Origin of the sequence: Roseivirga sp. BDSF3-8, from assembly GCF_041449215.1 — a bacterium.
Lineage (GTDB): Bacteria > Bacteroidota > Bacteroidia > Cytophagales > Cyclobacteriaceae > JBGNFV01.
The window spans coordinates 1-55,142 of sequence record NZ_JBGNFV010000003.1 but is presented as its reverse complement, the minus strand read 5'-3'; the positions used below and the strand labels follow the sequence as shown (position 1 = coordinate 55,142).

Sequence of the window (55,142 nt, the reverse complement as noted above, 5' to 3'; positions counted from 1 at the left end):
CTGGATGCCTGCACTGTTACCGGCTCCAGGCACTCTTCCTGCTGGGGTAAATGTGCTTCCGTCGCGGGACTTTTGTATTTCAAAAAATGCATTATCTGTTTCACTGGCTGTGGCCCAGCTGATCTCTATTGTCCTATCTTTAGTCACTACTGAAACGTACATGAATTGAACAGGCAGGGCTTTTCCACCTGTGACAAAATCATATAAGGCAGGATTACCAGCTGCCAGGTCTGACTCGTCCTCAAGGCCATTAGACCCATTAATATTCCCGCTGATGGAGGGGGTAGTGTCGAATACATACAAATGTCCATTCCCGTTGGTGGTAACACCATTGATGGCTGTATTGTCTCCTGCCAGTACTACGTCTCCCCCATTGAGACTAATATTGAAATTGCCTGTACCGGTGGCATTACCGAAGAGTAACAATACCCCCCCTGAATTTACAGTGAGGTTGCCATTTTGGATAGAGAGGTCACCTGAAATGACAAGGGTATCTCCTGAGTTGACGGTGAGACCGAAGTTACTGGTGCTGCTGATGGAGCCCTCACGTATGATATACCCATCAATCGAAATATTTTGCAGGTTTACTGCACTTGAGGGGGGCGCGACACCACCATTCCAGCTCGACCCGTCTGCCCAATACCCTCTGGTTTCAGCTAGGGAAGTCTGAGCAAAGGAGGCTATGCTTGTTGAAAGCATTATTAAAAACAGCAAAAAAGATCTCATGAATCTCTTGGCAATAAGTGTATAACTTACAGTTAAATGGCGTATTCTGACCAAGCAGCTTCCCTGTCTCCGGTATTTATTTACCCTCCATCGATTGCCCCGCTCTATATCAGCACACGAATTCAATCTATTTAGGATTTTACACTTTTACTTACCTAAATGCCCTGAGACCCTTTGCATGTAAGAGTATAGCTGTTAATAAATGATAAGTCAGATTGCTGTTTATTCTATGCCTCGTATATATTAAAACCATTTTTTAAAAGATATGCCCCGGCCAAAGTGTATGTAGGCTGCAAGACTCTGATATGGCTAGTGCCTATGAGGGCAGAAAGACGATGTTCCGAAAGGACTGTGATTAGCATCGTGGGTGCAACCTATGTCACTCCCTGAAAGCCGGGCCTGTTCCGGACTTAGAGGTATAGCCGGCATGATGAGGGTAGGAAGCCCTTTCCGGCGGCGGGATGGCTCTTGAGGTAGGGTAACTTGATCTCTTCAAATAGGGCTTTCGTTGGTTACGTGTGCGTACCATCGCGGCCACCTTTCCCTACAAAGCAGGATGCTTTGTTTGACTTCAGTGGGGGAAAGGAATTTTGAGGGCTGGGGTGCAAATAGCTACTCTATCGGTCTATTAAGGTTAACGGTGCGCGGGATATAGCCAAGCGGAGAGTAGGAAGCCCTTTCCGGCCGCGGGATGGCTCTTGAGGTAGGGTAACTTGATCTCTTCAAATGGGCTTTCTTTGGTTACGTATGCGCACCATCGCGGCCACCTTTCCCTACAAAGCAGGATGCTTCGTTTAACTTCAGTGGGGGAAAGGAATTTTGAGGGCTGGGGTGCAAATAGCTACTCTATCGGTCTATTGAGATTAACGGTGCGCGAAATATAGCCAAGCGGAGAGTAGGAGGCCCTTTCCGGCCGCGGGATGGCTCTTGAGGTAGGGTAACTTGATCTCTTCAAATAGGGCTTTCTTTGGTTACGTATGCGCACCATCGCGGCCACCTTTCCCTACGTTGCAGGGTGCTTCGTTTAACTTTAGCGGGGGAAAGGAATTTTGAGGGCTGGGAAGCAAATAGCTACTCTATCGGTCTATTGAGATTAACGGTGCGCGAAGTACAGCCAAGCGGAGAGTAGGAGGCCCTTTCCGGCCGCGGGATGGCTCTTGAGGTAGGGTAGCTTGATCTCTTCAAATGGGCTTTCGTTGGTTACGTGTGCGCACCATCGCGGCCACCTTTCCCTACGTTGCAGGGTGCTTCGTTTAACTTTAGCGGGGGAAAGGAATTTTTACGGGGGGCGGCATGGGTATTTTCTCTTTTAACACGGAAAGTACATTAGGTGATCATATAGGATGGTTTGAATGGAATGTGAGGTAGCCTGTTTCCTGTTTCCAGGAATAGTTATACATACGCCTGTCTGTAGGTTAGGCGTATGTGCCTATAGGATACCCACGGGATACCCACAGGATGGGCACAGGGTAAGCAAGGTGGTGATATAAATTATATTATACTTTGAGGTAGATAAGGCTTTCTTGTGTACTCATAATTTATAGTGATAACCTTACCTGAAATGAGGGGGTATCTTACTGCGGGTTACTTTTGACAGACATATAGAGGGAATTTAACGCTTCAACATAATGGCTGTCATAGAGAATAATCCATGGATAGAGGGTGCGCGAGGCATGGTGCGGGGTGCGATTGTGTACCGGCAGCGGGCGGGCCGGACGATTGTGTCTGCCCGGCCGGCCACATCATCGAGGCCTCTGAGTGAGAAGCAAAAGGCGCATCACAGGCGGTTCAGGGAGGCAACGGCGTATAGCAAGGGGGTGAAGGAGGATGCTGCTCTTTTTGCGAAATATGAGGCGGCAGCGGAGGGCTTTATTTCGTGGCAGAACCTGGCGGTGAGGGACTATATGCATGCGCCGGTGGTGGAAAAGGTGGTGGCAGGGGCGTTTACAGGCAAAGCGGGTGAAGCGCTGGAGGTGTATGCGTCTGATGACTTTGGTATTTGCTCTTTGCGGGTGACGGTGATGGATGGCAGGGGTGCTGTATTGGAAAGTGGTGAGTGCAACGAGTTGATAGCGAATGGGGTGTATGCTTATAACCTGAAAAGCGATATGGACATGGCGAATGGGGTATCGGTGCGGGTGGAAGCGGCAGATGCAGCAGGAAATGTGACGGTATATGAGGAGGAACTAGTGGCTGGGGGTGATGAAGGTAGAGCGAACTCACCATCTTCGGCTGGAGCCTCGGTACATAAAGGCAGCGGGAAGCAGGGGCTGGGTGGCTACGGGCTACAAGGGGGACGTCCCGATGGGGCTACAAAGACTACCTCACGAAGGCCCTGGAATTGTATTCGTATGAAGAATCCGGGAGAAACTGTATTTTTAAGGATGAAAGGGGCGGGGGATAATTTGATACTTACAAACAGATATGAGTGGGATGGGCAGGAGCATGCGGCTATCATCGTCACGGATCTGATAAGGGACAGCAACACACGCGTAGCGTCTATCCCTGAGGCACTAAGAGCTTGTAACGGAATTGACTGGTTTATCACAAAGCCATAGATAAAAAACCTACAATATATAACTTGGTTTTCAACTCCTCATATTACATTAAACATGAGGTATATCTTTATCATTATTGGTGTGATTATCCTCTTGTTGCCGGGAGGTTATTTATATATGGACTATAGGTTCATAGCTGAGCAGGAACGCTACTATAAAGCCATGGGAACGGCGGATTTTGAGGAGTCGGCCAGTCTCATAAGGTGGATTATGACTTCGGCACCTATAGAATGAGAGGGACTTACATAAGCCCTGATGACTTTAATGAGCGATTCCCTAAGCTTATGGAGAAATTTTGATGCCATTTGCTTAATTTAGGTTGAAAAATTTAGCAAATATTGTTGATTACCTAATTTTTTTAGTAAAATTGTGTGAAATAAGGGGTGCGCCATTGCATAATATCAGGTATGTCAGAAGATAAAAACGATAAGAAAAAAAAGCTCACACTCTACTTCGATAATGAAGAAGATATGGAAGAGGTACGCCATGTTGCCGAAAGCATGGGGGCTTATGTATCCACCAGTGATGCATCCTCTAAAGAATCTGTCTTTGATATACTTGATGAATGGCATAGCAAGGGTGGTCTTACCACCAACATCAAAGATCCTGTAGCCTGGCAGCGTGAGCAGCGTAAAGACCGCAAACTACCTTACCGGGATTAATGGTCTGGGATAGTAATATCATTATATACTCATCGAAAAGTGAGTATCCCTTTATTAAGAACCGGGCTAAAAATACTCCGGTGATAGTCTCTGCTATCAGCTACCTGGAGGTATTAGGCTATCATAGGCTGGATGTAAGTGACGAAGCATACTTCGAGCGTTTCTTCCGGGCTGTTACGATTATCGATATAAATACCCATATCCTATCTGTTGCCACCAAGCTCCGGCAAAAGAGGAAAATGTCTGCAGGCGATGCAATCATTGCTGCTACGGCCATTGGCATGAATATGCCGCTACTGACGAGAAATGCAAAGGATTTTAGCCTTATTCCAGATTTGGATGTGGTGAACCCCTTTGAAAAACTAAGGACTTAATATAAAGCTTGTTGTCAATAATGTGAGATTTTCTTTTACATTATCAGCCAGCCGGATGCATACTTAAATACCAGAATTTAGCGAACGAAGCAGGCCGGACTGCTGATGTAGTGAAATGTTGCACATCATATTTATCTGACTGGCAACCTTCATTCCGGTTAAGAGAGTGATAGCTTGATATATAATAAAGGGGAAGTACCTCAATTCAGGCACCCTCCCCTTTTTTACATTTATGTTATATGATAGCTTATTTTTTTATAAGCTTTTTCGAGAAGACTTTATCATCTGATTGTATCATTATTATATACTGCCCTGAAGTCATGGTAGAGAGATCAATCCTGCCTCCTTCTGTATAGTAGCCGGCGCTGACCCTTTTGCCTTGGGTATTGATTATTTCATATGCTATCCGCTTCCCTTTATTTATATTTGCGTTAATCTCTATGTATTCCTCCGCAGGATTGGGATACACCATTACCTCATTGCTTTCATCAGGCTGATTCTCTGCAAGGCGGTATCCGGCAGGTACCACTATGTAGGGGTTTGTGCTGTAACTTGTACGATCCAGATTAGCCAGTGCCTGGTATAGCAATACAACGGCCATAGCGCGGGTGCCATTGGTATTAGGGGTAAAATAGGAAGTATTGGGATAGTTGGCGATTAGTCTGTTTACATAGGCATTGGAAACAGACTGACGGGCCCATGTGGGTATAGATGTTTCGTCATAAAAATCACTGAGCAGATAGGTACCGCCACCGCTCACGGGCAGGCCATTGGCTATGGCTATAGTGATCTGCAGTTTTGTAATCTTATCATTAGGCCTGAAGGTACCGTCGCCATACCCGGCCAGATAGCCCGATCTGGCTGCCTGCAGGATATTTTGCTCAGCCCAGTGGCCTGTGATGTCGGTAAACGTGCGTCCGGCTATGACCGGGTCGCTGCTGATATCCGGATTAATGATGTTGGCGATCATAGTGGCAAATTCGGCCCGGGTAAGCTCATTATCTGGCCGGAAGGTACCGTCACTATAGCCTGCCAGGAAGTTATGCCTTAGCATGTAGTTGATCTCATTTTCCGCCCAGTGCCCGGCAATATCGGTTACATTCTGGAAGGACCAGACGTTAGAGGTAAACACACCTCTGCCGTAGGTGGCCACGGCTACGTAGCCGTCGGACTCACGGTACTGTAGCATATTACAGCGCACATTCGCGAGGTTGGCATTAGTTACTCCCCAGTCGGGGCTGCTGGTATTGATATTATCGGTAGACCATACGCCTACCTGGGTGGCAAGCATGACCTGGTTGTAGTTATTAGGGTTGTACATGCCCCAGCGTATGGGCATATCGGGCAGGTTACCTTCGCGGTTGATCCATGTGGCACCGCCATCGCGCGATTCGTATACGGAAACAATGCCGTAGTTAGACAGGGTAAGCAGTAATTGGTTATCGCTGGCCCCTACGGAAAGGCTGCTGGCATAGGTCATTGAGGCAAAGGGTGCATTGCCGCTGATATCGGTAACCGTAGGGGTGCTGGTATTGGCATTATCTATACGGTATACCACGGGCTTATCCGAATTATGCCGTGATGTGACGGCAAATATACGGTTTGGGGTATGAGGGGACACTTCTATGGCTGATATCATACCTTCCATAGATGTGCTTACCACATTCAGTCCCTGGTAGAGTGGCTGATCCAAGGGGTCTGAATACTGATATTCGCCAGAGAAGCCACCGGCATACAGTATATTGGTTTCATCATCATAGTCGGTGGGATTAATAAACCGGCCCCGGTTATCGTCATCGCTTATTTGCAGAAAATTCTTGCCTCCATCCTGAGAGGCAAAAAAGTCACTGAATACATAGGATAGTACCTGGATATTACTATTGTCCTGGTCGATATGGGTAAAGCCGCCATCGCCTCCTAAAGCTTCAGTAGTGGATGAAATGCCGGGTTTATTAAACTGTTGGGTGCCATTATCCTGAGCACCGGCGAGCATGTAGTTGGATCCGGCACTGTTTTGCTGATCCACAGCATAGAATTCGGTTACGTTCAGGTCTTTGTTGCGCATCTGTATATTGAGAGCGCCTGAGGCTTCATTGGAATCACCTACACGATCTGAGTAGTACATTCCTCCGTCATTACCAAATACAGCGTGGTTAGGGTATCCTGGCCTGAAGGCCATGCTTAGCTGGTCTGCATGTACAAAAGGCACGCAGGTGGCATTGCTTTCTGACCATTCAGATATTTTTTGGAAGGTTTGGCCTCCGTCCGTAGAGCGCTGCAGGTTTATTCCTCCTATAACGACGATATCCTGATCTGTGGGATGCACTTCGATCACCAGGTTGTGAGTGGCCTGGTTTCTCGTAAAATCTGTACCGAGGTCATTAATACTACACGCCCTTAGTGGTGGTATGCTTAGGTTAGTCCAGGTGGATCCGCCATTTACAGACTTCATGAGCCACATAACCTGGCCTCCGAAAAGGAAGGTAGACCCGAGGGCATACAGAGTGGTATTGTCACTGGCGAGGGCCAGCTCAATGCGGTAGGCTTTACTGTTACCGGCAGGCAGGGTGAGCATGCTCCAGGTCTGTCCGTCATCGGTGGATTTATAGATCTCTGTTTCGGTAATATGATTGGTGGTGGGACTCAGGGCGGCATAGATGGTTCCGTCACTTCCTATTTCCATGTCTGCGGAGTACTGTCCGGCTATTTCTTTTACCCAGCTTATTCCTTTGTCGGTAGATCGCATGATGCCGGATGAGGTATTGGCTATAAGGGTTCCCTGCCCGGTTACAATAAGGTCTGAGACAAAATGAAAATCAGGATTATTAGCCGTAGCGCTTCGCTGCCACCAGCTAAGCCCGCCATCTACTGTGATCCAGATACCTCCTCCACGAGGGTTAGCTGTGCTGTATTGTACGCCTGTGCCGGCATACATGACCTGGGTGTCAGTAGGGTCATAGGCAAGGCTGCTTATGCTGAGGTTACCAAGGAAATCGCCAATAGTGTACCATGAGGAGGTGGGGTCGGTAATGTCATTGTTATACCATAAACCGCCGTGTTCGGCACCGGCATACACCTTTTTAGAAAAGGGGTCGTTGGGGTCGAACATGATGGCGCGTATACGGCCACCTACATTATTCGGTCCGCGCTCAAACCACTCCACACCGGGTATGGCTTTAAGATTTTTTGCCTGCTTGCGGGCCATTCTGAATGCCTCGATACTCCGCTCGGTAGGGATTTCCCCCGTGGCAGGATCAAAGGTCATAAGGTATTCGAGGTATGCCGCCTCGCTGGCACCGGTGGCCTTGAGGGCATCGTTCTGTTGTTCGGTCGGAAGCTGCCGTATACGATTAAAGGCGCTTATTTTATTTTCCGAACCCGCAGGTTGCCACAGGTAGGCAAAGAATGCACCCGCTGCCACCAATACCAGCAGGCCGGTGAAAAGGGTAAATAGTTTTTTCATTATAGTAATGCTGTAGTTTAAAACATGAACAGCCACTCCGTATCAGGGAGTGGCTGTGAGAATATATAATTAAGTCAAAAGGTTACTCTTTAATGAACTTTTTGGTAAAGGTATTATCAGGCGTACTGATATGGATAAGGTATTGACCCTGCGCAAGGGATGATATATCCAGCCTTTTACCTTCGCTCCAGGTTCCCTCCTTGATGCGCTGTCCACGCAGGTCATATACCTGGTAGGTGGCACTCTCTGTAAGCCGGGAAGCCAATTCTATCTGCACATAATCGCTGGCAGGGTTAGGATAAAGGGCTATCTCGCTTTCGCTGGCGGCTTCGTCTTTGGCCAGGCGATACCCTGCAGGGACAACGATATAGAAATTGTTATCAAAACTAATCCGCCCGAGATTGGCCAGCGCCTGGTACAGCGTAACCACAGCCATTGCCCTGGTGGCATTTACGTTTGGCGTAAAATATGACCTATTGGGATAATTGGCTATGAGCTTATTCACATAGGCATTAGATACCGACTGCGCCGCCCAACTGGGGATGGAAGTCTGGTCAAGAAAATCACTGAGCAGATAGGTGCTGCCGCCGCTTACGGGCAGGCCATTGGCTATGGAAATCGTAATCTGCAGCTTTGTGATCTTATCATTAGGTCTGAAGGTACCGTCGCCGTACCCGGCCAGATAGCCCGACCTGGCTGCCTGGAGGATATTCTGCTCGGCCCAGTGGCCTGTGATGTCGGTAAACGTGCGTCCGGCTATGGCAGGATCGCTGCTGATATCCGGATTAATGATATTGGCGATCATGGTGGCAAACTCAGCCCGTGTAAGCTCATTATCAGGGCGGAAAGTACCATCGCTATATCCTGCCAGGAAGTTGTGCTTAAGCATATAGGTGATCTCGTTCTCAGCCCAGTGGCCGGCAATATCGGATACACTTGTGGTGGACCAGACATTGGTGGTATATACGCCACGTCCATAGGTAGCGATAGCTACATACCCATCAGACTGGCGGTACTGGAGCATATCGCAACGCACATTAGCAAGATTGGCATTGGTTACTCCCCAGTCAGGGCTGCTGGTATTGATATTATCAGTAGACCATACGCCTACCTGGGTAGCCAGCATAACCTCGTTATAATTATTGGGGTTATAAAGCCCCCAGCGAATGGGCATATCAGGCAGATTACCTTCACGGTTTACCCATGTGGCGCCGCCGTCGCGTGATTCGTATACGGAAACAATGCCGTAGTTAGAGAAAGTAGCGAGAAGCTGGTTATCACTGGCGCCTACCTGTATGCAGGTACCGTAAGCATTATTAGCAAAAGGCTGGCTGCCGCTAATATCCGTAACAGTAGGTGTACTTGAGTTGGCATTATCTATACGGTATATATGGGGTTGGCCGCCGTACTCATTAGAAGTAATGACGAAGATGCGGTTAGCCGTATAGGGAGAAACTTTTACGGCAGATATCTGGTGTGTAAGACCTGCATTAACCGTATACATCGTCTTGGTGGAGGAATTTTCCAGGTCAGTGGAGTAAAGGTAATCACCTGTATTACCAGCCGCATAAAAGATATTGGTATTATCATCATAATCGGTCGGGTTAATAAACCGGCCCACCTTGTTATCATTATAAAATATACTGAACCATTTGCCTCCGTTTGTAGAAAGAGAATAGCTACTTCTTATATATGAAAGAAGCTGGACGTCGCTATTATTCTGATCAATATGGGTAAAGCCACCGTCGCCTCCCCTGGCCTCGCTGGTAGATGATATGCCAGGCTTTTTGAATTGCTGGGTGCCATTATCCTGGCTGCCTGCCAGCATATAATTGGAGCTACTGCTATTTAGCTGGTCTACTGCGTAGAACTCTGTGATATTAAGGTTCTTATTACGAGACTGGATATTAAGGCTTCCCCTCGCAACGCTGGCATTACCGACGTGGGGAGAGTAGTATACCCCTCCGTCGTTACCGAATACGACTTCGTTAGGATAACCGGGGCGGAAGACCAGGCTAAGCTGATCGGCGTGTACATTGCTGGCACAGCTAGCAAGGCCTGTCCAGTAAGATATCTGCTCAAACGTGGCCCCTCCATCAGTAGAACGGTGATTATCTATACCGCCTAATATTACCAGATTAGCATTAGTAGGATGTACCTCTATGGTAAGGTCATGATTAGCCTGCTCTCCCCTGGTAAAATCAGCATCTGCAGGGAAGCCACAGGCTTGTTCATACTTTGGTATGGCAAGTTCCGTCCAGCTATTACCTCCATCGGTAGATTTTATAAGCCACTGAACTGAATTAAACAGGTAGTCAGAACTTACGGCGTATACGGTACCTGACCCGCCGGTGGCAATTTCGATCCGGTGGCCATGCAGTAAACCGGTCGGCATGGTCAGTTCTGTCCAGCTCTGTCCGTCGTTTGTAGAACGAAATATTTCAGAATAGCCATAGGAGTTATAGTCAGGCCCTACTCCTGAATAGATGGTGCCATTGGCGGCAATTTCCATATCAGAAGCATATTTGCCCGCCAATACATTATTCCAGCTATTACCAGCATCGGTGGAGCGGAATATACCGGCATTGGTGTTGGCTAATACGGTACCGCTACTGGTGACGACTATTTTAGAGACATGGTAAAAGTTAGCATTGTTAGCAGTAGACGAAAGCTGGGTCCATGAGCCTCCGCCGTTAGTGGTCTTCCATATACCGGCACCACGGGGCTGTTTTCCTCCGTAAGGCACGCCCGTACCCACATAAAAGACTTGTGTATTCGTAGGATCGTAAGCAATGGAACCTATGCTGAGGTTAGCCCAGAAGTCGTTTACATTGTACCATGAACTGGCAGGGTCTGTCACGTCATTGTTATACCAGAGTCCTCCATGCTCAGCACCACCCCAAACTTTTTTCTTAGAAAGGTCATTAGGGTCAAACATAATGGCTCGTATCCTTCCGGCTACATTATTAGGGCCTCTTTCGAACCATTCGACGCCGGGTATGGCGCGCAGGTTTCGGGCCTGCTTGCGGGCGGCCTTAAAGGCCTCGAGGCCTTTGGCAGTGGGCACTTCGCCGGTAGCAGGGTCGAATGTTTTGATGTATTCGAGATAAGCGGCTTCAGTGGCACCGGTGGCCTCTATTGCTTTACTCCGCTCTTCGGGGGTCATGCCCCGCATGTCGTTAAAGGTAAGGGTGTTTTCCTGCCCTGCGGAGCTATCCGGATACAGGTAGTAGCCTCCTGCTGCAAGCAGCAAAAGGGCAAGGGCTGTAAATAAATAGGTATACTTTTTCATCATAAAACTGGTTAATAGGATTAAAATAAAAGAGCACACCGCTCATTATAGCGGCGTGCTCTTATGGTTATTTCTTTACAAATTTTTTAGAGAAAAGTCTATCTCCTACTGATACCCTGACTATGTACTGACCGGGCGATAGATAGGACACGTCGAGTGTGGCGCCTTTTGTATACTCTCCATTGGCTATCAGGCCCCCCTGCAGGTTATAGAGAGCGTATGGCACAGGGCTGTTGCCTGCATCGGGTATATCCAGCCTAAGGAAGTTATCAGCCGGATTAGGATAGAGTGCAAGGTCTTCCGCATCACCGGTGATATTTTTAGCAAGCCGGCTGCCTGAGGGGCTCACCACATAGAAGTTGGTACTAAAGGGGGCTCTGCCGAGGTTTGCAAGGGCCTGGTAGAGGGTCACTACAGCCAAGCCACGGGTAGCATTCGTATTAGGCGTGAAGTAGTTCTTGTTAGGATAATTGGCAATGAGCCTGTTCTGCAGGGCATTGGCGATAGGCTGCTCGGCCCAGGTGGGTATGCTGGTGCGGTCGAAGAACATGTCTAGCTGTGAAATAGTCCCTCCGCTCACGGGCAGGCCATTGGCAATACTAACGGTGATCTGTAGTTTGGTGATCTTCTCATTGGGTCTGAATGTCCCGTCACCATACCCGGCAAGATAGCCTGCGCGGGCAGCCTGCAGTATATTAGCCTCGGCCCAATGACCGGATATGTCGGTAAATGAACGACTGGCGACTGCAGGATCACTGCTGAGGGGAGGATCGATGATATTGGCGATCATGGTGGCAAACTCAGCCCTGGTAAGTTCATTATCGGGCCTGAAGGTTCCGTCACTATACCCGGCCAGCAGATCGTTTTCCAGCATGTAGCGGATTTCGGTTTCTGCCCAGTGGTTTTTGATGTCTATGTAAGACCAGATATTGGTGGTGTAGACTCCCCTTCCGTAGGTAGCTACTGCCACATAGCCATCGGACTTACGGTACTTCAGCATATCGCAACGCACATTGGCGAGGTTGGCATTCGTCACACCCCAGTCGGGACTACTGACTGTTATGTTGTCGGTAGACCAAACGCCCACTTCTGTGGCAAGCATAACTTCACTGGTGTTCTTCGGGTGGTAAAGCCCCCACCGTATGGGCATATCGGGCAGGTTACCCTGGCGGTTAAGCCAGGTAGCGCCGCCGTCGCGTGTTTCGACTACTGATGTGTTGATGCCGTAGTTAGAGAAAGTGGCGAGTATCTGGTTGTCGCTGGCACCTACGTCTAAGCTGGAGCAGTATGAACCGATGTCCATTCCTCCGCCGTTAGGGCTCAGGTTAGTCACTGTGGGACTTTGGGTATTCGCATTATCCACCATGTAGATAAAAGGCGGCGATAAAAAACCCTGGACGGCTATGAAAATCCTATTGGGGGTGTAGGGTGATACCTTTATAGCGGTAATTGATCCGGGTACGGCCGTAGATCCTGGGATTAAGGTTATGTTTGAAAAGGTAGGATTGTCCAGGGGTGTGGAATACATGTAGTTGGCAGATCCGTCGGTGACTGTGTAGAGCACATTGGCATCATCGTCATAATCGGTAGGATTAATGAAAGATCCGGTTTCCACATCGTCAGAAAAGACTTTAAAGGTATTGCCTCCATCCTGTGAAAGCCAGTAGTAATTATAGACATAGGCGGTAACCTGCAGATCAGGGTTATCCTGATCTATGTGAGCAAAGCCACCATCCCCTCCGGTGGGCATAGTCGTATTAGCGTATCCGGGAAGGGTAAATTTCTGGGTACCATTGTCCTGGGTACCGGCCAGCATGTAATCGTCACCAGCGGTATTGCGCTGGTCTACGCTATAAAACTGGGTGATGTTAAGGTTTTTATTATGGGGGTTAAAGTACATCTGGTGGTTGCCTAATGTACGGTCGCCTGCCACGGGTGAATAATATACTCCTCCATCGTTGCCGAAAACAGCTTCATTGGTGTTGCCGGGACGAAAGGCCATGGTGAGCTGGTCGGCATGCACAACCGAGGTGCAGCTTCCATACCAGTTAGATACCTGGGCAAAGCTGGCACCGCCATTAACCGAGCGCAGCAGATTGATACCTCCGAGGTATACAGTGAACTGATCGGTAGGATTTATTTCGAGTACAAGGTCGTGTATGGCCTGGCCCCTGGTAAAATCCGCGCTGGTATCTTCGCCGTTGCAGGTGAACAGGTTAGGTATGCTTAGGGAAGCCCAGGTCTGACCTCCGTCTGTGGACTTAATAAAGTAGCTGACATTGGTGTAGCCTGCTACAGCATATACCACAGAGGGGTTGCTGTCAGCTACGGCTATTTCCACCCGCTGTCCACCGGTGGCAGAAGCGGGGAGGCTTAACTGAGTAAAGCTAAGGCCATCATCGGTGGATTTATAAATACCGGCATTATTATTTTGCTGCACACCGGCATAGATGATGCCGTTAGGATCTACTTCCAGGTCGGATAGAAAGTCTCCGCCCTGTACCTTGGTCCAGTTAAGGCCCTGGTCGGCAGAGCGGTAAATGCCATCATTAGTTGTGGCAAGCAGGGTACCGGAGGGGGTAAAGGCAATGGCACTGATCAGTCTGAAGTTAGTGCCTGTGGTACTGGCCATCTGGGTCCATGTCTGCCCCTGGTCAGTAGACTTCCAGATACCGGCTCCCGGCCGGGTCCTGCCGTCGTACTGCACCCCTGTGGCTGCGTAGTAATGCGTAGGGTTGGTGGGGTCGTAGGCGAGGGAAGAAATATTGAGGTTGGTCCAGAAATCATCTACATTATACCAACTTGAAGAGGGGTTGGTGATGTCGTTATTATACCACAAACCACCGGTTTCGGAGGCGGCCCAGACCTTTGTACTATTAGGGTCGTTGGGGTCGAACATCAGGGATCTCACACGGCCTGCGACATCAGACGGGCCTCGAGCATCCCATACTACACCGGGAATGGCCCTGAGATTGGCTGCCTGGCGGCGAGCGGCACGAAAGGCCTCGAGCCCGCGTAACACTGGCACCTGGCCGGTGGTAGGATCCATCGTTTTCAGGTATTCGAGGTGAGCGGCTTCCACAGCTCCCGTGGTTTTAAGTTGGCCCAGCCTCTCCTGGCTGGCAGTACCGGCCTTATCAGTTAATCTTTGATCCGCATCAGGCATTTTTTCATTAGCTGAGGGCGTATTTTGAGTGGATATGCTATACCACCCGAGAACGGAAACCAGTATCAGGAGTATAATACCGGTAAACTGGTAAACCTTTTTCATAGCTGTTATTTTTTTAGTAAAAAAACTTAGTAGTATCTTATATTATCAAGGCATAAATCAATAAAAACTAAACCTTTTTCCATTAAAATTAAGACACTTACAAACTACCATAGAATTGACAGGTATTATGTTACTTGATCAGAAAACCGACACACAATTTTTATACTAAACTTGGTATTAATTCTATCTTTGGAGTTAACCATGCACAGCAGGTTGCATAGGTTCTCCATGATTACACCAAACTTTTATTGGCGGCCATTCCTTTGGCCACTCATTAATAAGTTGTGCAGGAGTAAGGTATCCTGTAGGCGAACTTCTCATAGCCTGGATCACGGCTATTATAGACTGCACGGTAAATACATAGGCCTCCGGGCCTTGCATTTCAGCCGTGGCCTCCTGCCCGTACTCGTTATTAACAGTAACTTTTGCAAGCGTCTTACCCTTCTTCAATTGCCTGGTGCCGGGGCCTTCGGGAAGGAGAGGCAGGAGTACCTTAAGTAAGATTTTTCGAAAGAAGCCCAGTTTGCCCTGCATCATTTTGACGACAGGGGCAGGAAATACAGTGTAGGTCTCAATATTGTCTATACCGGTGGAAACAAAAGCGGTATACAGATCTGCTCTCCAAGGGTTATAAGCGGCTTTAACACTTTGGTTTCCAATGGTATCTTCATGAAAACTTTCAGCAGGCATTGCTTTTTGGTAGCTGCCTCGTACTCTTTTTACACCGGGTTTGTCTATATCGCTAAGTACGGTTCTGAGCGTACCGCGTGAGGCGCCCCCTATAGTCTGGTACACAAGACGCAATCTGGTGGGGTTGGGTATAAGCCTGCTGGCGCAGAGGGCAAGCAGGTCGGTAGGTACCACGCCAAATCCGGCACCGGGGAGGATAGTAATGCCTGCATCAAGAGCCTCTTTATGGTATCGGGCTGCATTTTCAATGTCGGGTGCTTCTCCGGCAATATCGAGGTAATGCGTACGGGTTTGAAGGCAGGCTCTGATGAGCAGATCCTGGCTTATGCGGAACGGACCGGCTACATTGATAAGAATATCCACATCATCTAGCCGTAAGGCAGCATCCTGCAAAGTGAAGACTCTGGCCTCACAGTCAAGGGATTTTGCCACCTGATGAACTTTATTGCTACGTGCTGCCAGGATAGGGCTTACGCCTGAGCAAATGAGCTCTTTGGCCAATAACTTACCGGTATAACCAGTGGCTCCGTATATAAGAATGCGTTTACTTCTCACTTTCCACTATCTCTTTAAGCTTATAATTATGCTGTTCAAAGGCGCTTTGCATTTTGATAAGCAGGCCTTTAGGAATAAATGGAGATAAAAGCCCTGAGAAGTACTCGCCATGCGTAAGGAGGGTCCTCTCCTGCCCTATCCGTCGTAGCTGATAATAATGCCTGCCACTAAGTACAAACCCGGCCACACGGTGACCTTGCCATACGATTTCCTGATTTTTTTTAAATGAGAGAAGGCGGGCGCGGTATATGCGATTAAGGGGCGTGATACCTGTGGAGATGATCCCGCCTTCGCGAATATCGCCTGAAAGACTAAATACGAGTGGGTTCCAGACGGAATAGCTCTCAAAGTCTACCAGCCGATTCCACACAGCGGAGTGAGGGGCATCGATTTCTATTTGGGTGTGATAGGCTCTCATGCTTTTTCCCCCTCTTTTAGTTCTTTTCTGATTCTGCTAAGGGATTGGCTGGTGATCCCGATAAAGGATGCGAGGTGATTTAGCGGAACCCGGTTGGCGAGATCCGGAAAGCGTTCATAAAAATTCAGATAGCGTGTTTTGGCATCCTCTGAAAGCATGGGACTCAGGCGGTTCATCTTGTCTATGAGGGCTTTGCTACTGATCTTATTAACCATCTCATCCCACCCGATAATGGTCTCCGAAAGGTGTTTCATCGAATCGTCGCTAAAGATGAGGAGTTCGCAATCTTCTACTGCCTGCAGATATTCTGTGGAGGGCAGACCGGTCTGAAAGCTGTTAAGGTCTACAGCAAACTTATTTTCTGCGATAAAATATTTAGTTATTTCCTGCCCTTCACGATTATAGTAGCAAAGTCGTAATATACCTTGCTTTACAAAAGCGATTTCTTTTGATACTTTGCCGGCTTCGGAGAAGTATTCATCCTTCCTCAGCTTTTTGGTATAAACCTGACGCCTTACCAGCTCAAGCTGCCTGGTATTCAGGTTACTAAATTCCAATAAAAAGTGGATTAGTTCATCCATCAGATACACTGGTTGATAAGTTGGAATCTATACGATTTTACAAAGGTCTTAAATGAATTTCTAAACTGGGTTACCATATGGTAAATTATGTGAAAAACGGCTACTGAAAGGACTAAAAAACGAAACCTGCATGTGGGGGGATCGTAGAGGCTAGGGGTAAAAGAAATATGATGTGCCTGAATGACCCTGCGGCAGCGGGGTGAAACCGATGCGTCTGTGCGGGCTGCAGCACTCTTTTCATCTATTTATTAGGGAGTTAGCTGGTGCCTGTGGGTACTGGTTTGTAAAAAAATGAAACGAAATGAATAAGACGGTAATCATCACGGGTTGCTCATCGGGTATCGACAAAGCGACTGCTCTGTATTTTGGGGAGCGGGGGTATAATGTCATTGCAACAATGAGGACCCCTGAAAGGGAAAATGGTCTGGAGGGTGTAAAGCACATAGACATTCAAAAAATGGATGTAACCGACAGGGATTCGATTAAGGCTGTGGTAGGGTATGCCATAGAAAAGTTCGGAACCGTGGATGTGCTGGTTAATAATGCAGGGATAGGGGTGTTCGGTGCATTTGAGGCGGCAGATGAGGATCTGATCAGGAAGCAATTCGATACCAATGTATTTGGAGTAATGAATACCATAAAGGAGATATTGCCTCATTTCAGGTCGAGGAAAAAGGGAAAGATAATCAACATTTCTTCGGGGGTAGGCAAGGTGCCTTTGCCTATGCAAAGTTTATATGGTTCTACTAAGTTTGCATTGGAAGGCTTTTCAGAGTCTCTTCATTATGAGCTTTCGTCTCTTGGGATCTCAGTAAAGATTGTCTTGCCGGGAAATATTAAAACGGACTTTTTTAAGTCGCTTTATGTAACGGACATCACCGGGTTTCCGGATTATAAGGCGTACCAGCAGAAGGTATTGACTAATATCGAAAAGCTAAACGAGAAAACAGGTGCGAGCCCGGAGTTTGTGGCATCGATCATCTATAAGGCCGCTACCGACAATAAGAATAAGCTGAGGTATCTGGCGGGTAAGGATATATCTCTGTTTGCTAAAGTGAGAAAGATTTTACCGGACAGCCTGTTTATGAAAGTGATTAAAAACAAGCTGGAGAAGTAGGGTAAGTTGTATAACTCTGGTTAGAGGAAGAAGATTTTTATTTATACGCTGCCCTGTTTATTTCGACTTCATACCAGGTAAAATCACCGCTGTCAAGCTGCCAGGTAACACTGGCTTTGGATGGTATGATAATTCCCCCGAAGGTTTTATAGCTGTTTTCATCTATGTGGATTATCCAGGGCTTCATGGCCTTCGCTTTATCATAGAATCGCATAGCCTCAAAACGAATAACCTGGCCTTTGCTGTTAAAGGTAAATTCACCCTCTACCGTTACCTCCTTGTAGCTTAGGGTGGCGGTTGCGCTGGCAGGTCCGGTTTGTTCCCATTTTATATATGGGCTAAGGGCGGCCTGGGGCAACCATACTGTTTCGGCCAGGTATCGTACGGCTACCCCCTGGTCTATCTGACTACCGGAGGCATTCACCACCGGCCATATACTATACAGTTTGATAAGCATATGGCCTTTGCCATTCTGATACTTGTCCATGCCGGATAGCCTCATGAGTGAAGTCCCTCCCACATCCGCATACCATATAAAGCCTGGCTTGTCCATCCTGAACCATTGTTGTGCGGCTACCGGCAGCCATTTGCCGTCATTATCAAGCTTCATACGGCCTGTCTGGTGCAGATGGGCTATTTCCTGGCCTCCTTCTACCTGACTGTAGCTGAGCCACTTTTGTACAGGATCAGGTAAATCCTTTTGAGCTATTTCGGGCAGGTGGGCCGCAGGTGTCTCTTCCATCTGAAACGCAGTGAGCTCACGCTGCACCATTCGGTCGAAGTGCCAATTACCATACCCGATTATGCAAACAAGTAGTAAAAGAACGTTTGCTATACTACCGTACCTGGCATCCTGCCAATGCTGGAAAATTAGTATTTGAGATAATAAAACGGCGATAAGAGTGACGAGCCACCAGTAACTTTTATTAAGCAGGAATACGATTACACCGGCCAGGAACAATAAGGTTGCGAGCAACCAGAGTATACCCCAGGGTTTAGCGATGGGTTTATACAATTGCTCGACCCGGGCAAGGCCAAAGCTTTTGATAAAGCCAAGTAAGTGAATAAGCCCGTGAAGGCCGGCAAGCGCTACAAACAGGTACTTTATCATTTTTGTAGTGGATAAGTCATTCTGTAACTTATTAGGTAAAAATACTTGAAAATGAAGCCAGGATATATGACGCTCATCAGTTTTGAAGATAATTTATATACAGGTTTTCAGGTATTTAATGGATAAGCTTTTCAAGCGGGTAATTCATAACCACTATTATTCCTCGCTCCGGTTATCCATCGTCATATATGCCAGAAGGACCCGCTCACACATCCTACGTGTAAAAGAAAAAGGCAGTCAATGATGACTGCCTTTTTGCTTGTATTCAAATTATGGTATTACACTAGTAAACGGCCTCTTCCTGTCCTTTGACGGTGGCTTTGACTGAGGCATTCTGCTTTTGCTGCTCTACGAGACGGGCGATAAACCAAATGAACGGTTCTACCTGGCCGTGGAGGATGCAGTTGCCTGCACTGATGCTACGCAGGAGGGCCTGGATGTCGGCATTGCGGAGGGCAGTGACCGCATGGCTATCCTTCAGAAGGAGTGAGCAGGTATGAACGCCGCTGGCCTTGCCTGTGCCGAGGGTGACCTCTCCCCCACTGATGCGGATGGTATGGGGCTCCTCCTGGCCGGGAAGGCTTACGGAGATGGCCAGGTCAGGCACGGGGCGGGTGCTGTCGGAGACCACACTGGTGAGGTAACCGGAGAAGGCGGTGGCCCACTCCTGCAGGTGGCTGGCACTGGGCTGTTCAGCCTTTGCTTCAGCCTTGATGGAGGCAAGCTGCTCATCTACCACGCGCTCTGATTCGATAAGGGCCTGAATGGTCTTATCCACGTCTTCGCGGGTGTGGGCGGCAGAGCATATGAGCCTGAGGCGTCCCCTACCCGGCTCTACTATAGGATAAGTAACGGCAGAGGTCTGCACGCCACGCTTGTACATTTCCTGCACAATGGCGTAGAGCTTGTCTTTGTCGCTAAAGTGCGGGGTGACAATGGGTCCGTCACCGGTACCCAGGTCGTAACCCGCTTCGGTAAAGCGCTGGCGCATGTAGCGGGTGGTATCCCACAGGCGCTGGCGCAGGCCATCGTCTGATCGGATACGGCGCAGGGAGGTTAGGGCAGCGGCCATGTCGGCTGGGCTGACGGAGGCCTGGAATATGTAGGCTCTGGAAGAGGACTTCATAAGGTCCACATGCTCCTGGGAAGCGGAAACGACGCCACCGAGGCTTCCGAGGGCTTTGCTAAGGGTGGTCATGATGAAGTCTACATCTTCGGTGATACCCTGCTCATGACAGATGCCGCCGCCGCGCTTACCGTAAAAGCCGAACGAGTGGGCCTCATCGACAAGAACGAGGGCATCGTATTTTTTGGCGGTTTGTACGATTTCTTTGACAGGTGCAGCTCCTTCGCCCATGCTGTAGACACCCTCGAGGATAACCATAACGGTGCGGTAGGGTGATACTTCTGACTTCAGTACGGCCTCGAGGTCGGTGGCGTCATTGTGCTTAAAGGTTCTGATGCTGGCTCCGCAAAGGCGGGCACCGTCTACGATGGAGGCATGGCAGAGCTGGTCGATGATGACGCAGTCGTTATTACCGAGTATACCGGCTACAGCACCGACGTTGGCGGTGTAGCCTGTGGGAAAGAGGCAGGCGGCGGGCTTGCCGGTAAGCTCTGCAAACTCTTTTTCAAACTGCAGGTGGTGGTCTGTCATACCTGAGGCGGCGGCCGAAGTACCCATGCCGGTGCCGAACTGCTCTACGGCTTTGGCGGCTTCTTCCATTACCTCTTTATCGCGGTTAAGGCCGAGGTAGAGGTTGGTGGTCCAGATGATCGCTTCCTGCTCTTCGTCATTGTAGGCATCGCTCACCATGCCCCGGGTGGCGCTACCGGTACGCAGTACCTTGCTGTAGGGATTACGGCGCTGGTCATTTACCATATGGAGCACTTCCTGCACGAGCTTGCTCTTATCGGTGGCTGACCAGGCGGTAACTTTAGCGGCCTGGAAGGTAGGGTGACTGGAGCGAATCTGCGTTTGGAAGGTGGCGAGGGAATCGGTATTCATGCCTGCTGCCTTACTTACGGCCTCTCCACCTGCACTATTGGTGATGTAATCCACGAGGGTGGCGGGTGTAGGGTTCTCGAGTATGGCTTTGGCGGGCAGGGTTTTGCCGATAGCTTTCGACAGGCGGCCGCTGAGCTCTATGGTAGTGAGGGAATCGAGCCCAAAGCTATCGAAGGAGCTGTTAGGGTCGAGTTGCCCGGGATCACTGTAGTTTAACAGGGAGGCTACCTCACGCTGTATGATAGAAAGCAGGGCACCGGGCTGCTGGTTACCATCCAGATTGGGCGCTGAGGTGCTTGCCTCAGTTACCTGACGGGTTTCGCCAAGGGTCTGCAGCTTGTTGCGGTCGAGCTTACCATTGGGTAGCAGGGGCATCTCATCCAGATGAATGACAAGCTGGGGCACCATGTATTTTGGGAGTCGCTTAGCCAAATACTCTTTGATACCGGCGTCTGTGACTTCCTGGTCCTGGGTGACGATGAATGCAGCAAGCATTTTCTGGCCTACCCCCCCATCGAGCGCAGCAGCGGCAGCGAGCTGGATACCGGGCATGGACTCGAGTACGGACTCGACCTCACCTAACTCTACGCGGAAGCCTCTGATCTTTACCTGCTGATCTATACGGCCGATAAACTCTATCTCACCATTCTCAATGCGGCGGCAATGGTCACCGGTTTTGTAGAGGCGGGTTTCGGGTATAGCGTCTGTGGGTTCATGCTGAATGAAGCGCTCATTAGTGCGTTCTTCGTCGTACAGGTAGCCGCGGGCGAGCTGATTACCGGCGAGGTAGAGCTCCCCGGTCTCACCATGGGGTACGGGGTTCATGTCTTCATTAAGGATGTAGGCGCTGGAGCCGGCCACAGAGGTACCTATCGTAATGGTACGCACGTCACGCGGGATCTCTGCCACGGTGGAGTAGACGGTGTCTTCGGTGGGTCCGTAGGCGTTGAAGATGCGGAGTTCATCATCCAGGCTGAAGAGCTTTGCTACGAGGGGGAGCTTAAGGGCTTCTATGCCAAAGATGATGGATTTGATACCTTTTGGACTCCAGCCGGACGCAAGCAGGGCCTGCATGGCGGAAGGTACTGCCACGCAGCTTGTGAGCCGGTTGGCGGCGTCAAGCTCGGGCAGGTCGAGTATGTTCTGTGCGAGCACGACGGTGCCTCCGAGGGCAAGTGTGCCGAATATCTCTGTGACGGAGGGGTCAAAACAGATGGATGTGGAGGCGAGCATGCCTTTGAGATCAGCATCGGTGAGCAGGTTACGGGTGGCCCGGATCATGGCCACTACATTCCCATGTTCTATAGCGACGCCTTTGGGCTTGCCGGTGGAGCCTGATGTGTAGATGACGTAGGCGAGGTCACCGGGAGAAGGTGGGGTGAGGTTATGAGGGGTCTCGTCTGCGATCTTATTTAAATGGATAAGTTCCTGTACGCCCTGGCATAGGCCGGCGGTGGTGTCATTGTCCACAATAGCGGCTACGGCGCGGGAGTGCTCGAGCATGTAGCGTACGCGCTCGCGGGGGTAAGCGGGATCAAGTGGCACGTAGGCGCAACCTGCCTGCAGTACGCCATAGAGGGTGGCAACGAGCTCCCAGGTGCGGTCCATGCATACGCCCACGAGGGAACCGGGGGCTACACCACGCCTCTGAAGCTCAGCGGCTACGGCATTGGCTCTGTTCATCAGGCGTTGGTAATCGACCTCGGTGTTGCCGTCTATAATGGCGATATGCTCAGGATGCTGTTGAGCCTGCCTGTGGACGAGGCTACAGATGGTCTCGATAGAGCCGGAATCCGGCTGTGGGGTTTGCCCGGTTTTTTGCCGGTCACTCTGCGAAACAGGGTGGTTTACGTTATTCATAAGTTTTTCCTTTTTCTTTCGGATCACTCCCGCTTTTAGTTAGAATCAGGGTTTTCCAATATAAATTTATGGATTACGATCAACTCGAGCAACCTGAAACCGATTGCACCAATAAAATCGGGGGCATCTTGCCTGTTTAAAGCTGTTTTAGCAAAGAATACCTAGGTATAGAATAAATTCCAGTGAGTGTGAGTTCCCACATGATAATATATGTACCTACACCTTAATAGCATATGCCAATATTTATATCAATAGTATTTAATATACATATGCAAAGATATATCAGAGGAATCGGACAGGGTTATAACAAATCCGGTAAATGAGGGTAAGTTTCCGACACGGGGGTTGGTAAAGCCCTGGTTGGGTGAAAGATATCCGACATGGGGGTGGAAAGGGTATTGGTGAAGGTTGATTGGAGGTGAGGGTTTTGGGGAGTGATTAATTAGGTTACTGGGTTGTCCACGCCTCCGGCCGGTCAAAGGGTCATCATTGCACCCATAAAGAGGTGGTAGCATTATTATTATCACGGAAGGTAAAAAGATTTATTGGGAAATAAATTCTTACCGAAGGGATAACAGATTGCTATGAATGGAGAGGTTTTTATAGGTTTCGGAAGTATTTATTTGATAAACTATTTGAAATTACCAGTACCAACGGCCTATTGTCATCATACTAGCAAAGTCCCTATGAAGAAACCAGTACTATCATTCATCCTCGTTATTCTTTTCAATTTTACGCTTAAAGCCCAACAGCCTATTGACCTTGCTGAATCGACAGTGAAAGTCGGGGGGTTAACGAATGAAGAGGTTTACTTTGGCTTTGCCGCCGGTGATCAAATCATCTTTAACTTTTCAGAAGAAAGAGGAAAAGAAGTCAAAGAAGTAGAGATAATGGAATTGCCCGCTACCTCGAAGTTCATGGATTACAAGACAGTTAAAATTGAGAATAAAACCCTAACTGTTCCCAGAACCGGGATATATAAGTTTCGCTTTAAAAACTCTGCAATTGGAGGAAGAGTTTGCAGCTACAAAATCCAGCGAATACCAGCTAATGACAGTACGGCAAATTTTAATTCAAATGTATATTGGAAAACGCTGTATGATACGACATATATAACACTTCCTGAAGCGTATAGAGAAGAAGAATATGCTGCCAGAAATATTGTTCCCGTATCTAAGTTTTATATCAATAGTGGTTCCAATGCTACTTTTCTGGACGGTAAATCAAGAATAGTTGTTCCGGTAACTCTGCCCCCAAATACTGTAGAGTGGTATTATGAGTTTACAGCTTCTAGAAATGAGGCAGACGTAAATCAAGTGACCTCTAACTTTAAATTGGCCAGTGACCTTAGTAAAATACTAGATAGTTCTGGGTTTTTAGGCCTAGGCATTAATTTGCTTACTCAACCTCCAGGTGGGGATGTGTGTGATATTTATTTACTAGATTCTGAAAACGCCGGGCTATTTAGATCAAAAGTAGCTTTTCGTTATTTGACAGTAGGGACAAGGGAAAATTTGGCATCAGGTATCGTTAAAGTATCAAGTCCCTTAAATCAACCATTGTATCTTGGTATTAAAAACCCTGATGATATGGTAGGTATTCACGTGGCCATAGAAGTTGTTGCTATCACACATGAGGTTAAGGAAGGCTACAGGAATGTAGAGAAAATGCTTATCACGGAAAATAAGGAGCCTTATTTGGAAGGTCAAGCCAGTGCTTTAGAGGTACAGGATTAAGTTATATATTCACTCGAAGGGAAACTTCTATTCAGTATTCTGAAATCTAATAGTTGCACCTATCCTCGTTGCATGACGTGGGCACTCTGCATAGAGACCCCATCGTCTGGCAGTAGGGTATAGTCGGCGCACAGGAGTTTCGTTGCCTGCAGTCTGCTAATTGCATTGGGTTTCTTTAAGCCAACGTTGTATAAGTAGCTGACGGTTTTTGATCAGGATTTTAAGGATATTTAGATGGACAGGATTTTTTTGTGCAATGCACCTATCCCCTGGCGAGTGAGCGAGATACGTGGGCGCTCTGCATAGAGGTCCCAGTCGTGTGGCAGTAGGTTATAGTCGGTGCACCCCAGTTTCATTGCCGACAGTCTGCTATTTGCCTTGGGTCGCTTTAAGCCAGCATTGAGCTAGTAGCCAACAGATCCATATGCATGGCGCCCCGGATCGGTGTCCGGACTAGGCGTCCCCGGAATGCCTCATTAAGCAAACTTTTTAAATTATAGTATGCACTAATCCCCGGGCGAGTGAGCGAGAAACGTGGGCGCCATGCAATGGGCGCTCTGCACAGAGGTCCCCTTCGATTGGCAGTAGGTTATAGTCGGTGCACGGGAGTTTCATTGCCAACAGTCTGCCTAGCCGAGTCTCATAGAGCATATCTGTAATGATTAAGAAGCTGGCTTTAGTGAGTGTACCTTGGGTTACTGCGTTAGGAGGCTGACTGCTTTTTGCGCTCTGGGGAGCGCGGCACAAGCGGGATGCTTGCGCCAATGGGGGCATAAGGATACAAACAGCGATGCTTCCACCAAAGGAGTGTCTGAAGGCAATACAGGTTTTATTTGATCATAATTACTTATAAAATCAATCCTCAATTATTTCTAAAAAAAGATTAAGTTGAATAATGAAAATCATGAATTCAATGAATAGAAATGAAATTCTCAGTAAGATAGACGAGTTGTCCAAGTGTAAAAATTTCCTAGAAATATTGGGTTTACTTGTTGCTAAAAACATAAATGGAAAAGTAAAAGACATTGGTTATGAAGATTATAAACGATTGCTTAGTTACAAAGAGATAAGTCATCTATCTGGGTTTTATTTGAAAAACAGAAATAATAAGTCAAATACTGAGCTTGACACAGAATCAACTGCAGATCAAATACATAAATTAATGGATTCTCTCCATTTTACTTTTTTTTCAAATGATGAAAAAAGCTTTGATCCATCTAAAATAGAAAGGGAAATGCTCTTGCACGAAACTATATTCTATTCTGGAGGAGATGCACATGATTTTCAGTTTGTAGAATTGGCTAGGTATAAGTATCAGAATGACAGAGGATGGATTAAAAAACATAAAGGCTTTGATATTTATAATGCTTACGATAATTACATGGTAATAAGATCACTTATGGATTTTATTATGAATATTAGGCATCAGCATGCAAATCCTTCAAATGTCTTGACGCTGAATAAAGACAACCCAATATTTAAAAGAAATCCTGATATCAAACAATTAATTGAAGCATTCGCAATTCAAGAAAACGAGGTGGTCAATGAATTTTTTTTTAACATAGGTGATTATAATGAATTTTTGGTAAGACCTATATTTATTATTGATAATTATTATGTAATCCTTATGCCTTACCAATTAGCTGAGGCAGTTTTTAACAATCCATTTTATTGGATGAATAAGGATAAAATATATTCTTCAAAAGCATTGAAAAATAGAGGGGGAATGGCCGAAAACATGGTTTTTCAAATGTTAACTGAAAAATATGGTGATCGGTATATCTTCAAAAATGTATTGCTGAAAAAAAACAGTACTACAACTATTTCTGACATTGATATACTTATGCTTTTCGAAGAAATAGCTGTTATCTTTCAAGTAAAGTCAAAAAGATTAACGGAGAATTCTAAAAAAGGGGACTTGAAGTCTATAAAAATTGATTTTGAAAAAGCCATTAAAGCTGCTCATAAGCAAGCCTTAACCTGTAAAGAGGCTATAAGAAAGAAGGAATATAATTCAAATTCCAGTAAGAATTTGCCAGATCTAAAAAACGTAAAGGAAGTTTATAGTATATGTTTACTATTAGATGAATATCCAGGCAAAACTTCTCATGTACGTATTATCATGGAAGGAGAACCTGATAAGCCTATTGTAATATCTGCTTTTGATTTAGATATTATTTTACGACACTTACCTACTAAGGTAGATTTTACTAAATACTTGATCTTTAGGTATAAAAATAGAGATAGATTAGTTGCTGCCAGTGAAAGAGCTTTCTTGGGTGGGTATCTATTTAATGGTGATGAGATAAATAACAATATTAATGATAGACCGATCATTCTTGATGAGGATCATTCACAGTATTTTGACAGACTTATGTTTGGGAAACATTTAGCGGAAAATAGATCTAAATTCTTAGAAGCCCTGAAGGATATAGAAAGAAATGATAGATGTTTTTGTGAGAGTGGATTGAAATACAAAAAATGCTGTATGCAAAATTTTGATGGACGTCTATCACCCTAGTCCGGGGCGCGCTGCATTGGGTTCCGCTGCTGTTTATACATTACTGCCTTAAAGCGACCCCGTGCGCTTGACTGACTGTCTGCAAGGAGCAGTAACGGGAATAGCAGAAGTCTGCCAGACGATGGGGACCCCGCTATTCAGCGGGGATAAGAGGTGACCGGACCAGGCGTTCCCGATCTACCCTATCGCGGGTTTAGAAGCATTGTATCAAACGATTTATTCCCCAATCACCTCCCCCAACAAAACCTCAAACTCTTCACTCTGATACATGGCCTGCCCATTATGGCCGATGCCGTTTATGATGACGCGGGTGTGCCCGTTGCCGGGGTACTTCTGTTGTAGGTACTCGTAGATGTTTTCGCCGCGGAGGTAGCGGGTGGAGCCGAGGAGGGTGGCGGAGCAGTCGGTGGTGTTGAGGGTGGGGTCGGACTGGTTGCCGTTGCCGAGGAGGTAGGTGACGGAGCGGTTGATGAACTGATCGTCGAGGGTGGCTTTGGGTATGGTGCTGACGTAGGGGGGTACGACGTTGTAGCCGAGGGGCCAGAAGTTGTAGCCGGTGCAGCCTGCGGGGGTGTAGAGCTGGTCGGTGGCTTCGTCTATGCGCTCGTCTGTGGGGTAGTAGAAGTACTGGCTGTTGGCAACGATGTAGTCTACGGATACGGTGGCGGGTAGCTGGTCTTCGCTTTGGTTGGCGGCTGCGTAAACGTGGGTGAAGAGTCCGCCGGAAGAGTGGCCGGTGATGATGAGGTGCTCGAGGTTGGTGGCCCTTTCGGTGAGTTGACTGATGAGGCTGTCGACTACAGCAAAGGAGCTGATCTTGAAGTCATTTCCTGAGGGGTCGCCATCGCGCCAGTTGTTGCTGTTCCAATAAAGCTCGCTGGCTGCGCTGGTCTCGGACTGATCTTTGAACTGCGGGGCGATGAGGAGGGTGTTGCTGCTGAGGTTGAGGCCGGCGAGGGTGCTGTTCATCCAGGTGAAGTACTCGTCGTTGTTGCGGGCGGCGCCATGCACGAGGATGATGGCGCTGGTAACCTGGTCGAAGTCGGCTTCGGCAGTAAGGTCGAAGGTGCTGAAGTAGTCGAGGGTGTAGGTGTTGCTGCCGTCGGTGAATTGCATCTGGCGGAGGCAGTCGTTGGAGGCTGAGGTGCAGGCAGAGAGGGTGGCTCCGGTGGTGGTAAGCTGGAGGGTGTAGGGCTGGCTGAGTGCCTGGCCGTTTTCGCCGATGGTGGCTGCGTTTACCGTTAGTGTGTAAGTGGTATTGGGCTGTAGCTCAGGGCTGATGACAGCCTGAGAGTTGGCGTTTGCGTAGGTGACGGTGTAGGTCGGCTGGGTGGCTCCGCCGGTGATCTGCAGGGCGTTTTCGAAGGCTTCGGGGCGTAGTACGGCATCGAAGGTGAGGGTGATTTGCGGGTTCACACTTACGGAGTTTGGGCCGTCGGTGACGGCGGTACCGTCGATGGTGGTGTTTATGAGGTTAGTGGGCAGGAGATTGTCATCATCGTTATCGCAACCTGATAGCAGGGTGATTGATGAGAGAATGATGTAGAAGTAGATTCTGAATATGTTCATGGTTGTCTTTTGTAGGTTTTGACCTGCTTAAGTATTAGTGTTTTGCTGGACTGCCCTACCCCGGGCTTTTTTTACTTTTTGCTTGATCAAAAAGTAACCAAAAATCAAGGCTGTGGACCTTGGCGCTAAAATGTCACTCATTCCACTTGAAAAGAAAAAACTCACTTTCTTCGTACCTCAGAAAGCTCACACAGTTTTCTTTTCTTAACGTTTCATTCCTGACATTTCTTGACGCTCCAATCTCCAAGGCCGAGTTTCTTTTTTTTATCGTGTATGTCTCTATCGCTTAGGGGTAGTGTGTTTATGCTGACATTCTGCCAGCACCTCCCCTGCTGCAAAACACGCATTCGCGTTTTTTCAGCGGTCCCCTTCCTGATAGGAGGGGAATTCGTACGTTACTCTGGGTTTGGTGCATTTACGCTGGTAGTTCATGGGTGATAACTTTGAATTTAAGTGCATAGCAAGCTATGTGCACTGATAATTCCCCTCCTTATAGGAGGGGACAGATCAGAAAACGCGAAGGCGTATTTCTGATCAGGGGCGGTGCTGGCAGGATGCCTTATGAAAGCGCATACTCTGCGACTACACCTTTACCCTCAAGCCACTAAAGGCACTACCTTAAATACCCTCCCTGGAGGGTCGGCAGATAATGTTCATTGAACCTGAAATGATAACTCCGGGGTGGGTTTGGTAGTAGCATGGACCCACCCCGGCATCATTTCTATCATTTCATAGCGGCCTTTCTGCGCCTACCCATCGTGTGCGATCCCAGTCCCAGGAGGGGATTTTCTCACTCACAAAACGGATAGGAGCATGAGGCGTCGGCGTTGGTGGTGGCGGTGTTGGTGCACTCGGCGCCGGGGAAGGTGAAGGCTTCGCCGGGGACGGAGCGGTAGCCGAAGGCATTGGTGTAGTCCCAGGGCTGGCCGGTGCCGTCTACGCCTACTACGCCGAGGGTGTCGGTGGCGACGTTGTTGGCGTAGAATACGAGGGCGTCGTCGCCGTTGCTGGTGATCTCGGTGCTTTCGTATATGGTGAAGCGGTCGGCGCAAGTGCCGAAGTAGGGGCCTACGTCGCCAACGTCGGAGTCGCGCACCATGAGGATGTCATCGCCTTCGGCGGCGGACTGCCCGGCGGGGAGGTCTACGACGCGGAAGGGGCTGGTGCCGTCGCCGTTGGCGTAGATCTCGACTTTGTAGGCGCCTAGGTCGGGTATGTCTCTGAAGGCCTTGAAGTGGTAGGCTCTGATGCCGAGACCGCCGTCGGTGTCAATTTCCATGGCGCCGCGGAAGAGCAGTGCGGGGGCGCAGAGGGGGTAGATGCAGTCGGCATCCTGCGTGCTGGTGCTGGAGGCGGCACAGTCTATGCCGCCGGTGATCCACTCATCGCCTGCTTTGTAGGCCCATGAGCCGCTGTACTCCCAGTCCATGCCGGTGCCGTCTACGTCGGGGTCGCCGTAGGTTTCTATGACGGCGGTGCCGCTGTAGAGTTCTATGGCATCGTCGCCGTTCTGGGCCATTTCATCCGTCTGCAGTACGTGCTCGAATTCGCTGCTGCAACTGCCGAAGTAGGTGAGCAGAGCGGCATCTTCGCGGGCGAGCAGGATGTCTTCACCGGCGGCGACGGCCATGGCGGGGAAGGTGTACTCGATGCTGTCGGTGCCGCCGCCGTTATTGGCTACGCCTATGCTGTAGACGCTAAGGTCGGGGATGTCGGCAGTGGCGCGCAGGTGAATGGCTTTGCCGCTGTTGCTGCCGGGTTCGGTGGCCCAGCGCAGGGCGAATATACCCTTCAGTTCCAGGTCGGTGAGCACGTCATTATCCACTATGGAGATGGTGAGCAGGTCGGGTGTGTCGTCGGTGCCGTTTGCCAGGTTGGCAATGCTCACCTCTATGGTTTCGGCGCCTTCGGTGTCGGTATCGTCGGTGATGTCGAGGGTGACGGAGGCGGAAAGCTCGCCGCCTGGCACGGTGATCACGGCATCGCTCACGGTAAAGTCTTCGTCTAACACGGCGCTACCGGCAAAGGCGAGGGTGACCACGACATCGGCGGTGGTGACTTCGCTCAGGGTGGCGGTGATGAGGGTGGAGCTGCCTTCTTCAGGTGATGCGTTTTGGGCGGACAGGCTCACTTCGGGCACCACGAGGGCGCGGGTGGTGAAGTTGAGCGTAAAATCTTCGTCAAGCGTAGCGCCGTCTGCGCCGTAAGTGCCTGCGGGAAGGCTCACGGTATACTGAGACTCATAATTCAGGGTCTCGAAGGTGAGGGTGGCTACGGAGCTGTTTTCATTATAGGCAATGTCATAGGCAGGATTGCCGGACACGCTGAGGTTGCTGGCAATGGCCTGCTGGCTTACGGGGTGGCTGAAGACCACTTCGAGTACGAGGCCGGAAGCAGAAATGCCGCTTTCGCCGTTCTCGAGGCGGTTATCGCCTTCGGATACTTTGAGCACGCGGAAGTCGTCTGTGCCGAAGGTGCGGTCGTCAAACTCATCATCATCGGTACAGGCGGCTATGACCATGAGGAGGCCCAGCAGCATGAGGGGGGCTATGGTCTTCAGGAGGTATGTGGGATTATAGGGGTTCATGAGTTTGCTGTTTTGAAGATGTCCGGAAATACACTAGGGTCTATCTGCCACAGTAGGGGCAGGAGTAAATAGGTGGCCAGGGTAATGAGTATGATGGACAGTATGTTCATGGAAATACCGGTCCTGACCATATCGGGAATTCTGAGGTAGCCGGAGCCAAACACCACGGCGTTTGGCGGGGTGGCTACGGGGAGCATAAAGGCGCATGAAGCTGCCACGGTAACACCAACCATGATGACGAGCGGGTGGACGTTAAATGACAGGCACAGAGGCGCCAGTATGGGTAATATCATGGCGGTGGTGGCGAGGTTTGAGGTGATTTCGGTAAGGAAATTGACCAGGGCCACCAGTACGAGAATGAGCAGGATGATGGAGAGGCCATCGAGCCGGCTCATTTGCGTAGCGATCCACTCCGCGAGGCCGGTGGCGGTGAAGCCCTTGGCGAGGGCCATGCCGCCGCCGAATAGCAGGATGATGCCCCAGGGCATTTTTACGGCCTCTTTCCAGGTGATGAGCTTGCGCTTTTTGCCTTTGGCGGGTACTACGAAGAGCAGTATGCCGGCACTCATGGCGATGATGGTATCGTCCAGGGAAGGGATGAACGTGGACAGCAGCGAGCGCGAAATCCAGGCCAGGGCGGTGAGGGTGAAGATGACCAGCACGGCCTTTTCTTCATAGGTGATCTTGCCCAGGCTCCTCAGCATGTTTTTGATCTCGGACTTGCCGCCGGGCAGGCTCTTATTTTTCAACTTAAAAGAAAAACGCGTGAGGTACACCCAGCAGATGGCGAGGAGCACCAGTGATACGGGCAGGCCGAACTTCATCCAGGTGACGAAGGTGAGCTCGTAGCCGTAGATCTCTTCCAGAATGCCGGCGAGCACGAGGTTGGGCGGGGTGCCGATGAGGGTGGCGACGCCGCCGATGCTGGCGCTGTAGGCGATGGCGAGCATGAGGGCTTTGCCGACTACCTGCGAGAAGTCCTTGTCGTGGGTGGTTTCCTTGAACTGCGCCACGATGGCCATGCCGATGGGGAGCATCATGACGGAGGTGGCGGTGTTGGAGATCCACATGGACAGGAAGGCGGTGGCGACCATGAAACCGAGGATGATCATGGAGACGTTACTGCCGATGATGTTGATGATATTGAGGGCAATACGCTTGTGCAGGTCCCACCTTTCTATGGCAATGGCGATCATGAAGCCGCCGAGGTACAGGAAAATGTATTTGTGCCCGTAAGAGACGGTGGTCTCGTCCAGCGGCAGTGCTCCGGTGAGCGGAAACAGGATGATGGGCAGCAGGGCGGTAACGGCAATGGGCACGGCTTCGGTGACCCACCAGATGGCGATCCAGACGGTGGCGGAGAGGACGTGAAAGGCCTCTATGCTCATGCTTTCGGGCTTGCCCAGTATTTCCAGAAGGATAAAGGCAAGGGGGCCGAGGTAGATGGGGAGGTTTCGTTTGAGCCTACTCATTTTCCTCCTTTCTCATCGTATCCACCACCATTTGCAGGTATTCGGCGTCTTCCTCGCTCATGATGGAGAGGTAGAGCAGTTCGCCGTCGCGGTCGGTGGTAGAGACGCGTTTAGGCAGCCCATCGGCCCTTTTTCCGGTGAAATAGGTAAAGAAAGCGGAAGCGGTAAGGTAGGTGCCGATGGTGCTGGGGTGGCTCTGGTCGGGATCGTACAGGCGCAGGCCGGGGCGCTGCTGCAGGGCATAGTGCCACAGCTCGCCTATGTGCACTACTTCTATGTTGTACTTTTGGGCCAGGGCGTGGTAGCCTTCGTTTATGTCTTTTTGGGTCAATGGGTTATGCTCCCTGGCCCAGGTCTCGTACAGTACGGGGCGGGCACCGGTGCTTTTTACCAGGTTGATGAATTTCTCCCCGTATTCCATGAACTGGTCGAGGCTGTCCAGGGTGCTGCGGCTGTGGTTTTGCAGCACCACGATGTCCCAGTTGCCCTGCTCTATGAGCTGGCGCGACTTCAGGCCTTTTTCCCCTTCCCAATGCTGGCGCCAGTTGGTGCCGCCTGCAGTTGATTTGCGGGCTATGAGCGGAAAGTCTGCGGATACGGCCATGGCCTCCACGGTCTGGGGCAGGTTCCAGAAGTAGGTATAGCTGTTGCCTACAAAGAGTACTCTAAGAGTATCACTAACCTGACACTGAGCCAGGTTAGTGATTAACAAAAGCAGGCTTATGAGGAATATTCTGATCATTCGGATTACTGGTTTACCTCGGTTTCGTCAAACAAAGTGGGCAGTGGCGAGGGGATGTTGCTGTTGCGGTCTATCTCCGACTGGGGGTAGATAAAGCGCTGAGGCAGGCGGTCGCCCACGTTTGGCTCCACGGGCACGCGCACTGCCGTTTCGCTTTGCGTGCGGCGGGTATCGTTAAATACCTCTATGGTGCTGAAGAGGGTAACGTAGCGCTCCTGCAGGATCTCCCGGAGCAGGGCATTTTCGGCAGAGAGGCCGTCGGCGTTTTCGATGCCGCCGGTGTCAAAGTCGGCCGCCTCGTAGGCGTCGTATTGCAGATTGGCGGGGTTGAAGTTCTCCAGGTAGCCGCCATCTGCCATAAAGCTGCGGAACTCGTTCAGCTGCGTAAGGCCGGTGCTGAAGCCTTCTGCGCGCAGGCCTGCTTCGGCGAGAATGAGCAGGTTTTCCTGGTAGGTGACGATGGGTGCGGATGTGGTCTGTCCCGCAAAAGCGCCGGGGCTTTGGTTGGGCTGAAAACCGACGGCGTTTGACTCAAAGAGGTAGTTGTAGCGGGCGGTTTCGTCCGTTTTGGCATTGCCGCGGTAGTTGGTAATGTCCGGGCTGCTGCCGCTGCCGGGGTTCAGTATGCTGATGATGAAATCTGAGACGACGAGGTCAGGCCCGCGGGTACCGTTGGCGAAGAACTGCCAGTTGAGGTTGGAGGCTTCGAGGGCATCGAAGTGCGGGGCGTAGAGGGAGTTATCAAAGGTGCTGATGCCGTTTTGCGCAGCTTCATACGCGGCGGCATAGTTGCGGGTGTGCATGTAGTAGCGGGCTTTGAGGGTGTAGGCCACCTGCGTCCAGGCCTGCACGTCGCTATCGAAAAAGAAGTCCGCACCGCTGGCGGGTCTGCCGGTGCCTGTGGCCAGGTTGGCGATGGCATCGTCCAGCAGGTCCTGGAGCTTGCCGTACACCGCGGTCTGGTCTTCAAACCCGGGGTTGTCTATGCTGATATCGGCAAGTTCATCAAAAGGGATATCGCCGTAGAGGGCGGTGCCGGTGCCAAGGGTAAGGGCCTGCAGCACCTGGGTGATGCCGGTGGTAACGCCGGTTACGCCTGCCTCTTCCGCTTTCTCCTGCGTGAGCACGGCATTGCGGTAGGCATTGATAAATACATCGTCCCACAGGTCGTTAAAGTCCGTGGTGGTGACGGTGTAGGTGGTGTAGCCTTCGTGCTGGCGGTCTATACCGGTATGGGTACCGGCAAATATTCCGGCGCGCCTGGCCGACTCGCCGGTTTGCAATATGATCTGCCCCACTTCTGCGGTCACCAGTATGTTTTGGTACTCGGTATCGGTAGGGTTATTAGGGTTTACATTTATATTATCATCCAAGCCCACGAGGCTCTCGCAGCCCATGGATATAATGAAGATGAAAAGGGTTAATGCGTTTATATAATATTTCATAATAGTCAATATTATAGGTTCAGTAGTAAGGTGAATACATAGGAGCGGGTGCTGGGATTATTGAAATATTCAATACCGCGTGCCGCACTTACGCCTTCGAGGTTGGTATCGGGGTCATTGCCCTTAAAATCTGTCCAAAGGATCAGGTTTCTGCCAGTGATGGAGACTTCGGCAGATTCAAAGCCTATGCTGTTCATCCATTTTGCCGGAAGGCCATAACTTATAATCACTTCCCTGAGGCGGGTCCAGGAGCCGTCTTCTATGAAAAGCTCATCGTTACCAGCCCCGAAAAAGCCGCCGTCTGCCTGGTACCAGGCTTCGGTAAGGGCCACGGGTCCGGCGCCAAAGTCCTTTACGGTGCCGCGGAAGGTGGTGCCTGCGGGGATGAGGTTGCCGTTGTAGTCCAGCAGGTTCACGTCGGTAGTGGTCTCGATGCCTGTTTCGGCCGAGGTGCCGAGGTTGTCCAGTACGGCTTTGGTGCCTGCGTAGATGTCGGAGCCCTGGAAGGTCTCGAAGAGCAGGCTGAGGCCGAGGTTTTTATAGCGCACCGTGGTCATGAGGCTGCCCTGCCAGTCGGGGTTGGGGTTGCCGATTACGCCCTCCTGCTCGTCCTGCACGGGGAAGCCGTTTTCGTCAAATACGATATTGCCCGCATCGTCGCGCAGGATGCGGGAGCCGAAGAGCACACCGAGGGGTTCGCCCTCAATGGCGCGGGCATTGGCTGCGGAGAGGCCGCCGAGGTTGAGGGACTGTATGCCGCGGAGGTCGGTGACTTCGTTGCGTACCCGGGTGTAGATCAGGTTGGCATTCCAGGTAAGGTCTTCTGTTTTGAGAATGGTGTAGCCGAGGTCCATCTCAATACCCTTATTTTGAATAGTGGCGCCGTTATCATACTGCTCGTCATAGCCGCGGGTGTTGGCGATGGGGAAGTTGAGCAGCACATCTTCGGTTTCGTTCTGGAAGTAAGAACCGCTGAAGGTGAGCCTGTCTCCGAAAAAGCGCAGGTCGGTACCGATCTCGAACTCCTTCAGGCGCTCGGGCACGAGGAAGGGGTTTGCCAGGTTCACGCTCTGGGTAAAGCCGCCACCGCCGTAGAGGGCGGTCCACAGGCCGCCGCCCCACTCATCGGAGTAGGTGGGCTGCACAAATTCGGTCACGGTGTTGTAGCGCAGGGGCTGCACGCCCACCTCGCCGTAGGAGCCGCGTAGCTTACCAAAGGTGAGGGGCTTGAAGTCCAGCACTTCCGTAAACTGCCAGGCGAGGGACACGGAGGGGAAGTAGAAGGTGGCATCTGACTGGGTGCCGAAGGTGGAGGCGGACTCGGCACGGAGGGTACCGGTAAAAAAGAGCTGCTCGTAGGCGTTGAAGTTGATCTCGGTGTACACCCCGGCGGTTCTTTCCTCACCGATGGTGCTCTGCACGCTCCTGTTTTCGGGGGCGGCGTTGTCCATGTCGCGGGTATTGCCGTCCACATCGGCAAACTGTATAAAATTGACAATTTCGGACTCGCTTACGGTGAGGGTTTCGCGGTTGTAGTTGAAACCGAGCAGCATGGAGCCGTTAAACTTGCTGTTGAAGCGGTGGTTGGCGCGGGCGATGTAGTCCATGTTCAGGATCTGCTTGGTGGCTACCTCACGCTCAAAGAGGCCGGTACGGAAGGCACCGGAGGCGGAGCCGGGCGTAAAGAACTGCGATTTCTCCTCGGTATAGGTGTCCAGGCCTGCGCGGCCTATCAGTTCCAGCCAGTCGGTAGGGTTGTAGGTGAGGCTCAGTTTGTTGATGAAGCGGTTTACGGTGGCTATGTCTTCCTGCTCGTTGATGGTCCACGAGGGGTTGTTATACACGGGGTTAGAAGAACTGGCGAGGTAGCGACGGTACGAGCGGTGGCGGTTGGGGATGGGCTGGGCATCGGGCCCGGCGTAGTAGCTGCCGCGGTAGCCGGTATTGTCAAAGTCGGGCGGAGTACGCAGCAGGCCGAGGTAGAGGCCGGAAGACTGGGCACCGGCGCGAATACGGTTGGAGTTGGTGCGGGTGTAGGCGAAGTTGCCGTTCAGCGTCAGGTTATTGGCAAGCAGTTGCTCGCCGTTAAAGCGCATGGTGGTGCGGTTGTAGTCGGAGTTATTTTTGATAATGCCGTCCTGGTTCAGGTTGCTGAGGCTAAAGAAGAGGCGGCCGGTTTCGTTACCCGCCGTCAGGCTCAGGTTGTTTTCCAGGAAGTGGCCGTTGTCAAATACCTCGTTAAAGTTATCGTCTATATACGTGCGCTGGCTGTTCTTCTGCAGGATGGGGTAGTGCACCGTACCGTCCTGGTCTACAAAGTATTCGCCCGTGGTGTTAAAATCGTCCTGTCCGCCGCTGCGGTCGGCGATCTTATCGCCCCAGGAGTCCCGCGCGGCAGGGTCATACACGCCGTCGTTGCCCTGCCCGAACTTGTCCTGCATGGGGTGCCTTCTGTTAATTTCATCCAGGGAGAAGGTGGATTTCAGGCTCACCTTCAGGGGCTGGTTAAAAGCGCCGCTCTTGGTGGTGATCACGATGACCCCGCCGTAGGCTTTGGTGCCCCAGAGGGCCGCCGCAGAGGCGCCTTTTAGTACGGAGATGTTTTTGATGTCGTTGGGGTTGATGTCGTTTAGCCTGCTTTGCTGCGCGATCTGGCTGGTACCGCGCGAGTCGTTGCTGATGGGCACGCCGTCTACCACAATCAGCGGCTGGTTGTCCCGCGTAAGGGTGGTAAGGCCGCGTATCTGGATGTAGCTGCCCGCGCCGGGGTCGCCGGAGCTGCGGGTGATGCGTACGCCGCTGGCCTTGCCGGAGAGGGAGTTGACCAGGTTTGGCTCGGCGGCCTTGGTCACCGTTTCGCCCTGCACCTGCGTATTGGCGTAGGCCACCTTGTCCTTATCGGCCTCAAAGCCCAGGGCCGTCACCACCACCTCTTCCAGTTGCTGCACGTCTTCCGTCATTTGCACATCTATGACCGACCTGCCGTTTACCGGGATTTTCTGCGTTTCGAAACCGATGAAACTGTAGATAAGGGTGGCCCCTTCGCTCACGTTCAGCGTGTAGCCGCCATCCACATCAGTAATGGTGCCGTTGGTGGTGCCTTGTTCCTGTATCTGGACACCTATTACGGGCTCTCCGCTCTCCTCGGTCACGGTGCCTTTTACCTGTACCTGGCTGTAGGCCTGCAGCGCGGGCAGGAGCAGGCAGGCCATAAGGATCAAGAATTTTTGGGTATAGTTGTGCATGTTGAGATGATTTGGTGAAGATCCGCAGCAAACCGTATCTATGGGGATTTAAATCGTTTGCGGATTCGGTTTTTAATGTAAATGGATTTCCACAAACTGTTGGTACTTTGATGATTTATATCAATATTTATCGATCTTCAACGGCGTTCAACGAATTAATTGGTTGATTTTGAGCGCAATACCAAATTATATTACGGATTGAGTTTTTATGGCAGACCTGTATGCTGAATTTGTAGAGGCCCTGAAAAAGCGGTACGGAACCTACAATGAGGAGACGCACAAATTTGAGAGTTCCAGCAATACGGTCATCGCCAGAGAGCTTGGCTACAGCGACGCGCAGTTCTCCCGCCTCATCAATGGCTCGGCCACGGAGGGCGAGTACCAGAGAGCGAATAAGAACCTGGCCCGCATCATAAAACTGGATTCGCTAAAGGCGGAGCTGGCGGCGCAAAAGAAGCAAAGCAACGGCGCCTCTAAAAAGCTGTGGGTCATCGCCACCCTCGTGCTCACCGCGCTGTGCCTGTTCCTCGCCTACCTGCACTTCAGCACGCCCGGTGTAGAGAAGGAGCCGGTGGCTTCTACCTACACGGAGCGCGATGCCACCATCCGCTGGGCCTTTGAGACGGGCTACGTGAAACCCTACGTGAGCCTGGACGACCTGCCGGACGACTGTAACTACCCCTGCTACAAGTACCAGGGCAAGTGGCTGCTGAACAACTCGTACAAGCTGCCCTTCTTCCGCGAGCAGAACGGCTACCACTACGTGGCCACGGAGGTGACGATGTACGCGCGCTGCATGAGCGAGGCGTCTGACTCGGGCAATACCTTCGAGGGCTACGAATACCAGAAGCACGAGATCTGGTACGACAAGCGCGAGCTGCCGGTGGACTCTTTCCTGGATGAGGACGGGCAGGTAAATGAGGACTACAAGGAGCTGGACTTCAGCCAGGACGATAACTTTGTGCTGGTGGCAAGCGTGCACACCTTCTTCCGCAATGAGTTTGAGGTAAATGGCGCCACCATAAGCCGCTCGGGCAAAGTAATAGGCCGGGACCTGGAGATGGTGCCGGACGCCGAACTATCCGATCACTTCAGCGACGACACACAACTCGCGCGCGTGAAGAACAACATAAACCGCATCGCCACCAACCGCCTGGAGGATTTCTCCAAACCCGTCGCCTGCGACCAGGCCTCCGCCCCCGACGCAGACTTCAACCTCATCGCCGACGGCGACATCATGAGCTTCTCCTGCCGCCTCACCACCAGCCGCCTCTCCCTGGACTACACCAAGAACTACGTGCTGGAAGATCAGTATATTAAGAATAGCTGTAGGATGGTTGGGGAAGATTAGTATGGTTTCACTATTTTTGCCTACAAGTAAATCATTTTAAATACAGATTTTTTAGAAGTAGCTCACGACAATGACATTTAAGGAAAAATGGGACCTTTTACTAGGTGAAAAAAGATTTCGTCCAAAATCTGAGACGAATGAAAGTGATGGACGCAACACATTTGAAAATGATTACGGCAGATTAATCTCAAGTGCACCAATTCGAAGGCTGCAAGACAAGACCCAAGTATTTCCTTTGGAAGAAAGTGATTTTATTAGAACAAGGTTGACTCATTCTCTAGAAGTTTCCTACATAGCTAGTTCAATTGGGCAAAGTGTTGAAAATTTATTGATTGATAAGGGAGAACTTGACATTAATTTAAAGGGGTACCTAAGCTCCTTACTACGAGTGGCTGGGCTAGTCCATGATTTAGGAAACCCTCCCTTTGGACATTTTGGAGAGGAGGCAATCAAAATATTCTTTAAGGATTACTTTACCTCAGGTAATTACACGGGAACGTTATCTGATATAGAAAAGGCAGATTTTACAAATTTTGACGGCAATGTTCAAACACTTCGCATACTTTCCAAACTTAATTACTTTGGCGATGAGTATGGCTATAATTTAAGTTATTCTAGCCTAGCTTCAATAATTAAATATCCTTCGAATTCTTTAAAAGGAAATAAGAAGTTTATATCTAACGAAAAATATAATCAATTACCTCCTAAAGATAGGGAAAAACATACAATTGAGATTGCGAAAAAAAAGTTTGGCTTTTTTCAAACGGAAAAAAGTACTTATAAAGAATTAAATGAATATTTAGAGCTTAATGAAAAACGTCACCCTGTTGTATATTTATTAGAAGCAGCTGATGACATTGCATATAGTGCAGCAGATATAGAGGATGGTATAAAGCTCGGAAAAATCAGCCTTGATGATATTGAAAAAATTTTTAGTGAAAAATTAGAGCTTAATAAAGTAAAAGTATTAAAGAAGCTACAAGATCTTAAAAACGATTATAAAGACGTTAAAAATGTAGATGACTCATTAGTTATACAAAAATTTAGGATATATACTCAGCAATTAATGATTGGGAGCGTCGTAAAGACGTTTGAAGGAGAATATGATCATATTATGAAAGGTCAGCTAGAGAATGAAATAATCGATATTTCAGAAGCTCAGGATATTAGGCAAGCTTATAAAACATTACAGTTTAAGGTTTTCGATGATAAGTCAATTCTAAAGAAGGAAATAGCAGGATGGGAGGCTATTTACGGGCTTTTAAATATATTCGTAAAAGCTTCAGAAAGCGATTCCTTTATAGCTCAAGGAAATACTCTTGAATCACGTTTGTATAAGATTATTTCGACTAGCCATAGAAAAGTTTTTGAAGATATTGAGATGTATTCTAATAAAGAATATAAAAGGCTTCAATTAATTGTTGATTTCATTAGTGGCATGACAGATAGGTATGCTATTAGGTTATTTCAAGAATTGAAAGGCATAAAAATTTAATATTATGAACTATAGCTCCTTAAAATCTAAATTCAAAGCACATTTTAGTTCAGAACTGAATAATTGTCCTGAACTAAAATCCTTGCTAAGTGAAATTCTAGACATTGGAGGCGCATATATTGTTGGTGGGTACCTAAGAGATTTCATGAAATCTAAGAAATCTCGTGATTTGGATATTCTCGTTGAGGTTGATTTTTATAAATTAAAAGAATTAGTTAATGAATATAACTGTAGTTTCTCTGTAAATAGACATAATGGCATAAAGCTTCAATTTAAAAATATAAATGTTGATATGTGGAGTATCGAAAATAATTGGGCTTTTAAATGTCAAGTTGTCAAGCTTAATGAAAAAGATAAGCTTAATAGTATTGCAAAAGGATGTTTTTACAATTACGATTCATTAGTAATGAATATAAGTAGTTATAACATTAACCTTAAAAACTATAATAATTATTTAAAAAACAACAAGTTAGATATACTTCTGAAATCATCAGTTTATAAAAACTTAAATCCTACTACCGAAGCTAATATATTAAGGGCGTTTTATATAAAAAAAACGGAGGATGTGCAATTTTCCTCTAATACCAAAAAATATTTAATTGATAAGATTGGGCAATTAAAAGATAAAGGGATTGAGCCTGTAAAGGCATTAGAGCGTACTAAAAAGAAGTATGAAAAATATCAAAACGTACTAAGTAGTGAAGATATATTAAATATGATCAATGAACTATATTCGGCAAACCGATTTGACAATCAAATTCACTTACATTTCTAAATAAAATTTTATCCTTTGGCGCAGGCGTCTCGCTTGTGCCTGGCACTCTTGTTTGCTCAGGATTTTAAGGATACTAAGATGGATAGATTTTGGGAAGGTTATGCTTAGAAATAATCTTTGAGTTTAGAGATTTACAATTCAATAAAATTATAACAATAGATAAGATTTATTTTAGCCATAAGTATTTTCTGATTGAAACCCCGAATGGATACTCCCATCCGGAACCTGGATATGGGAAATCAACTTTACCTTGGTTCTTCAACAAATTATAATACTCCTGCTTTAACTTGTTTTTAGCATCAGGATTGAACCATATATAAAATGGCAAAAACTCACTGCTAGACTCAAGTAGAGCCAAGTTTATTAACATGGGAAAATTTCCCGCTCTATCTACTTCCTTTGAGTCATTCACAATTGACAAATAGGATAAACTATTATTCATAATATTACTTATTCTTTTTGTAATTTTCATTTTACTATTCATAATCAAGTATGAATACCTACATCCAATATTAAAATCGTTACCTTCAATATCAAAAGTAGTAAAGTCAACAACTGACTTATCAAATCGATATAAAGATTTGCTAATATCTCCCTTTAAAAGCAAATAAGAACTCGCAGCATTAAGCGTATCAAATTTTTCAATTTGTAAAACACCAACAGAATTTGATATTTCTATCCTTTTTATTGGCACATTTATAATTTTATACTTATCTAATATTACGTATTCAAGCGAGATGTTTTTTATAGTATCGAGTTGCATTTTTTCATACAAATGGTCATACGCGGCTAATGCAAGCAATCTGACTCTAGTATGAGAATCAATTAGTAGGGTTTCAAGCATAACCTCAGCGCCTTCTGGATCCTGTTCTAAAATGAATACCAGTTCATTTATTTCAGCTTCAGTTGGCGGTGGGTAAAACAAAAACTTTTCATCTATTGAATATGCTACTCTATCTCTATAAGTCCTTACATGGCTATATGTCTCAAGCCTCAATTCACTTTTAACTATTTTATTTTGATTTTCACCAATTTTATATTGCCATCCTATAAATACACTCTGAAATATCACGAAGAATATACCAATTACGATGTTCGTTTTATTTAAATTAAAATTTTTTCCTGATTTCATTCTTTTAAGAATAGGTTTTTTTAAAGGTATTCAATATAATGATCTTTTAAATATAATAAATTTATTGTAGTTGAAAATAGAAATCATTACTCCCAATGGCGCAGGCGTCTCGCTTGTGCCTGGCACTCCTTGTTTGCTCAGGATTTTAAGGATACTAAGATGGACAGGATTTTTTGGGCAATGCACCTATCCCCGGGCGAGTGAGCGAGACCCGGGGTCTGTTGGCGTTACGTAGAGAGATGATTATGTGCAATGTAGTTCCATTGCCTACAGTCTGCTAATCTCATAGGGTCTCTTTAAGCCGACCTCCTGCTATTCATGAACGGATCCCGGATCGGCGTCCGGGAATAGCTCATTAAGATGGCTTTTCTTAATTATAGTATGCACCTATCCCCGGGCGAGTGGGCGAGACCCGGGGTCTGTTGGCGTTACGTAGAGAGATGATTATATGCAATGCAGTTCCATTGCTGACAGTCTGCTAACTGCATGGGGTCACTTTAAGCCAGCATTGAGCTAGTAGCTGGGGGACCCATTGCATGGCGCCCACGCTATACAGCGGGGATAATCGCTTTAAGCTGGTTTTCTACCTTTTTAAAGATGCACTTATCCCCGTCGCATGACGCGGGCGCTCTGCATAGAGGTCCCCATCGTCTGGCAGTAGGGTGTGATTCATGCACTGCAGTTTCATTGCCAACAGTCTGCTAATCTCATAGGGTCTCTTTAAGCCGACCTCCTGCTATTCGTGAACGGATCCCGGATCGGCGTCCGGGAATAGCTCATTAAGATGGCTTTTCTTAATTATAGTATGCACCTATCCCCGGGCGAGTGGGCGAGAGACGTGGGCGCTCTGCAAGAGGTCTCCATCGGTGGGCAGTAGGGTTTGATTGAGGCAGTGTAGTTTCATTGCCGACAGTCTGCTAATCGCATGGGGTCGCTTTAAGCCGACACTGAGCTAGTAGTCGGGGGACCCCGCTATACAGCGGGGATAATCGCTTTAAGCTGGTTTTCTACCTTTTTAAAGATGCACCTATCCCCCTCGCATGACGCGGGCGCTCTGCAAGAGGTCTCCATCGGTGGGCAGTAGGGTTTGATTGATGCACTGTAGTTTCATTGCTGACAGTCTGCTAACTTCATGGGGTCGCTTTAAGCCAGCATTGAGCTAGTAGCTAGGTGCCCCATATGCACGACGCCCGTTGCACGGCGCCCGTTGCATGGCGCCATTCATCTTCAGGAATACTGCTCTAAATCATGGTGCAGCAGTATGTTTTTTTCTATATCTTATTGTATTCCAGGTGGTTATAATGCATGGGCGGGCATTGCGAAAATTTTCCGTAGAAAACATATCCGGGGTATTAGGAGTTTGTTAGTGGATGTTTTTTGTGTATTCTTACAATTAGTGATTGTTTAATCGTTGCCTTCTTTCTTCACTGTTGGAAGCCATTCTATTCGACTTTCCCTCTTTGTTAATATAATCCTGGGCATCACCATTTAGAGTCACCCGGGAGGTTCAGCCTGAGAACGGGAACGTCATTAGCTCTCTTATCTCAAAATGAATAAGGTTGATCTTTTTAAGGATAACAGTATCTAAGCTATATAAAAGGTATGAAGCAAGCAGCAGAGGTAATAAAAAGCAATTGTGAAGAGATTCTGGCAACATGGGAGGTCAATGTAATCGAAAAAATAAATGCCTCCAGGCATACCAATAGAATCATTTTGCATGATCAACTGCCAAACATGGTGGTTGATATTGCGGATATATTACAACGGCATCAAAGTGCAGATGAAATTTCGAACGATGAAAAGTTTAAGGAGATTATTAATAACAGTAATATCCATGGAAGGCATAGGGCTACTTCGAAGGAATACACTATTGACCAGCTTATTCACGAGTATATTATATTTCACCGCACGCTGACTTTATTGCTCCGGGAAAACGATGCGTTTGATGTAAATACTTCTGATTTACTAAAATACATTCTTGAAACCGCCATTCTGCGTTCCGCGACCTCATTTAATGACTCTCTGCGGGAGATGCAGGAGACCCTGATGGCCACCCTGGCTCATGATCTGCGCAACCCGCTGAGCACAGCTTACAGCCTGCTGCAGATTATGGAAATAGAGGACGATCCTGAAAAGATGGATTCTCTGCGGAAGATGGCCACCAACAACCTGCGTAAAACCATCAAACTTACAGAAGGGCTTATGGATGCAGTAACTATAAAAGCAGGTGAGGGTATGATGCTGGAGTTTAATGAAATTGATATAGCTGAGGAGGTACAAACTGTATACAAAGAAGCGAAAGCTATTTACGATTTTGACATCAGGCTGGAAAGGCCAGAGCGCGCGGTGAACGGCATACTGGATGGCGCTGCCATACGCCGCTTACTGGAAAACCTGCTTACCAATGCTATCAAGTATGGCGATATGAGCCGCCCTGTTACCATCAGCCTCGAAGATATGGAAGACAAAATCAGGCTGAGTGTGCATAATTTTGGCAATCCTATCCCGGCAGACAAGCAGGAGTCTATATTCATATTTTTGCACCAGATGGAGAAGGGCAGCGACAGAAATGTCTATACAAGCTGGGGCATGGGGCTTACATTGGTAAAGATAGTGGCGGAATCTCACGGGGGTGACTCGGAGGTGACAAGTAATGAGAAGGATGGGACGCGGTTTTCTTTCATACTGAATAAACAGAATGAGGCGGGCAAGCGACGCACGCACATCATCAGGCGTAGAAATGATGGCTAAGCCCCTTTCGGACCCTTATAATAGACATCAAATGCGCCACTGCCAGCCAAGAGCCTGGCACACCCTGGTTTGCTCAGGATTATAAGGATATTGGGCGCCACGCAGTGCGATGGAAAGGATTTTCGAGGAATTAATGCACCTATCCCCGTCGCATGACGTGGGCGCTCTGCAAGAGATCCCCATCGTCTGGCAGTAGGGTGTGATTGATGCACTGCAATTCCATTGCCAACAGTCTGCTAATCGCATAGAATCTCTTTAAGCAGTATTGAGCTTATTGCTCACGGACCCCGGATCGATGTCCCATAGCCATCAGGCTTAGAGTTAAAGCAAAGCAATTTTGCGCAGGATTTCGTTTGATTACTTGCCTATAAATTGTATTTTTACAATAAGCTCTTTTCGCATAACACCCCTAATTTTGTCCCTTTTTTTCACAACCTCCAACCCAATACTAAACCGTCTCTTAACCGTCTTTAAATCGTGTATAGTAGATATATCTTTCGCTCATCGTTCGCCCTGACCAGGTGCTTGGTTTGCTGCTTGCTAATTGTACATTAAGAAGTTTTAATGCTCAACACAAACATTGCTGGTACCTCCAATAGTCGGCCCAGCCAACGAGGCCCTGAACAAAATAAAACACACCTTCGCGTTATTATTCTCCCTGATAGTCGAATCTCTCCCCAAGGAGAGGAATCTAGTGCTTAGCTTGACGGCTACGCTCCAGGCATAATATCTAACACACTGAAAAACAGATTGGTATAATTTATGCTACCATGCTACCGTAAACAGATCATTGTTAAAAACCGGCGTGGCTAGTATATTGCCGGATATTTCAAACTTAGCATTAACCGAACTTTATGAAGTTTTTGAGATTATACGCCATTCTCTTGACAATGGCGGTATTGGCTGGCTGCGGAAGCTCGACACCCACCCAGGAATCGGCTGAAGCTCAGAAGACTGAAGCCTCCTCCGGAGAGGAAGACAACTTTCAGTACCTGGCGGAGCAGTTTGCGGACCTTAAGATCATCCGCTATAAGATCCCCGGATTTGATAAGCTAACTACTGACCAAAAGGCGCTGGTGTACTACCTGACGCAGGCGGGCCTGGCGGGGCGCGACATCATGTGGGACCAGAACTACCGCCACAACCTGGAGATCAGAAAGGCGCTGGAAAATGTGGTGAAAAACTACGATGGCGATAAAAGCGGCGAAGACTGGGACAACTTCATGACCTACATGAAGCGCGTGTGGTTCTCTAACGGTATCCACCACCACTACTCTAATAATAAGATCATGCCGGACTTTAGCCGTGACTACCTGAGCACGCTGCTGAGTGAGACGAACACGGAGCTGAGCGAGGAGGCAATGGTGGCGATCTTTGATCCTGAAAAGGACGCGAAGAAGGTGAACCTGGACGCCAGCAAAGGGCTGGTGAAGGGCTCTGCGGTGAACTTCTACGGCCCGGACGTGACTGAGGCTGAAGTAGATGCATTTTATGCAGCGAAGGCTGACCCCAGCGACAAGACGCCGGTATGGCATGGCCTCAACTCACGCCTGGTGAAAGAAAACGGTGAGCTGAAGGAGCAGGTGTATAAGGTAGGCGGACTGTACAGCCCGGCGATAGAGAAGATCGTGTACTGGCTGGAGAAGGCGACTACGGTGGCTGAAAACGAAAAGCAAAAGGAGGCCCTGGAGCTGCTGATCGAGTACTACAAAACGGGTGACCTGAAAACGTGGGATGAGTACAACATTGCCTGGGTGGATGCGACTGAGGGTGACATAGACTACATCAACGGCTTTATAGAGGTATACAATGACCCTAAGGGCTACAGAGGTTCATATGAGTCGATCATACAGATCAATGACTTTGAGGCTTCTGAGCGTATGGCGGTACTGTCTGAGAATGCGCAGTGGTTTGAGGACAACTCGCCTATACTGGACGAGAACAAGAAGAAGAACGTGGTAGGTGTATCGTATAAGGTGGTGAACGTAGCCGGTGAGGCTGGCGATGCCTCTCCCTCTACGCCTATCGGTGTGAACCTGCCTAACTCTGACTGGATCAGGGCGCAGCACGGTTCTAAGTCTGTAAGCCTCGGTAACATCGTTGCGGCGTATGACGGCGCTTCGGGCAGCGGCATGCTGGAGGAGTTTGCCTACAACGAGGAAGAAGTGGCCCGCTCTAAAGAGTACGCGGAACTTGGCGACAAGATGCACACGGCCCTGCACGAGGTGATTGGGCACGCTTCCGGTCAGCTAAACGAAGGCGTGGGAACACCTAAGGAGACGCTTAAGAACTACGCCTCTGCACTGGAAGAGGGCCGCGCTGACCTGGTGGCCCTGTACTACCTGATGGACCCGAAACTGGTAGAGCTTGGCCTGATCCCCAGTATAGAAGTGGGTAAGGAAGAGTACGATGGCTACATCAGAAACGGCATGATGCTGCAGCTTAGAAGGCTGGAGCCGGGCGAGCAGGTGGAAGAAGCGCACATGCGTAACCGCCAGATGATCGCGCAGTGGGCCTATGAAGAAGGCAAAGAGGACAATGTGATCGAGAAGAAAATGAAGGATGGTAAGACGTACTTTGTGGTAAACGATTACGAGGCACTGAGAGAGATTTTCGGTATGCAACTAAGAGAACTGCAGCGCATAAAGTCTGAAGGTGACTACGAAGCTGGTAAAAACCTGATAGAGACCTACGGTGTGCAGGTGGACCAGGAGCTACACGCAGAAGTACTTGAGCGCGTGGAGAATCTTAAGTCTGCTCCTTACGGTGGTTTCATAAACCCTGTGCTGGTACCAGAGATGGACGCTGATGGCAACATTACGGACGTGAAGGTAACCTACCCTGCCGACTTTGCCGAGCAGATGCTGTACTACGCCGAGAACTACTCGCACCTGTAACAGATATAGAAACGATATACGAAAGCCCCTGGGATAGGATGATCCCAGGGGCTTTTTTTTGGTACTGTCCTGTCGGCTAATCCTTTAGCTGTTCTGTTAATGTTATCCGGCATGTGGGAAGACTTGTCATAAATGCTTACATTAATATAGAATAAATCAATATTAATATGGATGAGTTACTTCAGATTGCTATAAGAGAACTGGGTGTAAAAGAAATAGAAGGCCCTGAACACAATCCTGTCATTCTTAAATATGCCAAAGAGGTGGGATTTAAAAATGTGCAGGATGATGAGACTTTCTGGTGCAGCATATTTATGAACTGGGTGGCCAAAAAGGCTAAACTGCCCCGGTCTAATAAACTCAATGCCCGCTCCTGGCTGCTGGTAGGCGAAACCATCGACCACCCTAAGCCCGGTGACGTGGTCATATTCTGGCGGGAACGTATCGATAGCTGGAAGGGCCACGTAGCCATCTTCATAGGGTTTAATGAAAGCGGAACGCTGGTTTACTGCCTGGGTGGTAATCAGGATAACATGGTGAGTATCCGCAGCTATGAGGCCAACCGCATACTGGGCTTCCGGCGCCTAAACCCGGAAGACCTGCACAACCTGCCGGAAACAGAACTGAAGTTTGGCGATAAGGGCGAAGACGTAAAGCACCTGCAGATGGCCCTGAATAAAGCGGGCTTCGACTGCGGTCTGGCTGATGGTGACTTCGGCCCTAAAACCAGGGCAGCCGTGGAGCAGCTTCAAACTACGGACATAAACCTGACCATCACCGGTGTCTTCGATGCGAAGACGAGGGAGCTACTGAAGGAAAGGTTGGCTTGAAACCGATAATCAGGGTATCAGATCTATATAGCATATGTTGTTTGATTATATGCTTTCGCCAGTAAGAACACACACACTCTCTCTCTCTTAATCACCTATTGAACAATACTGGATGAGTGTATAGTGGCCGTGTTTATAGCGTTTAAAACAAACTATTAGCGAAAAAAAGAATTCACCAAAAGATAATAGAAGATACGTTATACAATGAAGTACTTACATATCCCCATATATATACGCCAGACAGGTAGCGGCTTCCAATTTAATCATTTTAGATCTGGCCTTTATACCACAGATTACCGGGTCAGAAAGGTTAGGCAGGTGCGATGCGGCATTGCCTTCGAAATTGTGGTGGTACCTGACAAGCGCGTCCCGGGATGAATATCACCGGCTGTGAGGCTTGGTGTATTTAATGAAAGTGAGTAACTTACAGTAAGCATCTCCAGAGTACTTTAGTAAGATCATTATTAAAAGAACATGACAAGATCAGCTCTTGAAAAATTTCTTTGTGCCTTTGTGCTATGGATAGTATTGGCAGCCTGCGAGGGGCCGGTTACGGAACCTGTGGCTACGGGGCATTATTTGATCGATAACCGGACTGGTTTATCGCTACGATTGGAGACGGATGAGGAGGTCTTTGACCAGGTGGTGCCTCCTGATACGGTATTTAATTTTTACACGATAGAAGTGAGTACGGGTGGAAGCGTGGCTCCTTATCAGATCCTCGATCACTTCAGGGTCGTTGATGCTAATGCCCCTGATTCAATCCTGTACGAGGGCAATTACCTTGCTGATGGTGAGGACTGGCACATTGCCGGCGCTCAAACTATAAACGGCACTGCAGGAACTACCTACGTGCTGATCATCCCGAGGTGAGCGTATCCACCTCAAAATCCTCTGTGGGACCGGGGCCGGATGAAGCGCGTAGAATCCGGCTTGTCTCATAAGCACAAATCACTTCTCCATTGACATACTTTATTTTTTAATCAATTAATAAGCAAGAGTTAACCAATAATCTACATATATACCTCTTGCCCTTTCATCACAGCCTGAAAATCCCTAGATTAAACAGATGAAGGATTCGCGCCGATATACGGTGGTGCGGACCCGGACTCACCCTAAAAAACATGAAAAATGAATAATGTAATGAAAAAGGCCGGATGGTGGATATTCGGTATACTTTGTGTATTGACGGGGTTCTATCCTGTAGTCTACTTTTTTGCCAACCGGCATTTTGGCATACTCTCTTCCAAATCGCAGGAACTCCTGGCCGACCAGGTATGGAATGCGGGCTTTTACGGACACATCGTATTTGGTGGCGTGGCGCTGCTGATCGGCTGGGTGCAGTTTAGCGCCTACCTGAGAAGGACGCGGATGGGGCTGCACCGGGCCATCGGCAAGGTTTACGTCCTTACGGCATTGATAAGCGGGGTGTGCGGGGTGTATATCGCACAAAGTGCCACGGGAGGCCTCTCTAACGTGATAGGCTTTAGCCTGAGCGGGCTGGTGTGGCTCACGACTACCTTCCTGGCTTATACAGCGATACGAAACGGACAAATTAAAGCCCACCAAAACCTCATGATCTATAGCTATGCGGTGTGCTTCTCAGCGGTGACGCTGCGGATCTGGCTCCCTACCCTTACGGTGGCCACGGGTGACTTTATGGTGGCGTACAGGATTGTGGGGTGGCTTAGCTGGGTACCGAATCTGATTGTGGCTTACTTTATTATCAATTCCCGTAAGAAAAAGCCGGCAGCAAGGGTGGCGGTATAAGTGTATGAAAGGTATGAAGTAATGCCGCGCCGGGGGCATGTGTGTTTTATTTAATACATCTGCTGGCACCGGTGGCATACAGGGAGTGGCTATATCCCCTTGTGGCCCCTCCTCCTTCCCTACCCCCATTTCTCACGCAGGGTCACCTGTTCCGGATAGCATAAAACCAGCTCATTAAGGATGGCAGTGGCCATGATGCCCGACAAAAAAGGTGGTCGTATACTCTACTTACATAGAGCATATACTATGTGCTTCTGGTATAATGGCGGCCCTGCACAAAGCGACAAAAGGTACGCCAGTCTCAGCACCCGGATGAAGGTAATAATACAATTAAATTAACCTATTATTGGACCTACCTTACACAAACGCACCTAATTAATCATTTGATAACATAGGCCTATAATCACCTGATCTATTTTTATCTACTTTGGGTATGTATTATTTTTTAGACATACAAACCAAATGAAAAAGTTACGATTAAAAGACCTGTCACTTGAGAGATTTGTCACTCACAACAGCAGAAGGCCAGGCAGCACTATCCGCGGAGGAGGCAATAGCGGGGTGGACTATGATTATAGCCTGAACTGTAATGGCAGTGAGTATTGCTATGTGCCTACGGATGACTGTGAGAGCCTGGGATGCTCGAACTACTGCACGGATAAGACGAATTGCTGCTGATTTTAGCATGAATTTTCAAGGCGACTACGGTCGCCGTTTTTATTTAGGGTCTACTCTACAATTCTACAAACCTATTTCGCCTCATATGCCACAAGTAGGCCTCCGGATATGCAGAAAAGCATTACGCCCTTAGCTGGTGATTATATTCCCCTTACCTTTTACAAAGCAGCATACTGCCTCTGGCCTTTGCCCACCTGAGGGCCTCCCTATTTCACCTGTTTGGTGAAATACAGGCCCATGGTGATCATGGCCTCCCAGCGTCCGCGCTCCGGCTCCGCACCGGATATGAAGATGGGCATGTCGCTGGCTGACCGCAGGTAGCGCACTTCCGGACGGAGGTAAGCGGTGGACATGGGCCGGTACTCTGCTCCCAGGGTGATGCCCTGCACCTGCAGCCCTTCTCTGCGGCCGTCTCCGGCAGGTAATAGCCCACTGATAAAGCCATCAGGGTCATGAAAAACCTCGTAGCGCCCTGTAAGGCTAAAGGCGTCTGTATGCTGGTAGCGCAGGGTGAGAAGGGCATTAAACATAAGGGCGGTGGAGGTGCTGTCCTGTATGTTGCTGTGGCTTTGGGTGCCGAGGTCTCCTCCGGCGACTATGTAGAGCTTTTCGCCGGCGCGGGTATTGAGGTAGAGGTTTTGATAGGTACGGTACTGTGCTACGGGTGCTTCATCTGCGGACTCACGGCCAAACAGGTTGGTATAGGTAAGGCTGGTATTTTCACTGAAATTATAGGTAAAGAGCAGCCCGAAGGATTTGGCATCATTTGCATCGAGGAAGTAATTATATCCGTTGGTGACCCATAGCTCAAGGTGGTACCGCTCGCTGCCTTCGTAGCTGAGGCGGGCACCGGCCTGGTAGAATGGCTCATTGTAGGTGGCGACAGCGGTGGAGCTGAGGTAGTTATTCTTTGGCAGGAAGCTCTCGGTGCCGATGTGGGTAGCAAAAAAGCCTGCATCAACCCACCAGTCACGCCCAAGGAGGAAGCCTGCATTGGCCTCCTGTACCTGGCGGAAGGTTTCGCTCCAGGTAGCCTCGGCTATATCACCAAAATGGAGGGTGAGGTTTGCCCGTACTTTTGGATCAGCGTAATGCACCCCGAGTTGGGCCACATTCAGGCCTATCCGCTTATCCCTGGGGGATACGGTGGTGTAGGGCTGTAACACATCGGGTCCTGCAGAATCTGAAAAGGTGGCGTAGTAGGTATCGATGTAGCCTTTGATATGCAGGCGTATGCTATCTTCCTGGGCGTAGGTGGCCATGGGCAGCAGGATAGCGATCAGGGCAAGGAGGGAAAATCTCATGGCGGGTAAGATATTGAATTTACGGGGGTTTGAAAGAAAAAGCGGGTAAGCCACTACCCAGCCCGGCTTTTCATCATCAGTATGAATGGTAACCAGGCCTCACTGGTGGCTGGCTGCTTTATACGATTGACCCCGATAAAGTAACACGGCACCCATACGAACCGGCTATCAGTATCATCACTTGCCTATTCTGGTGGGTAAAGCCTCTCTGCCAGCCGCTGAATTTCGTGAAAACAGAAAAGGTGGTATATTTACATCGCACACGATTTAATCTTTTACGTTATATATGAAGACATCTACCTTTCAAAGCATCATGCGGGTACTGCTGGGGGGCTTTATGACCTTGGCTGGAGTGGGCCACCTTACCTTTCAGCGGGAAGAGTTTCAGGCACAGGTACCGGGTTGGCTACCGGATGACCCTGCGTTTATCGATTTTGTGGTGGTCTCCTCAGGGGTGGTGGAGATCCTGTTTGGCCTGGCTATGATATTCCTCTGGAAGCATAAGGTGAAGGTGGGGATAGCCCTGGCCATATTCTACGTGCTTATTTTCCCGGGTAATATCTCTCAGTATACGAATGGGATAGATGCATTCGGATTAGATACGGACAGAAAACGACTGATCCGCCTCTTTTTTCAGCCGGTCCTGATCCTGTGGGCGCTATGGTCTACGGGTGCTTTAAAGTGGTTAATAAAGCGTAGTAAAAAATAATATAGTCAGCGATGAGTTTTTATGATTTTGACGCCCAAAAGCTTTCCGGCGAAAATGTACCGATGAGCGATTACCGGGGCAAAACGGTGATAGTAGTAAATACGGCCAGCAAATGTGGCCTTACGCCGCAATATGAGGGCCTGGAGAAACTGTACCAGAAGTATAAAGAGGAGGGACTGGTGATATTAGGCTTTCCCTGTAATCAGTTTGCGAACCAGGAGTCTGGCTCAGCGGATGATATCCGGGAATTCTGCGAGGTGAACTACGGGGTAAGCTTCCCTATGTTCGGAAAGGTAGAGGTAAATGGCCAAAACGCGCACCCTATCTTTCAGTACCTGAAATCCAAGCTGTCGGGAGGTATATTTGGTAGCAGGATCAAGTGGAATTTCACCAAATTCCTCATTGATCCCGATGGCCGGCCGGTACGGCGGTTTTCGCCTGTTACCAAACCGGAAAAGATGGAAAAGATCATTTTAAACACTCTGAGGAAATGAAAGACGCCTCTGCGGTTCTGTTCTTAGAAAACCAGCTATGCTTCCCGCTGTATGCGGCCTCCCGGCTTACGACCAAGGTATACGCGCCCTACCTGGATGAGATGGGCCTGACCTATCCGCAGTATCTGGTGCTGCTGGTGCTCTGGCAGCATGGCTCCTGCAGCATGAAGCAGATCGGTGAACAGCTATTCCTGGAGTCCAACACGCTGACGCCCTTAGTGAAACGGCTGGAGCAGAAGGACGTGATCCGCCGGGACCGCTCAGAGAAGGATGAGCGCACGGTGATCGTGTCCCTGACGAGCCAGGGGGAAGCGCTTAAGGAAGAGGCGAAGGTGATCCCGCAGAAGATCATCGAGTCTTTCAAGGACCCGTCGATAACCGAAGAGGAACTGCTCACTCTGCAGAAAACGCTGTTCCGCCTGGTAGAGCTGCTGGGCGAAAAGACTTCGGGTGATTAAAGGTGCGTCCGGCACAGGGGTGATGTGTATGTAGATGGATGGGGAATTATTCGCTCTTAGGCAGGAAGGCCCCCACTATCTGCCAGGTACCCTTCCGTCCGCGAGGGAGTCGTCGTTGTGGCTACGGCATTTGCTTTTCAAAAGACTTATCAGCGATGTGAATCGCTTTACGCGCGGCCGAGGCTGTCTCAAAAGTATAGAGGTCTTTTTTCATTCCAAACAATATTTGGTTAATTACTATTTACATTCTGCATGGCGAAGTACAACTTCGCAAAGGTGGCAACCACGAGACCGAACGCGGCCCGGTATAACCTCGCGGTAGTTAGATAGGATGCAAAATTATATTTTGAACAAAAAGAAAGAGGCTGCCTTTTGAGACAGCCTCATTTTAGGTCCCGACCAAGCTATGGACTACCGACGGAGGTTTGATCTCGCACACGAGTAGATACAAAACAGCTATTCGATTTGAGTTACTGACATCGGGGGATGTAACCA

At 48.8% G+C, this 55,142-nt stretch carries 35 protein-coding genes and 1 pseudogene; 19 read left to right on the top strand and 17 right to left on the bottom strand.

Annotated elements, in window-relative coordinates; translation table 11 throughout:
* Positions 1-699 (bottom strand): annotated as a pseudogene (locus tag AB9P05_RS24685) (hypothetical protein); the annotation flags it as partial.
* Positions 700-2,354: 1,655 nt separating this feature from the next.
* Between AB9P05_RS24685 and AB9P05_RS24680 the strand changes: the two are divergent.
* The 4 genes from AB9P05_RS24680 (at position 2,355) to AB9P05_RS24665 (ending at position 4,320) form a co-directional block, all read left to right on the top strand.
* On the top strand, positions 2,355-3,284 hold the full coding sequence (locus AB9P05_RS24680) for a hypothetical protein (RefSeq protein ID WP_371911576.1): 930 nt from the start codon (positions 2,355-2,357) through the stop codon (positions 3,282-3,284).
* A gap of 54 nt (positions 3,285-3,338) precedes the next feature.
* Positions 3,339-3,518 carry a hypothetical protein gene (locus AB9P05_RS24675; protein ID WP_371911575.1) on the top strand — a complete coding sequence of 60 codons (180 nt, stop codon included), beginning with the start codon at positions 3,339-3,341 and terminating at the stop codon, positions 3,516-3,518.
* Positions 3,519-3,691: 173 nt separating this feature from the next.
* Positions 3,692-3,946 (top strand): hypothetical protein, encoded by a 255-nt coding sequence (locus AB9P05_RS24670; RefSeq protein ID WP_371911574.1) that lies wholly within the window; start codon positions 3,692-3,694, stop codon positions 3,944-3,946.
* The gene (locus tag AB9P05_RS24665; protein WP_371911573.1) at positions 3,946-4,320 is read left to right on the top strand and encodes a type II toxin-antitoxin system VapC family toxin; all 375 of its coding nucleotides are present in this window, start codon (positions 3,946-3,948) and stop codon (positions 4,318-4,320) included. The genes AB9P05_RS24670 and AB9P05_RS24665 overlap by 1 nt, the downstream gene beginning before the upstream one ends.
* 247 nt (positions 4,321-4,567) lie before the next feature.
* On the opposite strand, the gene AB9P05_RS24660 is transcribed toward AB9P05_RS24665, so the two are convergent.
* From AB9P05_RS24660 to AB9P05_RS24635, 6 genes are all read right to left on the bottom strand, one after another.
* Complete coding sequence (locus tag AB9P05_RS24660) at positions 4,568-7,783, bottom strand: S-layer homology domain-containing protein (RefSeq protein ID WP_371911572.1); 3,216 nt, start codon at positions 7,781-7,783, stop codon at positions 4,568-4,570.
* An 82-nt stretch (positions 7,784-7,865) separates the two neighbouring features.
* A complete protein-coding gene (locus AB9P05_RS24655; RefSeq protein WP_371911571.1) occupies positions 7,866-11,078 on the bottom strand; it encodes an S-layer homology domain-containing protein in 3,213 nt (1,070 codons plus the stop codon).
* A gap of 64 nt (positions 11,079-11,142) precedes the next feature.
* A complete protein-coding gene (locus tag AB9P05_RS24650; protein ID WP_371911570.1) occupies positions 11,143-14,346 on the bottom strand; it encodes an S-layer homology domain-containing protein in 3,204 nt (1,067 codons plus the stop codon).
* A gap of 195 nt (positions 14,347-14,541) precedes the next feature.
* A complete protein-coding gene (locus tag AB9P05_RS24645; RefSeq protein WP_371911569.1) occupies positions 14,542-15,591 on the bottom strand; it encodes a trans-acting enoyl reductase family protein in 1,050 nt (349 codons plus the stop codon).
* Entirely contained in the window at positions 15,581-16,009 is a 429-nt protein-coding gene (locus tag AB9P05_RS24640; RefSeq protein WP_371911568.1) for an SRPBCC family protein, read from the bottom strand. Before AB9P05_RS24640 ends, AB9P05_RS24645 begins: the two co-directional genes overlap by 11 nt.
* Complete coding sequence (locus AB9P05_RS24635; protein ID WP_371911567.1) at positions 16,006-16,590, bottom strand: Crp/Fnr family transcriptional regulator; 585 nt, start codon at positions 16,588-16,590, stop codon at positions 16,006-16,008. Before AB9P05_RS24635 ends, AB9P05_RS24640 begins: the two co-directional genes overlap by 4 nt.
* A gap of 301 nt (positions 16,591-16,891) precedes the next feature.
* Here AB9P05_RS24635 and AB9P05_RS24630 point away from each other — a divergent pair, with 301 nt between their 5' ends.
* The gene (locus AB9P05_RS24630; RefSeq protein ID WP_371911566.1) at positions 16,892-17,707 is read left to right on the top strand and encodes an SDR family oxidoreductase; all 816 of its coding nucleotides are present in this window, start codon (positions 16,892-16,894) and stop codon (positions 17,705-17,707) included.
* Positions 17,708-17,744: 37 nt separating this feature from the next.
* Here the strand turns inward: AB9P05_RS24630 and AB9P05_RS24625 are convergent, their stop codons facing one another.
* Together AB9P05_RS24625 and AB9P05_RS24620 are read right to left on the bottom strand one after the other, a co-directional pair.
* Complete coding sequence (locus AB9P05_RS24625) at positions 17,745-18,818, bottom strand: DUF6544 family protein (protein WP_371911565.1); 1,074 nt, start codon at positions 18,816-18,818, stop codon at positions 17,745-17,747.
* A 283-nt stretch (positions 18,819-19,101) separates the two neighbouring features.
* Positions 19,102-22,686 (bottom strand): amino acid adenylation domain-containing protein, encoded by a 3,585-nt coding sequence (locus tag AB9P05_RS24620; protein WP_371911564.1) that lies wholly within the window; start codon positions 22,684-22,686, stop codon positions 19,102-19,104.
* 584 nt (positions 22,687-23,270) lie between these two features.
* Between AB9P05_RS24620 and AB9P05_RS24615 the strand changes: the two genes are divergently transcribed.
* Together AB9P05_RS24615 and AB9P05_RS24610 are read left to right on the top strand one after the other, a co-directional pair.
* Positions 23,271-24,422: a hypothetical protein gene (locus tag AB9P05_RS24615; RefSeq protein WP_371911563.1), complete on the top strand. Its 1,152-nt coding sequence runs from the start codon at positions 23,271-23,273 to the stop codon at positions 24,420-24,422.
* Positions 24,423-25,335: 913 nt separating this feature from the next.
* The gene (locus AB9P05_RS24610; protein ID WP_371911562.1) at positions 25,336-26,943 is read left to right on the top strand and encodes an SEC-C metal-binding domain-containing protein; all 1,608 of its coding nucleotides are present in this window, start codon (positions 25,336-25,338) and stop codon (positions 26,941-26,943) included.
* A 216-nt stretch (positions 26,944-27,159) separates the two neighbouring features.
* Here the strand turns inward: AB9P05_RS24610 and AB9P05_RS24605 are convergent, their stop codons facing one another.
* From AB9P05_RS24605 to AB9P05_RS24580, 6 genes are all read right to left on the bottom strand, one after another.
* The gene (locus AB9P05_RS24605) at positions 27,160-28,512 is read right to left on the bottom strand and encodes an Ig-like domain-containing protein (RefSeq protein WP_371911561.1); all 1,353 of its coding nucleotides are present in this window, start codon (positions 28,510-28,512) and stop codon (positions 27,160-27,162) included.
* Between the two features lie 790 nt (positions 28,513-29,302).
* Complete coding sequence (locus AB9P05_RS24600; RefSeq protein WP_371911560.1) at positions 29,303-31,099, bottom strand: Ig-like domain-containing protein; 1,797 nt, start codon at positions 31,097-31,099, stop codon at positions 29,303-29,305.
* A complete protein-coding gene (locus tag AB9P05_RS24595) occupies positions 31,096-32,571 on the bottom strand; it encodes a DASS family sodium-coupled anion symporter (protein WP_371911559.1) in 1,476 nt (491 codons plus the stop codon). The genes AB9P05_RS24600 and AB9P05_RS24595 overlap by 4 nt, the downstream gene beginning before the upstream one ends.
* A complete protein-coding gene (locus AB9P05_RS24590; RefSeq protein ID WP_371911558.1) occupies positions 32,564-33,313 on the bottom strand; it encodes an SGNH/GDSL hydrolase family protein in 750 nt (249 codons plus the stop codon). The genes AB9P05_RS24595 and AB9P05_RS24590 overlap by 8 nt, the downstream gene beginning before the upstream one ends.
* 5 nt (positions 33,314-33,318) lie before the next feature.
* A complete protein-coding gene (locus tag AB9P05_RS24585; protein WP_371911557.1) occupies positions 33,319-34,758 on the bottom strand; it encodes a SusD/RagB family nutrient-binding outer membrane lipoprotein in 1,440 nt (479 codons plus the stop codon).
* An 11-nt stretch (positions 34,759-34,769) separates the two neighbouring features.
* Entirely contained in the window at positions 34,770-38,003 is a 3,234-nt protein-coding gene (locus AB9P05_RS24580) for a SusC/RagA family TonB-linked outer membrane protein (RefSeq protein ID WP_371911556.1), read from the bottom strand.
* Positions 38,004-38,211: 208 nt separating this feature from the next.
* Here AB9P05_RS24580 and AB9P05_RS24575 point away from each other — a divergent pair, with 208 nt between their 5' ends.
* From AB9P05_RS24575 to AB9P05_RS24565, 3 genes are all read left to right on the top strand, one after another.
* Positions 38,212-39,354 (top strand): hypothetical protein, encoded by a 1,143-nt coding sequence (locus AB9P05_RS24575; protein ID WP_371911555.1) that lies wholly within the window; start codon positions 38,212-38,214, stop codon positions 39,352-39,354.
* A gap of 70 nt (positions 39,355-39,424) precedes the next feature.
* The gene (gene dgt, locus AB9P05_RS24570; protein WP_371911554.1) at positions 39,425-40,849 is read left to right on the top strand and encodes a dGTP triphosphohydrolase; all 1,425 of its coding nucleotides are present in this window, start codon (positions 39,425-39,427) and stop codon (positions 40,847-40,849) included.
* Positions 40,850-40,853: 4 nt separating this feature from the next.
* Entirely contained in the window at positions 40,854-41,624 is a 771-nt protein-coding gene (locus AB9P05_RS24565) for a hypothetical protein (protein ID WP_371911553.1), read from the top strand.
* 166 nt (positions 41,625-41,790) lie between these two features.
* Here AB9P05_RS24565 and AB9P05_RS24560 read toward each other — a convergent pair whose 3' ends face one another.
* A complete protein-coding gene (locus AB9P05_RS24560; RefSeq protein WP_371911552.1) occupies positions 41,791-42,756 on the bottom strand; it encodes a hypothetical protein in 966 nt (321 codons plus the stop codon).
* A gap of 1,602 nt (positions 42,757-44,358) precedes the next feature.
* Here AB9P05_RS24560 and AB9P05_RS24555 point away from each other — a divergent pair.
* The 6 genes from AB9P05_RS24555 to AB9P05_RS24530 all read left to right on the top strand — a co-directional run bounded on the left by AB9P05_RS24555 (position 44,359) and on the right by AB9P05_RS24530 (position 51,682).
* A complete protein-coding gene (locus tag AB9P05_RS24555; RefSeq protein ID WP_371911551.1) occupies positions 44,359-45,507 on the top strand; it encodes a sensor histidine kinase in 1,149 nt (382 codons plus the stop codon).
* A gap of 854 nt (positions 45,508-46,361) precedes the next feature.
* Positions 46,362-48,404: a dihydrofolate reductase gene (locus AB9P05_RS24550; RefSeq protein ID WP_371911550.1), complete on the top strand. Its 2,043-nt coding sequence runs from the start codon at positions 46,362-46,364 to the stop codon at positions 48,402-48,404.
* A 167-nt stretch (positions 48,405-48,571) separates the two neighbouring features.
* The gene (locus AB9P05_RS24545; RefSeq protein WP_371911549.1) at positions 48,572-49,234 is read left to right on the top strand and encodes a TIGR02594 family protein; all 663 of its coding nucleotides are present in this window, start codon (positions 48,572-48,574) and stop codon (positions 49,232-49,234) included.
* Between the two features lie 474 nt (positions 49,235-49,708).
* On the top strand, positions 49,709-50,107 hold the full coding sequence (locus tag AB9P05_RS24540; protein WP_371911548.1) for a hypothetical protein: 399 nt from the start codon (positions 49,709-49,711) through the stop codon (positions 50,105-50,107).
* Between the two features lie 258 nt (positions 50,108-50,365).
* The gene (locus tag AB9P05_RS24535) at positions 50,366-51,004 is read left to right on the top strand and encodes a DUF2306 domain-containing protein (RefSeq protein ID WP_371911547.1); all 639 of its coding nucleotides are present in this window, start codon (positions 50,366-50,368) and stop codon (positions 51,002-51,004) included.
* A gap of 462 nt (positions 51,005-51,466) precedes the next feature.
* Positions 51,467-51,682, top strand: coding sequence for a hypothetical protein (locus AB9P05_RS24530; RefSeq protein ID WP_371911546.1), 216 nt, complete (start codon positions 51,467-51,469; stop codon positions 51,680-51,682).
* Positions 51,683-51,888: 206 nt separating this feature from the next.
* On the opposite strand, the gene AB9P05_RS24525 is transcribed toward AB9P05_RS24530, so the two are convergent.
* Positions 51,889-52,986 (bottom strand): outer membrane beta-barrel protein, encoded by a 1,098-nt coding sequence (locus AB9P05_RS24525; protein ID WP_371911545.1) that lies wholly within the window; start codon positions 52,984-52,986, stop codon positions 51,889-51,891.
* A gap of 286 nt (positions 52,987-53,272) precedes the next feature.
* On the opposite strand from AB9P05_RS24525, the gene AB9P05_RS24520 reads away from it, so the two are divergent.
* The 3 genes from AB9P05_RS24520 to AB9P05_RS24510 are packed head-to-tail and all read left to right on the top strand — an operon-like array spanning position 53,273 to position 54,647.
* Positions 53,273-53,695 carry a hypothetical protein gene (locus AB9P05_RS24520; RefSeq protein WP_371911544.1) on the top strand — a complete coding sequence of 141 codons (423 nt, stop codon included), beginning with the start codon at positions 53,273-53,275 and terminating at the stop codon, positions 53,693-53,695.
* Between the two features lie 11 nt (positions 53,696-53,706).
* A complete protein-coding gene (locus tag AB9P05_RS24515; RefSeq protein ID WP_371911543.1) occupies positions 53,707-54,189 on the top strand; it encodes a glutathione peroxidase in 483 nt (160 codons plus the stop codon).
* On the top strand, positions 54,186-54,647 hold the full coding sequence (locus tag AB9P05_RS24510; RefSeq protein ID WP_371911542.1) for a MarR family winged helix-turn-helix transcriptional regulator: 462 nt from the start codon (positions 54,186-54,188) through the stop codon (positions 54,645-54,647). Before AB9P05_RS24515 ends, AB9P05_RS24510 begins: the two co-directional genes overlap by 4 nt.
* The last annotated feature ends 495 nt before the right edge of the window (positions 54,648-55,142 follow it).

Coding starts and splice junctions, on each gene's coding strand:
- AB9P05_RS24680 (WP_371911576.1), top strand. CDS start 2,355: ATGGCTGTCATAGAGAATAATCCATGGATAGAGGGTGCGCGAGGCATG.
- AB9P05_RS24675 (WP_371911575.1), top strand. CDS start 3,339: ATGAGGTATATCTTTATCATTATTGGTGTGATTATCCTCTTGTTGCCG.
- AB9P05_RS24670 (WP_371911574.1), top strand. CDS start 3,692: ATGTCAGAAGATAAAAACGATAAGAAAAAAAAGCTCACACTCTACTTC.
- AB9P05_RS24665 (WP_371911573.1), top strand. CDS start 3,946: ATGGTCTGGGATAGTAATATCATTATATACTCATCGAAAAGTGAGTAT.
- AB9P05_RS24660 (WP_371911572.1), bottom strand. CDS start 7,783: ATGAAAAAACTATTTACCCTTTTCACCGGCCTGCTGGTATTGGTGGCA.
- AB9P05_RS24655 (WP_371911571.1), bottom strand. CDS start 11,078: ATGATGAAAAAGTATACCTATTTATTTACAGCCCTTGCCCTTTTGCTG.
- AB9P05_RS24650 (WP_371911570.1), bottom strand. CDS start 14,346: ATGAAAAAGGTTTACCAGTTTACCGGTATTATACTCCTGATACTGGTT.
- AB9P05_RS24640 (WP_371911568.1), bottom strand. CDS start 16,009: ATGAGAGCCTATCACACCCAAATAGAAATCGATGCCCCTCACTCCGCT.
- AB9P05_RS24635 (WP_371911567.1), bottom strand. CDS start 16,590: ATGGATGAACTAATCCACTTTTTATTGGAATTTAGTAACCTGAATACC.
- AB9P05_RS24630 (WP_371911566.1), top strand. CDS start 16,892: ATGAATAAGACGGTAATCATCACGGGTTGCTCATCGGGTATCGACAAA.
- AB9P05_RS24625 (WP_371911565.1), bottom strand. CDS start 18,818: ATGATAAAGTACCTGTTTGTAGCGCTTGCCGGCCTTCACGGGCTTATT.
- AB9P05_RS24620 (WP_371911564.1), bottom strand. CDS start 22,686: ATGAATAACGTAAACCACCCTGTTTCGCAGAGTGACCGGCAAAAAACC.
- AB9P05_RS24615 (WP_371911563.1), top strand. CDS start 23,271: ATGAATGGAGAGGTTTTTATAGGTTTCGGAAGTATTTATTTGATAAAC.
- AB9P05_RS24610 (WP_371911562.1), top strand. CDS start 25,336: ATGAATAGAAATGAAATTCTCAGTAAGATAGACGAGTTGTCCAAGTGT.
- AB9P05_RS24605 (WP_371911561.1), bottom strand. CDS start 28,512: ATGAACATATTCAGAATCTACTTCTACATCATTCTCTCATCAATCACC.
- AB9P05_RS24600 (WP_371911560.1), bottom strand. CDS start 31,099: ATGAACCCCTATAATCCCACATACCTCCTGAAGACCATAGCCCCCCTC.
- AB9P05_RS24595 (WP_371911559.1), bottom strand. CDS start 32,571: ATGAGTAGGCTCAAACGAAACCTCCCCATCTACCTCGGCCCCCTTGCC.
- AB9P05_RS24590 (WP_371911558.1), bottom strand. CDS start 33,313: ATGATCAGAATATTCCTCATAAGCCTGCTTTTGTTAATCACTAACCTG.
- AB9P05_RS24585 (WP_371911557.1), bottom strand. CDS start 34,758: ATGAAATATTATATAAACGCATTAACCCTTTTCATCTTCATTATATCC.
- AB9P05_RS24580 (WP_371911556.1), bottom strand. CDS start 38,003: ATGCACAACTATACCCAAAAATTCTTGATCCTTATGGCCTGCCTGCTC.
- AB9P05_RS24575 (WP_371911555.1), top strand. CDS start 38,212: ATGGCAGACCTGTATGCTGAATTTGTAGAGGCCCTGAAAAAGCGGTAC.
- dgt (WP_371911554.1), top strand. CDS start 39,425: ATGACATTTAAGGAAAAATGGGACCTTTTACTAGGTGAAAAAAGATTT.
- AB9P05_RS24565 (WP_371911553.1), top strand. CDS start 40,854: ATGAACTATAGCTCCTTAAAATCTAAATTCAAAGCACATTTTAGTTCA.
- AB9P05_RS24560 (WP_371911552.1), bottom strand. CDS start 42,756: ATGAAATCAGGAAAAAATTTTAATTTAAATAAAACGAACATCGTAATT.
- AB9P05_RS24555 (WP_371911551.1), top strand. CDS start 44,359: ATGAAGCAAGCAGCAGAGGTAATAAAAAGCAATTGTGAAGAGATTCTG.
- AB9P05_RS24550 (WP_371911550.1), top strand. CDS start 46,362: ATGAAGTTTTTGAGATTATACGCCATTCTCTTGACAATGGCGGTATTG.
- AB9P05_RS24545 (WP_371911549.1), top strand. CDS start 48,572: ATGGATGAGTTACTTCAGATTGCTATAAGAGAACTGGGTGTAAAAGAA.
- AB9P05_RS24540 (WP_371911548.1), top strand. CDS start 49,709: ATGACAAGATCAGCTCTTGAAAAATTTCTTTGTGCCTTTGTGCTATGG.
- AB9P05_RS24535 (WP_371911547.1), top strand. CDS start 50,366: ATGAATAATGTAATGAAAAAGGCCGGATGGTGGATATTCGGTATACTT.
- AB9P05_RS24530 (WP_371911546.1), top strand. CDS start 51,467: ATGAAAAAGTTACGATTAAAAGACCTGTCACTTGAGAGATTTGTCACT.
- AB9P05_RS24525 (WP_371911545.1), bottom strand. CDS start 52,986: ATGAGATTTTCCCTCCTTGCCCTGATCGCTATCCTGCTGCCCATGGCC.
- AB9P05_RS24520 (WP_371911544.1), top strand. CDS start 53,273: ATGAAGACATCTACCTTTCAAAGCATCATGCGGGTACTGCTGGGGGGC.
- AB9P05_RS24515 (WP_371911543.1), top strand. CDS start 53,707: ATGAGTTTTTATGATTTTGACGCCCAAAAGCTTTCCGGCGAAAATGTA.
- AB9P05_RS24510 (WP_371911542.1), top strand. CDS start 54,186: ATGAAAGACGCCTCTGCGGTTCTGTTCTTAGAAAACCAGCTATGCTTC.